This is a genomic window from Ramlibacter humi (assembly GCF_004681975.1).
Classification (GTDB): Bacteria; Pseudomonadota; Gammaproteobacteria; order Burkholderiales; family Burkholderiaceae_C; genus Ramlibacter; species Ramlibacter humi.
Window position 1 is genome coordinate 57,672 of the sequence record NZ_SMLK01000008.1, and the last position, 55,507, is coordinate 113,178.

Annotated in this window: 53 protein-coding genes and 2 tRNA genes (2 of these 55 only partly in view); 35 read left to right on the forward strand and 20 right to left on the reverse strand. The window is 70.1% G+C overall.

Going from position 1 to position 55,507, the window contains the following annotated elements; genetic code table 11:
- The 3 genes from tsaE to EZ216_RS18905 all read left to right on the forward strand — a co-directional run.
- On the forward strand, window positions 1-442 hold the 3' portion of the coding sequence (gene tsaE, locus EZ216_RS18895) for a tRNA (adenosine(37)-N6)-threonylcarbamoyltransferase complex ATPase subunit type 1 TsaE (RefSeq protein ID WP_439126748.1). It extends 71 nt beyond the left edge of the window; the window shows 442 of its 513 coding nt (coding positions 72-513); its start codon lies off the left edge, out of view; the stop codon is at window positions 440-442.
- Window positions 439-1,812, forward strand: a complete 1,374-nt coding sequence (locus EZ216_RS18900; protein WP_135251352.1) for an N-acetylmuramoyl-L-alanine amidase — start codon at window positions 439-441, stop codon at window positions 1,810-1,812. The genes tsaE and EZ216_RS18900 overlap by 4 nt, the downstream gene beginning before the upstream one ends.
- Window positions 1,813-1,965: 153 nt before the next feature.
- The gene (locus EZ216_RS18905) at window positions 1,966-2,178 is read left to right on the forward strand and encodes a glycine zipper 2TM domain-containing protein (RefSeq protein ID WP_135251353.1); all 213 of its coding nucleotides are present in this window, start codon (window positions 1,966-1,968) and stop codon (window positions 2,176-2,178) included.
- Between the two features lie 7 nt (window positions 2,179-2,185).
- Here the strand turns inward: EZ216_RS18905 and EZ216_RS18910 are convergent, their stop codons facing one another.
- The 3 genes from EZ216_RS18910 to EZ216_RS18920 all read right to left on the reverse strand — a co-directional run bounded on the left by EZ216_RS18910 (window position 2,186) and on the right by EZ216_RS18920 (window position 6,592).
- Window positions 2,186-2,698, reverse strand: a complete 513-nt coding sequence (locus EZ216_RS18910) for an aromatic-ring-hydroxylating dioxygenase subunit beta (RefSeq protein WP_135251354.1) — start codon at window positions 2,696-2,698, stop codon at window positions 2,186-2,188.
- On the reverse strand, window positions 2,695-4,020 hold the full coding sequence (locus EZ216_RS18915) for an aromatic ring-hydroxylating dioxygenase subunit alpha (RefSeq protein WP_135251355.1): 1,326 nt from the start codon (window positions 4,018-4,020) through the stop codon (window positions 2,695-2,697). Before EZ216_RS18915 ends, EZ216_RS18910 begins: the two co-directional genes overlap by 4 nt.
- A gap of 175 nt (window positions 4,021-4,195) precedes the next feature.
- Window positions 4,196-6,592, reverse strand: coding sequence for a UvrD-helicase domain-containing protein (locus EZ216_RS18920; RefSeq protein WP_135251356.1), 2,397 nt, complete (start codon window positions 6,590-6,592; stop codon window positions 4,196-4,198).
- 29 nt (window positions 6,593-6,621) lie between these two features.
- Between EZ216_RS18920 and EZ216_RS18925 the strand changes: the two genes are divergently transcribed.
- From EZ216_RS18925 to EZ216_RS18945, 5 genes are all read left to right on the forward strand, one after another.
- Entirely contained in the window at window positions 6,622-7,296 is a 675-nt protein-coding gene (locus EZ216_RS18925; RefSeq protein WP_135251357.1) for a hypothetical protein, read from the forward strand.
- A gap of 180 nt (window positions 7,297-7,476) precedes the next feature.
- Entirely contained in the window at window positions 7,477-8,454 is a 978-nt protein-coding gene (locus EZ216_RS18930) for a GMP reductase (RefSeq protein ID WP_135251358.1), read from the forward strand.
- A gap of 64 nt (window positions 8,455-8,518) precedes the next feature.
- On the forward strand, window positions 8,519-9,454 hold the full coding sequence (locus tag EZ216_RS21515; RefSeq protein WP_167772965.1) for a hypothetical protein: 936 nt from the start codon (window positions 8,519-8,521) through the stop codon (window positions 9,452-9,454).
- The gene (locus EZ216_RS18940; RefSeq protein WP_135251359.1) at window positions 9,439-10,458 is read left to right on the forward strand and encodes a hypothetical protein; all 1,020 of its coding nucleotides are present in this window, start codon (window positions 9,439-9,441) and stop codon (window positions 10,456-10,458) included. The genes EZ216_RS21515 and EZ216_RS18940 overlap by 16 nt, the downstream gene beginning before the upstream one ends.
- A gap of 117 nt (window positions 10,459-10,575) precedes the next feature.
- The gene (locus EZ216_RS18945) at window positions 10,576-10,977 is read left to right on the forward strand and encodes a hypothetical protein (protein ID WP_135251360.1); all 402 of its coding nucleotides are present in this window, start codon (window positions 10,576-10,578) and stop codon (window positions 10,975-10,977) included.
- A gap of 68 nt (window positions 10,978-11,045) precedes the next feature.
- On the opposite strand, the gene EZ216_RS18950 is transcribed toward EZ216_RS18945, so the two are convergent.
- Window positions 11,046-11,900: an alpha/beta hydrolase gene (locus EZ216_RS18950; RefSeq protein ID WP_135251361.1), complete on the reverse strand. Its 855-nt coding sequence runs from the start codon at window positions 11,898-11,900 to the stop codon at window positions 11,046-11,048.
- A gap of 63 nt (window positions 11,901-11,963) precedes the next feature.
- Between EZ216_RS18950 and EZ216_RS18955 the strand changes: the two genes are divergently transcribed.
- The 11 genes from EZ216_RS18955 (at window position 11,964) to minE (ending at window position 19,984) form a co-directional block, all read left to right on the forward strand.
- On the forward strand, window positions 11,964-12,647 hold the full coding sequence (locus EZ216_RS18955) for a GntR family transcriptional regulator (RefSeq protein WP_135251362.1): 684 nt from the start codon (window positions 11,964-11,966) through the stop codon (window positions 12,645-12,647).
- Between the two features lie 10 nt (window positions 12,648-12,657).
- Window positions 12,658-13,539 carry a phytanoyl-CoA dioxygenase family protein gene (locus EZ216_RS18960; protein WP_135251363.1) on the forward strand — a complete coding sequence of 294 codons (882 nt, stop codon included), beginning with the start codon at window positions 12,658-12,660 and terminating at the stop codon, window positions 13,537-13,539.
- A gap of 85 nt (window positions 13,540-13,624) precedes the next feature.
- Window positions 13,625-14,965, forward strand: coding sequence for an NAD(P)H-dependent oxidoreductase (locus EZ216_RS18965; RefSeq protein ID WP_135251364.1), 1,341 nt, complete (start codon window positions 13,625-13,627; stop codon window positions 14,963-14,965).
- Window positions 14,966-15,030: 65 nt separating this feature from the next.
- The gene (locus tag EZ216_RS18970; protein WP_135251365.1) at window positions 15,031-16,290 is read left to right on the forward strand and encodes a TolB-like translocation protein; all 1,260 of its coding nucleotides are present in this window, start codon (window positions 15,031-15,033) and stop codon (window positions 16,288-16,290) included.
- Window positions 16,291-16,355: 65 nt separating this feature from the next.
- A tRNA-Ala gene (locus EZ216_RS18975) sits at window positions 16,356-16,431 on the forward strand.
- 54 nt (window positions 16,432-16,485) lie between these two features.
- Window positions 16,486-16,561 (forward strand) — tRNA-Lys (locus EZ216_RS18980).
- Window positions 16,562-16,636: 75 nt separating this feature from the next.
- Window positions 16,637-16,996, forward strand: a complete 360-nt coding sequence (locus EZ216_RS18985) for a hypothetical protein (RefSeq protein WP_135251366.1) — start codon at window positions 16,637-16,639, stop codon at window positions 16,994-16,996.
- A 60-nt stretch (window positions 16,997-17,056) separates the two neighbouring features.
- Window positions 17,057-18,037 (forward strand): Bug family tripartite tricarboxylate transporter substrate binding protein, encoded by a 981-nt coding sequence (locus EZ216_RS18990; RefSeq protein ID WP_135251367.1) that lies wholly within the window; start codon window positions 17,057-17,059, stop codon window positions 18,035-18,037.
- A 116-nt stretch (window positions 18,038-18,153) separates the two neighbouring features.
- On the forward strand, window positions 18,154-18,891 hold the full coding sequence (gene minC, locus EZ216_RS18995) for a septum site-determining protein MinC (protein ID WP_135251368.1): 738 nt from the start codon (window positions 18,154-18,156) through the stop codon (window positions 18,889-18,891).
- A gap of 11 nt (window positions 18,892-18,902) precedes the next feature.
- On the forward strand, window positions 18,903-19,718 hold the full coding sequence (gene minD / locus EZ216_RS19000; protein WP_135251369.1) for a septum site-determining protein MinD: 816 nt from the start codon (window positions 18,903-18,905) through the stop codon (window positions 19,716-19,718).
- Between the two features lie 2 nt (window positions 19,719-19,720).
- Complete coding sequence (gene minE, locus EZ216_RS19005; protein WP_135251370.1) at window positions 19,721-19,984, forward strand: cell division topological specificity factor MinE; 264 nt, start codon at window positions 19,721-19,723, stop codon at window positions 19,982-19,984.
- 4 nt (window positions 19,985-19,988) lie between these two features.
- Here minE and EZ216_RS21520 read toward each other — a convergent pair whose 3' ends face one another.
- The 13 genes from EZ216_RS21520 to EZ216_RS19065 form a co-directional block, all read right to left on the reverse strand.
- Window positions 19,989-20,135 (reverse strand): hypothetical protein, encoded by a 147-nt coding sequence (locus EZ216_RS21520; protein ID WP_167772961.1) that lies wholly within the window; start codon window positions 20,133-20,135, stop codon window positions 19,989-19,991.
- A 150-nt stretch (window positions 20,136-20,285) separates the two neighbouring features.
- Window positions 20,286-20,615: an AzlD domain-containing protein gene (locus tag EZ216_RS21875; protein ID WP_239024439.1), complete on the reverse strand. Its 330-nt coding sequence runs from the start codon at window positions 20,613-20,615 to the stop codon at window positions 20,286-20,288.
- Window positions 20,612-21,304, reverse strand: a complete 693-nt coding sequence (locus EZ216_RS21880) for an AzlC family ABC transporter permease (protein WP_239024440.1) — start codon at window positions 21,302-21,304, stop codon at window positions 20,612-20,614. Before EZ216_RS21880 ends, EZ216_RS21875 begins: the two co-directional genes overlap by 4 nt.
- 85 nt (window positions 21,305-21,389) lie before the next feature.
- Window positions 21,390-22,910: an aldehyde dehydrogenase family protein gene (locus EZ216_RS19020; protein ID WP_135251373.1), complete on the reverse strand. Its 1,521-nt coding sequence runs from the start codon at window positions 22,908-22,910 to the stop codon at window positions 21,390-21,392.
- Between the two features lie 42 nt (window positions 22,911-22,952).
- Window positions 22,953-24,635 (reverse strand): thiamine pyrophosphate-requiring protein, encoded by a 1,683-nt coding sequence (locus EZ216_RS19025; RefSeq protein ID WP_135251374.1) that lies wholly within the window; start codon window positions 24,633-24,635, stop codon window positions 22,953-22,955.
- A gap of 30 nt (window positions 24,636-24,665) precedes the next feature.
- Window positions 24,666-25,082, reverse strand: coding sequence for a Zn-ribbon domain-containing OB-fold protein (locus EZ216_RS19030; protein ID WP_135251375.1), 417 nt, complete (start codon window positions 25,080-25,082; stop codon window positions 24,666-24,668).
- A complete protein-coding gene (locus tag EZ216_RS19035) occupies window positions 25,079-26,251 on the reverse strand; it encodes a thiolase family protein (protein ID WP_135251376.1) in 1,173 nt (390 codons plus the stop codon). Before EZ216_RS19035 ends, EZ216_RS19030 begins: the two co-directional genes overlap by 4 nt.
- 15 nt (window positions 26,252-26,266) lie before the next feature.
- The gene (locus EZ216_RS19040; protein WP_135251377.1) at window positions 26,267-27,823 is read right to left on the reverse strand and encodes an AMP-binding protein; all 1,557 of its coding nucleotides are present in this window, start codon (window positions 27,821-27,823) and stop codon (window positions 26,267-26,269) included.
- A gap of 14 nt (window positions 27,824-27,837) precedes the next feature.
- Window positions 27,838-28,317, reverse strand: coding sequence for a DUF3830 family protein (locus EZ216_RS19045; RefSeq protein WP_135251378.1), 480 nt, complete (start codon window positions 28,315-28,317; stop codon window positions 27,838-27,840).
- Window positions 28,318-28,319: 2 nt separating this feature from the next.
- Window positions 28,320-28,634: a DUF4286 family protein gene (locus EZ216_RS19050; protein ID WP_135251379.1), complete on the reverse strand. Its 315-nt coding sequence runs from the start codon at window positions 28,632-28,634 to the stop codon at window positions 28,320-28,322.
- A 13-nt stretch (window positions 28,635-28,647) separates the two neighbouring features.
- On the reverse strand, window positions 28,648-29,997 hold the full coding sequence (locus EZ216_RS19055) for an amidase (RefSeq protein ID WP_135251380.1): 1,350 nt from the start codon (window positions 29,995-29,997) through the stop codon (window positions 28,648-28,650).
- Between the two features lie 4 nt (window positions 29,998-30,001).
- Window positions 30,002-31,165 carry an FAD-dependent oxidoreductase gene (locus tag EZ216_RS19060; protein ID WP_167772966.1) on the reverse strand — a complete coding sequence of 388 codons (1,164 nt, stop codon included), beginning with the start codon at window positions 31,163-31,165 and terminating at the stop codon, window positions 30,002-30,004.
- A 26-nt stretch (window positions 31,166-31,191) separates the two neighbouring features.
- Entirely contained in the window at window positions 31,192-32,178 is a 987-nt protein-coding gene (locus EZ216_RS19065; RefSeq protein WP_135251382.1) for a Bug family tripartite tricarboxylate transporter substrate binding protein, read from the reverse strand.
- A 127-nt stretch (window positions 32,179-32,305) separates the two neighbouring features.
- Between EZ216_RS19065 and EZ216_RS19070 the strand changes: the two genes are divergently transcribed.
- From EZ216_RS19070 to EZ216_RS19080, 3 genes are all read left to right on the forward strand, one after another.
- Window positions 32,306-33,208: a LysR family transcriptional regulator gene (locus EZ216_RS19070; protein WP_135251383.1), complete on the forward strand. Its 903-nt coding sequence runs from the start codon at window positions 32,306-32,308 to the stop codon at window positions 33,206-33,208.
- Between the two features lie 86 nt (window positions 33,209-33,294).
- Complete coding sequence (locus EZ216_RS19075) at window positions 33,295-33,951, forward strand: response regulator (protein ID WP_135251384.1); 657 nt, start codon at window positions 33,295-33,297, stop codon at window positions 33,949-33,951.
- Window positions 33,932-35,245, forward strand: coding sequence for an ATP-binding protein (locus EZ216_RS19080; RefSeq protein WP_135251385.1), 1,314 nt, complete (start codon window positions 33,932-33,934; stop codon window positions 35,243-35,245). The genes EZ216_RS19075 and EZ216_RS19080 overlap by 20 nt, the downstream gene beginning before the upstream one ends.
- On the opposite strand, the gene EZ216_RS19085 is transcribed toward EZ216_RS19080, so the two are convergent.
- Window positions 35,224-36,426 carry a PAS domain-containing sensor histidine kinase gene (locus EZ216_RS19085; protein WP_167772967.1) on the reverse strand — a complete coding sequence of 401 codons (1,203 nt, stop codon included), beginning with the start codon at window positions 36,424-36,426 and terminating at the stop codon, window positions 35,224-35,226. The two genes, EZ216_RS19080 and EZ216_RS19085, sit on opposite strands and share 22 nt — an antisense overlap.
- Window positions 36,427-36,607: 181 nt before the next feature.
- On the opposite strand from EZ216_RS19085, the gene EZ216_RS19090 reads away from it, so the two are divergent.
- Complete coding sequence (locus tag EZ216_RS19090; protein ID WP_239024441.1) at window positions 36,608-38,053, forward strand: Do family serine endopeptidase; 1,446 nt, start codon at window positions 36,608-36,610, stop codon at window positions 38,051-38,053.
- Between the two features lie 101 nt (window positions 38,054-38,154).
- Here EZ216_RS19090 and EZ216_RS19095 read toward each other — a convergent pair whose 3' ends face one another.
- Window positions 38,155-38,619, reverse strand: coding sequence for a MarR family winged helix-turn-helix transcriptional regulator (locus tag EZ216_RS19095; protein WP_135251388.1), 465 nt, complete (start codon window positions 38,617-38,619; stop codon window positions 38,155-38,157).
- Window positions 38,616-39,866: an alpha-hydroxy acid oxidase gene (locus tag EZ216_RS19100; protein WP_135251389.1), complete on the reverse strand. Its 1,251-nt coding sequence runs from the start codon at window positions 39,864-39,866 to the stop codon at window positions 38,616-38,618. The genes EZ216_RS19095 and EZ216_RS19100 overlap by 4 nt, the downstream gene beginning before the upstream one ends.
- Before the next feature lie 128 nt (window positions 39,867-39,994).
- Here EZ216_RS19100 and EZ216_RS19105 point away from each other — a divergent pair, with 128 nt between their 5' ends.
- The 12 genes from EZ216_RS19105 to EZ216_RS19160 all read left to right on the forward strand — a co-directional run.
- A complete protein-coding gene (locus tag EZ216_RS19105; protein ID WP_135251390.1) occupies window positions 39,995-41,782 on the forward strand; it encodes a thiamine pyrophosphate-requiring protein in 1,788 nt (595 codons plus the stop codon).
- Between the two features lie 19 nt (window positions 41,783-41,801).
- On the forward strand, window positions 41,802-44,708 hold the full coding sequence (locus tag EZ216_RS19110) for an FAD-binding and (Fe-S)-binding domain-containing protein (protein ID WP_135251391.1): 2,907 nt from the start codon (window positions 41,802-41,804) through the stop codon (window positions 44,706-44,708).
- Window positions 44,705-45,088: a sensory rhodopsin transducer gene (locus tag EZ216_RS19115; RefSeq protein WP_239024442.1), complete on the forward strand. Its 384-nt coding sequence runs from the start codon at window positions 44,705-44,707 to the stop codon at window positions 45,086-45,088. The genes EZ216_RS19110 and EZ216_RS19115 overlap by 4 nt, the downstream gene beginning before the upstream one ends.
- Before the next feature lie 7 nt (window positions 45,089-45,095).
- Entirely contained in the window at window positions 45,096-45,806 is a 711-nt protein-coding gene (locus tag EZ216_RS19120; protein ID WP_135251392.1) for a glycoside hydrolase family 15 protein, read from the forward strand.
- Window positions 45,803-46,462 carry a cytochrome c3 family protein gene (locus tag EZ216_RS19125; protein WP_135251393.1) on the forward strand — a complete coding sequence of 220 codons (660 nt, stop codon included), beginning with the start codon at window positions 45,803-45,805 and terminating at the stop codon, window positions 46,460-46,462. Before EZ216_RS19120 ends, EZ216_RS19125 begins: the two co-directional genes overlap by 4 nt.
- A 3-nt stretch (window positions 46,463-46,465) precedes the next feature.
- Window positions 46,466-49,240 (forward strand): 4Fe-4S dicluster domain-containing protein, encoded by a 2,775-nt coding sequence (locus EZ216_RS19130; RefSeq protein WP_135251394.1) that lies wholly within the window; start codon window positions 46,466-46,468, stop codon window positions 49,238-49,240.
- On the forward strand, window positions 49,237-50,007 hold the full coding sequence (locus EZ216_RS19135) for a gluconate 2-dehydrogenase subunit 3 family protein (RefSeq protein WP_135251395.1): 771 nt from the start codon (window positions 49,237-49,239) through the stop codon (window positions 50,005-50,007). The genes EZ216_RS19130 and EZ216_RS19135 overlap by 4 nt, the downstream gene beginning before the upstream one ends.
- Window positions 50,000-51,760, forward strand: a complete 1,761-nt coding sequence (locus tag EZ216_RS19140) for a GMC family oxidoreductase (protein WP_135251396.1) — start codon at window positions 50,000-50,002, stop codon at window positions 51,758-51,760. Before EZ216_RS19135 ends, EZ216_RS19140 begins: the two co-directional genes overlap by 8 nt.
- A 13-nt stretch (window positions 51,761-51,773) precedes the next feature.
- Complete coding sequence (locus tag EZ216_RS19145; RefSeq protein ID WP_135251397.1) at window positions 51,774-53,327, forward strand: c-type cytochrome; 1,554 nt, start codon at window positions 51,774-51,776, stop codon at window positions 53,325-53,327.
- Complete coding sequence (gene nrfD / locus EZ216_RS19150; protein ID WP_135251398.1) at window positions 53,327-54,703, forward strand: NrfD/PsrC family molybdoenzyme membrane anchor subunit; 1,377 nt, start codon at window positions 53,327-53,329, stop codon at window positions 54,701-54,703. The genes EZ216_RS19145 and nrfD overlap by 1 nt, the downstream gene beginning before the upstream one ends.
- Before the next feature lie 151 nt (window positions 54,704-54,854).
- On the forward strand, window positions 54,855-55,382 hold the full coding sequence (locus EZ216_RS19155) for a DUF3341 domain-containing protein (RefSeq protein WP_205959710.1): 528 nt from the start codon (window positions 54,855-54,857) through the stop codon (window positions 55,380-55,382).
- Window positions 55,379-55,507: the start of a c-type cytochrome gene (locus EZ216_RS19160; RefSeq protein WP_135251399.1), read on the forward strand. Its footprint extends 477 nt past the window's final position; the window shows 129 of its 606 coding nt (coding positions 1-129); its start codon is at window positions 55,379-55,381; the stop codon falls past the right edge of the window. The genes EZ216_RS19155 and EZ216_RS19160 overlap by 4 nt, the downstream gene beginning before the upstream one ends.

Genomic DNA, 55,507 nt, shown 5'->3' on the forward strand with positions numbered 1-55,507 from the left:
GCTGCACTGGGCAGGCGAGCAGGACACCGCCGCTTTCGCCGCCCGGCTGGCCGCCCGGCCCGCCATCGCCAACGCGTATGTCGAGCTGCACGGCGACCTGGGCGCGGGCAAGACCACTTTCGTGCGCCACCTGCTGCGCGCGCTGGGCGTGAAGGGCCGCGTGAAAAGCCCCACCTACACGCTGGTGGAACCGCACGAGACGCCGGCCTTCCCGGCCTGGCACTTCGACTTCTACCGCTTCGACGACCCGCGCGAATGGGAAGACGCGGGCTTTCGCGACGTGTTCGACCAGCACGGGCTGAAGCTGGCCGAGTGGCCCGAGAAAGCAGCGGGCCTGCTGCCCACCCCCGACCTGGCGCTGCACCTGGCCGTGCAGCCGGACGGCTCGCGCGAGGTGCGCGCGGTCGCCCACAGCGCGCGCGGCCGGGAGCTGCTCGCATGAAGAACGGGCCGACACGCCGCGACATCCTGCAAGGCGGCTCGCTGGTGCTCCTGCTGGGCGCGGCGCAGATCGCGCGCGGCGCCACCATCGTGGCCGTGCGCGTGTGGCCCGCGCCCGACTACACGCGCGTGACCATCGAATCCGACTCGCTGCTGGCATCGAAGCAGATCGTCGTGACCAACCCGCCGCGGCTGGCCGTGGACCTGGAAGGCATCGAGCTCAACCCCGCGCTGCGCGAGCTGGTGGCCAAGGTGCAGGCCGACGACCCCTTCATCGCCGGCATCCGCGTGGGCCAGAACGCGCCGGGCGTGGTGCGGCTGGTCATCGACCTGAAGCAGCAGGCCCTGCCGCAGGTGTTCACGCTGCCGCCCATCGCGGCCTACCAGCACCGGCTGGTGCTGGACTTCCACCCGATGAAGGCGGCCGACCCGCTGGAAGACCTGATCGCGCAGCGGCTGCAGGAAGCGGGGCCGAGGGCCCCCGCGCCGGCCCCTGCCCCCGCTCCGGCTGCGACGCCGGCACGCGATCCGCTCGGCGAACTCATCGCGCGGCAGAACGAACCGCCGCGCCCGCGGACGCGCGCGTCCGAGCCCGCGGCCTTGCCGCCCGCACCCGCGGCGCCGGCGGTCGCGACGGCTTCGCGCACCGACCGGCTGATCATCATCGCGCTGGACCCCGGCCACGGCGGCGAAGACCCCGGCGCGGTGGGCCCCAGCGGCACGCGCGAAAAGGACATCGTGCTGCAGGTGGCGCACCGCCTGCGCGACCGCATCAACGCCACCACGGTCAACGGCAACCCGATGCGCGCCTTCCTCACGCGCGACGCCGACTTCTTCGTGCCGCTGCAAGTGCGGGTGCAGAAGGCGCGGCGCGTGCAGGCCGACCTGTTCGTCAGCATCCACGCCGACGCCTTCATCACGCCCACCGCGCGCGGCGCCAGCGTGTTCGCGCTGAGCCACGGCAGCGCGTCCAGTTCAGCCGCGCGCTGGCTGGCGGAGAAGGAGAACAAGGCCGACCTGATCGGCGGCGTGAACGTGAAGTCGCAGGACCAGCAGGTGGCGCGCGCCATGCTGGACATGAGCACCACCGCCCAGATCAACGACAGCCTGAAGCTGGGCGGCGCGCTGCTGGGCGAGATCGGCACCGTGGGCCGGCTGCACAAGCCCAAGGTGGAACAGGCCGGCTTCGCGGTGCTGAAGGCGCCCGACATCCCCAGCGTGCTGGTGGAAACGGCGTTCATCAGCAACCCCGAAGAGGAAGCGCGGCTGCGCAGCGACGAGTACCAGGACAGCCTGGCCGACGCCCTGATGCGCGGGATCACCCGCTATTTCGCGGCCAATCCGCCGTTGGCGCGCAGCCGCTCCGTCTGAGGCCCAGCCGCACCGTTGGCTGTCACGGCGCGGCGCGGGGTGCCGACACCTCCTGTCACGGCCTTCCTACAGTTGCCCGACAGGCCGTTTTCCACAATTCATCGCACAGGCAGGCCGCGCCTCCCGCGGTCGTGAAAACATGAAGGTGACGATATGAAGACCAAGCTGTTCGCGGCCGTGGCCGCTGTGACGATGATGGCCCTGACGGGTTGCGGCTCGATCGACCGCCAGACCGCCGGCACGGTGGGTGGCGCCGCCGTGGGCGGCGTGGTGGGCAACGCGGTGCTGGGCGGCCCCCTGGGCACGCTGGGTGGCGCGGCTGCCGGCGGCTACCTGGGCCACGAAGCCACGAAGCCCAACCGCTAAGCGGTTCCTAGATCGGGTAGATTAACGAGTTCAGGATCATCTCGCTGTCGTAGATGCAGCGGCGGTTCCTGAACTTCAGGCCGTCGGGCGTGCGGACGATCTCGTCCAGGTAGCGGCCGACGTTGTAGACCTCGCTCGAATCGCCCGGCCGGGTGCGGAACACCGCGTAGTTGGCTTGCGCCCTGACCAGGCCGCTGTCATCACCGTCCATCGCGGGCAGCACACGTGCCGGGCCCACCACGTGCCGCGTGTAGTACGGCCCGTGGTAGATGGTCTGCGTGACGCCGTACACCCGGTCCTTCATCATCCCGCGGCTTTCCAGCGCGATCAGCGCCAGCGGCAGGCCGCGGTCGAAGTTCTCGCGGCCCTGCACGAAGTAGCGGCCGTCCTCCAGGAAGAATGCCGGCCACTCGTCGAAGCGCCGCTCGTCCAGCGCAGAGGCGTAGTCGGCGTTGAGGCGGTTGATCTCCGCTTCGAGCAGCAAGGCTTCGACAGGCTCAGCCCGAACGGGTGGGTTCATACGCCCATCACCTTGCGCCAGTAGGCGTACATCGAGCGGATCAGCGTCTCAGTCACCATGTGCTCGGTGCCGCCGGTGCCGGTGCCGCCCAGCTCGCACAGCGTGCTGCCGTCCTCGCCCCACTGTTCGAAGCCCTGCTGGCTGAGTTCGATCACTTCCCCATCGTCGGCGCTGACGAAACCCGCGGGCCCGAACAGGTTGGCTTGCCGCAAGCGGCGCTGCGTCATCTCGGGCGTGTCGTCGGCGAAGCCGAAGTGCGTCCACACGAAGTCGAACTCGCCTTCGCCGCGCGGCACGATGTGGCGAGTGGACAGCGAGTTCACCTGCTGCTGGATGATCAGGCTGGGGAACAGCGTGATCATGGTGACGGTGGGCATGATGTCGTGCCCGGGGTTCGACGGGTCGGGCACTTTCCACCACGGCTCCGGCACCACGTCCAGCAGCCGCGCGTCGTTCAGCACCATGTTGGCCTTGAACGAGGTGACGCCGTCGGTCACGGTCTTGTTCTCGCCGCCGTCGTTGCGGCGCGAGATCATCACCGCGTGGCGCCCGTGCGCGTCCATCACCATGCGGCTTTTCTGGTCGGCGCGCCACAGGCCGAAAGTGACGAACCAGGTGTGGAGCAGGCCCGGGTGGTACGGGTCCTTGATGTTCTCCATCATCAGCTTCCAGTTGCCCGGGATGCGCTGGCGGTTGTAGCCCAGCAGCGTGAGTGACCGTCCGTTGAAGATGCGGTCCAGCCAGGGCATGACCTGCGGGCCCAGGTAGTCGGCCAGCGGTTCGGCCTCTTCACTGAAGGTGGCGAACACGAGGCCGTGCAGCACTTCGACGCGCAGCTTGGTGAGGCCGTTGGCCTTCAGGTCGAAGTCGGCCGGCATGCCGCCGTTGACGCAAGCCGCGCCGTTCTCGTCCGTCGCCTGCACGCCGTCCTTGAACGGCAGGCCGGCCAGGTCGCCGTTCAGCTTGTAGGTCCACTGGTGGTACGGGCAGACGAAGCTGCGCGCGTTGCCGTGCGGCTGCTGGCAGAACCGCACGCCGCGGTGCGCGCAGCGGTTCTCGACCACGCGGATGCCGGGGTCGGTGCCGCGGTCCTTGGGCGCGACGCGGTCGCGCACCATGATGACCTGGCGCTCGCCCACCCAGCTGAGCTTGTAGTCGCCGGTGTTGGGCACCTCCACTTCCAGGCCAACGTAGCACCAGTGCGGGCCGTAGAAGACTTTCTCCAGCTCGCGCCGGTACAGCTGGGCGTCGGTGTAGGCCCAGAACGGCACGCGGCTGGACTCGGGGCGGTTCCAGCGCGACAGGGTCTCGGGGGCGTTCATGGCGACGGTCTCCTGGGGCGACATGATAAGCATGCTTATCAATTTCGCCCAACTGGACGCGAGTTCAGGTCGCAGGAGGTGGATGGCGGGTCAAGCCCGCCATGACACCGCTTCTGTCATCCCGGCGAAAGCCAGGGGCGGGATCCACCGCCCGCCCTGCGCATCCGCGTCGCGCTCAGGTCACCGGCGTCAGCTTCGCCACCGCCAGCGCCAGCCACTTGATGCCGTGGCGGTTGAACTTCACCTGCGCGCGGGCGTCGTCGCCCTGCCCTTCGATGGACAGCACCGTGCCTTCGCCGAACTTGGTGTGGAACACCTGCAGCCCGGCCTTCAGGCCGTGCGAAGGCGCGGCCTTCTGCGCCGGCACCGGCGGGCTGGCGTATTTCTCCGAGCTCCACGAAGTGCCGCCCGCGCCCGACAGGCGCGTGCTGCCGTAACCGCCGCCATAGCCGAAAGCCGAGCCGCTGAAGCCCTGGTTCTTCGGCGTCAGCCACTTCAGCGCATGCTCGGGCAGCTCGTCGTAGAAGCGGCTGCGCACGTTGTAGCGCGTCTGCCCGTGCAGCAGGCGCGTCTGCGAATGGCTGATGTACAGCCGCTTGCGCGCGCGCGTGATGGCCACGTACATCAGGCGCCGCTCTTCCTCCAGGCCGTCCATGTCGGCCATCGAGCGCTCGCTGGGGAACAGGCCCTCTTCCAGCCCGGTGACGAAGACCACGTCGAACTCCAGGCCCTTGGCCGAGTGCACCGTCATCAGCTGCACCGCGTCCTGGCCGGCCTGCGCCTGGTTGTCGCCCGACTCCAGCGCGGCGTGGGTGAGGAAGGCGGACAGCGGAGACAGCGTCTCGCCCGTTTCCGCATCGGGCTCGACGTAATCCGGCGCGGGCTCATTCAGCAGCGGCTGGTCTGGATTCAACCCCTGGCTGGCCGGCGACTGCGACAGCTCGTCCACCGGCATCGCCACCGCGTCGCGGCCGAAGCCTTCCTGCATCACGAAACTTTCGGCGGCGCTGGCCAGTTCCTCCAGGTTCTCGATGCGCTCGGCGCCTTCGCGCTCGGCCTTGTAGTGCTCGATCAGGCCCGAATGCTCCAGCACCAGTTCGATGATCTCGCGCAGGCTGAGGTTCTGCGTCTGCTCGCGCATGACGTCGACCTTGGCGACGAATGCACCCAGGTTGGCGCCGGCCTTGCCGGTGGTGGCGCTCACCGCGTCGTGCAGCGAGCAGCCCGCGGCACGCGACGCGTCCTGCAGCTGTTCGATGGTGCGCGCGCCGATGCCGCGCGGCGGGAAGTTCACCACGCGCAGGAAGCTGGTGTCGTCGTTCGGGTTCTCCAGCAGCCGCAGGTAGGCCAGCGCATGCTTGATCTCGGCGCGCTCGAAGAAGCGCAGGCCGCCGTACACGCGGTACGGCACGCCGGCGTTGAACAGCGCCGTCTCGATCACCCGGCTTTGCGCGTTGCTGCGGTAGAGCACCGCGGTCTCCTTGCGCGGGAAACCGGGCTCCGTCCCCTGGTCGCGCGCGAGGTGCCGCATCTCCTCCACCAGCCACTGCGCCTCGGCCAGGTCGGTGGGGGCTTCGTACACCCGCACCGGCTCGCCCGGGCCCTGCTGCGTGCGCAGGTTCTTGCCCAGCCGGCCCTTGTTGTGGCTGATCAGCGCGTTGGCCGAGTCCAGGATGTTGCTGTAGCTGCGGTAGTTCTCTTCCAGCTTGATCTGGTGCTGGACGTGGAACTCGCGCACGAAGTCGGCCATGTTGCCCACCCGCGCGCCGCGGAAGGCGTAGATGCTCTGATCGTCGTCGCCCACGGCGAACACCGCGTTGCCGGCCGTGGACGTGCCGTCCGGGCTCATCGCGAAGATCTTCAGCCACGCGTACTGCAACCGGTTGGTGTCCTGGAACTCGTCGACCAGGATGTGCCGGAAGCGCCGCTGGTAGTGCACGCGCAGCGGCTCGTTGTCGCGCAGCAGCTCGTAGCTGCGCAGCATCAGCTCGCCGAAGTCGACCACGCCTTCTCGCTGGCATTGCTCTTCGTACAGCTGGTACAGCTCGACCTTCTTGCGGTCTTCCTCGTTGCGCGCGGCCACGTCCCTGGGCCGCAGGCCGTCTTCCTTGCAGCCGGAGATGAACCACTGCGTTTCCTTGGCCGGGAAGCGCTCCTCGTCCACGTTGAACTGCTTCATCAGCCGCTTGATGGCCGACAGCTGGTCCTGCGTGTCCAGGATCTGGAAGCTCTGCGGCAGCGTGGCCAGCTGGTAGTGCGCGCGCAGGAAGCGGTTGCACAGGCCGTGGAACGTGCCGATCCACATGCCGCGCACGTTCACCGGCAGCATGGCGCCCAGCCGGGTCATCATTTCCTTGGCGGCCTTGTTGGTGAACGTGACGGCCATCACGCCGCCGGGCGAGATCTGCCCGGTGGACAGCAGCCAGGCGATGCGGGTGGTCAGGACGCGGGTCTTGCCGGAGCCGGCGCCGGCCAGGATGAGCGCATGCTCGTTGGGCAGGGTGACGGCCGCGCGCTGTTCGGGGTTGAGGTTCTGTAAGAGCGGGGATGCGGCGTCGACTTCTGGGAACATACGGCATTGTAGAAATCCGCCCGACCGCCATGACCCGGAAAGCCTTTCTCGCCCTGGCCGCCCTGTGCGCAGCTGCCGCTCAGGCTCAGCCTTCTTCGTGCAGCAGCGACGAACAGGCGGCGCCGGTGGCGCTGCTGGAGCGCTTCATCAGCGCCGACTGCGGCGGCTGCTGGGCCGCGAAGGACGCGCCCGCCGCGAAGAACGGCGAGCTGGCGCTGGACTGGATCGTGCCGGGCCGCAAGGGCGACGACGCGCCGCTGTCGGCGGCCGCGACGCGCGAAGCGGAAGATCGCCTGCGGGCCCTGGGGCACAAGGCGCCCCAGGCCGCGGACTCGGTGCGCACGGCACGCGCGCAGCCCGCGGGCACGGTGCGGGTGGCGCATGGCCCCGTGTTCAACGGCTACGTGGGCACGTCCATCCAGTCGCTGGACGCCGGCAAGGGGCCGTTCACCGGCTGGCTGGCGCTGGTGGAGACGCTGCCCGCCGGCACCGAGGGCTCGCCGGTGGAGCGCAACCTGGTGCGCAACCTGCTGCAGGTGCCCTGGCCGGCGCCGCCCGGCCGCCGCTTCGAGGCGCGGCCCATGAGCGTGCCGGAAGGCGCGCACGCCGACCGCCTGCGCGTCGTCGGGTGGGTGCAGGATGCACGCGGCGTGATCAGGGCCATATCGGAATCGAGATGCGACCCCGAGGACCAGAAGCGATAGAATTGCGCACCGGGCCCAAGCATTTGGTCCCGGTTTTTTTGTGCCCGTTCGCGGCGCAAAACCGGCACCAGTCCAAGCGTCCACAAGCCCGTTCGGGCTGAACCTGTCGAAGCCCTTCCAGCGGCCCTTCGACAAGCTCAGGGCGAACGGCCTTTTTCCTCTCCAGGAGCTTGGCTGAAAATGGAAATCTTCGACTACGACAACGTCCTGCTGCTGCCGCGCAAGTGCCGCGTGGAAAGCCGCTCCGAGTGCGATTCCAGCGTGGAGCTGGGCGGCCGCACCTTCCGCATCCCGGTGGTCCCCGCCAACATGAAGACGGTGGTGGACGAGAAGATCTGCCTCTGGCTGGCGCAGAACGGCTACTTCTACGTGATGCACCGCTTCGACCTGGACAACCTGAAGTTCGTGCGGTGGATGAAGGAGAACGGCGCGTTTGCGTCCATCTCCCTGGGCGTGAAGCAGCCGGACTACGAGACGGTGAACCAGCTGGCCGCCGAAGGCCTAGTGCCCGACTACGTCACCATCGACATCGCGCACGGCCACGCCGACTCGGTGAAGAACATGATCGCGCACCTGCGCGAGAAGCTGCCGTCCACCTTCATCATCGCCGGCAACGTGGGCACGCCCGAGGCGGTGATCGACCTGGAGAACTGGGGCGCCGACGCCACCAAGGTGGGCATCGGCCCGGGCAAGGTGTGCATCACGCGCATGAAGACCGGCTTCGGCACCGGGGGCTGGCAGCTGTCCGCGCTGAAGTGGTGCGCCCGCGTGGCCACCAAGCCGATCATCGCGGACGGCGGCATCCGCGAGCACGGCGACATCGCCAAGAGCGTGCGCTTCGGCGCGACCATGGTGATGATCGGCTCCATGCTCGCCGGCCACGAGGAATCGCCCGGCCAGACGGTGGACGTCGACGGCAAGCGCTTCAAGGAGTACTACGGCAGCGCCAGCGACTTCAACAAGGGCGAGTACAAGCACGTCGAAGGCAAGCGCATCCTCGAGCCGGTGAAAGGCAGGCTGGCCGACACGCTGCGCGAGATGCAGGAAGACGTGCAGAGCTCCATCAGCTACGCCGGCGGCAGGAAGCTGATGGACATCCGCAAGGTCAATTACGTCATCCTGGGCGGCGACAACGCGGGCGAGCACCTGCTGATGTGACCGGCGCGCGGGTCCTGCACGCGCCCTCTTTTCAAATGAAATGCATCAACCCTACAATGGGTTGATGCATTTCGTCACAACTCCAATGCGGCACCTCGCCGCCGCCGCCATCCTGCTGTGCACCACGGCCTCGCAGGCCGTCGAGATGCCCACGCTGGACGATCCCCAATTCGCCGGCTGGGCGCAGCAGGCCAACGCCGAGATGGAGAAGTTCCTGCGCGCGCAGGACAGCTACTTCGCCATGCCGGCCCAGGGCCAGCCTTTCCCGTGCGAGGTGCCGCCGGAGCTGCTGAGCAAGATCATCGGCGCGCGACTGCCGGGCGTGCCGATGTCCGACGAGGAAAAGCGCGCCTGGGCCCGCACCACCCGCGACATGCCCGGCATGAAGCCCATGGAATTCGTCGACGTGGTGGTCCGGCCGGTGCAGGCTTCGTGCAAGGACGGCAAGCCGGACGGCCGGTATGCGGGCTGGGTGGAGTTCACGATGGTGAACTCGGGCCTGGGCAACATCATCCGCACCCGCTTCCGCAAATACATCGAGACGGACGTCGGCCCCGAAGGCCGCCGCCCGGGCCTGGCGATCGAGCGCCAGGTGCAGCTGGACGCGTCCACCGAATGGGGCGATCCTGCCGTCGCCGAGATGATGCGCAAGAACCCGCCGCCCAAGGCCAGCTCGGCGATGTTCATCTTCAACGAGACCCTGCCCGGCAAGGACGCGGGCGTGCGCCAGCTGTCGCTGATGCGCGTGTCCGTCACCGGCCCCGCCGGCTACGACACGATCACCACTTCCCTGATGGTGCCGACCGGGCCGAAGGCCTGGCGCATGGTGTCGTACAACGGGCGCCAGAAGGCCTACGAGGCCACCTACCGGGACGGCCGCCCGCACGGCCTGCAGTCCAACTACGCGTACCGCCTGCCCAACGGCATCCAGGTCCCCGCCTCCAGCATCTGCTGGGACCACGGCGAACAGATCAAGACCACGCAATGCAACGTCGACTGATCGCGGCCCTGGTGGCCATCGCGGCGGCGGGAGCCGCCGCACAGGACGTGGAGCAGCACGGGCGTGGCGCGCAGTGCCTCTCCGGCGATTGCCAGAACGGCGTGGGCACCATCGCGCGCCAGGACGGCCAGTTCACCGGGCCGTGGCGCGCAGGCCGCTTCGCCGGCGGCCAGTACGAAGTGCGCTGGCCGGGCGACCCCAGCCGCACATACCCGGTGCGCATGGACGCCGAAGGCATGATGCTCGAGGGCACGCAGGTGCGCGGCGCGGGCGACTTCCGCAAGGTGACCAGCACGTACACGGGCACCTTCACCCGCATATGGAACCCGTTCGTCGAACGCAATCTGGCGGCCTTCGGCACCGGCAAGTACACCGACTACAAGGGCATCACCTACGACGGCGAGTTCCAGTACGTGCCTTCGCGCGCCTGGGGCGACAACATCGTCACGGGCATCTTCCTGTTCCAGGGCGTGCGCATCGACCCGGTGGAAGACGAAGTGATCTCGGGCCTCTTCATCAGCGACGCCACCGTGTCGGGCGCGAACATCATCTTCTACCGCGCGCGGCCCGACTACATCGCCAAGCTGCAGCAGGACTTCGCTTTCGACAAGGCCAAGCGCGAGCAGGACCAGGCCAGCCAGGCGAACAGCCAGGCCGCGCTGGGCATGCTGCTGAACCTGACGATGGGCGCGGCCGCGATGTCCGGCGGCGGCAACCGCCTGAACGCGTTCAGCGGCCGCGGCGACCGCGCCGCGCTGAACCTGTTCGGCGACGTGCTGCGCGGCGCGCAGCCGGCGCAGGCCGCGGCGGACAACCTGGCCGGCCAGCTGCTGCAACGTGCCGTCGGCCAGCCGCAGGGCGCCGCCGCCCTCGGCCTGGGCCTCGGCGCGGGCGCCAGTTCGAAAGACGTGGCGCAGAGCATCGGCCAGGCGCTGCTTCAGCAGCCGCGCAAGCTGACGCTCAAGGAATACACCAAGCTGATCGAAGAAGCGGCCAAGCGCTAGCGCTCCATGCGAGGAGGACGCGCTGCCAAGGCACCCAGCATCCTGGGTGCCTTGGCGGGGTCATGCGCATGCACGGTCCCGACATGACGAACGTCCGGCTGTCGACACAATGCTCGCATGGAAACAATCAGACGAAGCATGAGGCGCTTCTTTGTGGACCGAAAGCTATCCAGCATCGACGCGGTCGACCCGAACGCATCGGACATGATGCAGATCGTCGCGATTTGCAGCACTTCCAACGGCTTCGAGGTGGAGGGCACGCTTTTCGATTTCAGCATCGATATCGTTCCTCCTCATCGTGCAAACAACAAGATTCACACGCGGCGCGAGTTCAAGTCACGGGTCGAAGGGTTCATTGAGAACGTCGTGAAGCCTGGCACTCTATGCCGAGAAGTGCAAGAAGCCGAGTTCCACGCGTTGCGACAGATACTTCTCGAAAAGTCGCAGTATCTGAAGACCCGGAAGGACCGCAAGCAAGTCTTCTCCGAGGAAACCACTGGTGCCCGGAGGCTGCCATAGCGACCGGGCTATGGTGTACGGAGGGCCACGCTCAGTGATGTCTTGGCCCCTCTCTCTAGCCGACGCGGTCAGCGCCAGACCAGTTCCAGCGCCAGCGCCTGCAGCGGGTGCCCCGGCTGCGCCAGGGCCTCGATCACGCCGAAGTGATGGAGGCCCTCCATCTCCTCGCACACTTCCACCACGCCCTCGCCCCACGACTCGCGGATCAGGCGGTTCTGGCGGATGAACTCCGGGCTCTCTTCGCCGCCGCACACCGAGTAGAGCGTGCCCGCCATCGGCGCCGGCATGAACGCGGGGCTGCAGCGCAGCGCGTCGCCGGGCGTGAGGCGCAGCGAATCCTTCAGGAAAGGCGTGCGCATCAGCGGGTCGAGGTCGTACAGGCCGGAGATCGACAGCGCCTTGCCCACCACGTCGGAAGGCAGGTCCGGGTCCAGCGCCGTCCAGTCGCAATTGAGCATCATCGCGGCCAGTTGGCCGCCTGCGGAATGGCCGATGACCGTGATGTTGCGCGGGTCGCCGCCGTGGTCGGGCGCGTGCTTCCAGGTCCACGCCAGCGCGCGCGCCATCTGCATGGTGATGCCGGGAATGGTGACGGCGGGACACAGGTCGTAGTTGGGCACGACCACGCAGGCGCCCGCCTCCTGCAAGGCCGGCGCGATGAACGAGTGGTCACTCTTGTCCAGCGAACGCCAGTAGCCGCCATGGATGAACACCACCGTCTGCGCGCGCGAGCGCGGCGCGGGGAACACGTCCAGCTTTTCGCCCGGCGCCTTGCCGTACGCGATGTCCAGCACGCATTCGCTGTCGCGGCGAGCCTGCTCCGAATCCGCCTTCCAGCGGTCGAAGTGCCGCTGGTATTCGGGCACCAGCGCGCGGTTGTTGTACATGCGGTCGAGCCACGCACCGTCGAGTTGCGGTTCCATCCGATTTGCGCCTTTCCGGGTCAAGGTGTATTCTGTATACAGAGTTTGACTGAACGTCCTGCGATGGCCTCCCAGCTCGTCCGCATCGAATCCGCGCCAGACCTCGTCGACCAGGTGTACCGCCGCCTGCTCGACGCGATCAGCGAGGGCTCGCTCGCGCCGGGCCAACGCATCACCCAGGAAGATATCGCAGAGCAGCTGGCCGTCTCGCGCCAGCCCGTGCTGCAGGCGCTGCGCCTGCTGAAAAAAGACGGCTTCGTGCAGGACGCGCCGGGCCGCGGGCTGCAGGTAGCGCCGCTGGACGAGGCGTGGACGCTCAACGTGTACCAGGTGCGCGGCGCGCTCGACGCGCTGGCGGCGCGGCTGGCCGCGCGATCGAAGTTCCGCCTGGATCCCAAGCTGCTGGAGCGCGGGCGCAAAGCCGCGCGCGGCCGCGACGTGCAGGCCATGATCGACGCCGACCTGGCTTTCCACCAGGCGCTGTACACCGCTTCGGGCAACCCGCTGATCGAACAGTCGGCGCACCAGCACTGGCGGCACCTGCGCCGCGTGATGGGTGCGGTGCTGCAGCAGTCGCGCCAGCGCGAAGCCGTGTGGAACGAGCACGAAGCCATCGCGCGCGCCATCGCGGCCGGCGACGCCGACAAGGCCGCGAAGCTCACGCTGGCGCACACCGACCAGGCTGCCGGCAACCTGCTGCGCCAATTGCCCGCCATCCTGAATCCACCCCAGGCCAAGACCCGATAGGAGACAAGCCATGCGCCTTTCGAAAGAACAGCTCGAACAGTTCGACCGCGAGGGTTACCTGTTCTTCCCTTCCCTCTTCAAGCCGGAGGAAGTGAAGACGCTGACCGGCGCGGTGCCCGAGCTGTACAGCCGGCGCGAGGCCTACAACGTGCGCGAGAAAGGCAGCGACGCGGTGCGCACCAACTTTGCGGCGCACCTGGTAAGCGAACCCTTCGCGCGGCTGGCGCGCCACCCGCGCATGGTGGAACCGGTGATGGACCTGTTCGGCGAAGAGGTCTACATGCACCAGTTCAAGATCAACGGGAAGATGGCCTTCGAAGGCGACGTGTGGCAGTGGCACCAGGACTACGGCACCTGGCTGAACGACGACATGATGCCCACCGAGCGGGCGATGAACGTGGCCATCTTCCTGGACGACGTGAACGAGTTCAACGGCCCGCTGATGTTCATCCCGGGCAGCCACAAGAAGGGCGTGGTGGAAGCGAAGCACGACCTCACCACCACCAGCTACCCGCTGTGGACCGTGGACAACGAGCTGATCGCGAAGCTGGTGGACCGCGCCGGCGGCAAGAACGGCGGCATCGTCAGCCCCAAGGGACCGGCCGGTTCCATGATCCTGTTCCACAGCTGCCTGGTGCACGCGTCCACCAGCAACCTGTCGCCGTGGAACCGCGTGAGCGTGTACCTGAGCCTGTGCGCCATCTCCAACCACATCCGCCGCTTCAAGCGGCCCGAGTACATCGCGCACCGCGACTTCGCGGCGATCAGCTGCCTGCCGGACGACTGCCTGGTGAAGTCCTACCCGGTCGACGTGCCGTGGGGCAAGGGCATGCCCGCCAGCGCGCTGCAGACCAGCGCGGTGCCGATCGAAGACATCAAGAAAGCGGCCTGAACACCCACTCCATTCGCCCTGAGCTTGTCGAAGGGCATGCGCCACGGCTTCGACAAGCTCAGCCCGAACGGGACTCGGAGACACCATGAATCTTCACGCGAAACTGCAGCAGCGCCAGGCCGAAGGCAAGCCAGTGCGCATCGGCCTGATCGGCGCCGGCAAGTTCGGCTCCATGTACCTGGCGCAGGTGCCGCGCACACCCGGCGTGCACCTGGTCGGCATCGCCGACCTGTCACCCGCGAACGCGAAGGCCAACCTCGCGCGCGTGGGCTGGGAATCGCAACGCACCGAGGCTGCTTCGCTGGACGCGGCCATCAAGGCCGGCACCACGCACGTCGGCGACGACTGGCAGGCGCTGGTGCGGCACCCGGCCATCGACGTCGTCGTCGAATGCACCGGCCACCCCATCGCCGCGGTGGACCACTGCCTGGAAGCTTTCGCCCATCGCAAGCACGTGGTGAACGTCACGGTGGAAGCCGACGCGTTCTGCGGCCCGCTGCTGGCGCGCAAGGCGCAGGAAGCCGGCGTCGTTTACTCGCTGGCCTTTGGCGACCAGCCCGCGCTGATCTGCGACCTGGTGGACTGGGCACGCACCTGCGGCTTCCCCGTCGTCGCCGCGGGCCGCGGCCACAAGTGGCTGCCGCACTTCAGCGAATCGACGCCGGAAACGGTGTGGGGCTATTACGGCCTGACGCCGGAACAGGCGAAGCGCGGCGGGCTGAACCCCAAGATGTTCAACAGCTTCCTCGACGGCAGCAAGCCTTCGATCGAAAGCACGGCGGTGTCCAACGCCACCGGCCTGGCCGTGCCGGGCAACGGCCTGCTCTATCCGCCGGCCAGCGTGGAAGACATCCCCTTCGTCACGCGCCCGCGCAGCGAGGGCGGCGTGCTGGAACGCAAGGGCATGGTGGAGGTGATCTCGTCGCTGGAAGCCGACGGCCGCAAGATCCCGTACGACATCCGCATGGGCGTATGGGTCACCGTCGAAGCCGAGACCGAATACATCAGGAACTGCTTCGAGGAATACAACGCGCACACCGACCCCAGCGGGCGCTACTTCACGCTGTACAAGCGCTGGCACCTCATCGGCCTGGAAGTCGGCGTGTCCGTCGCCTCCGTCGCGCTGCGCGGCGAGCCCACGGGCGTGGCCACCGGCTGGAACGCCGACGTGGTGGCCACCGCCAAGCGCGACCTGCAGCCCGGCGAGACGCTGGACGGCGAAGGCGGCTACACCGTGTGGGGCAAGCTGCTGCCGGCGGAGAAATCGACGCAGCTGGGCGGCCTGCCGCTGGGCCTGGCGCACGGCGTGAAGGTGGTGCGGCCGGTGAAGAAAGGCCAGAGCCTCAGCTGGGGCGACGTGGCGATGGACACGTCCACCCGCGCGTGGAAAGTGCGCAACGAAATGGAAAAGCTCTACGCCCGCTGACGGCCGGTCTGCCCCGGCGCTGCCGATAAACTCGACGGCAGCACCAACAAGGGGGAGTCCGGAACATGCACATCCTGCTCGGCCTGGCGGCCGTCGCGCTCGTCGCGTACTTCCTCTGGCGCGCCACCTCCGGCCGCGGCACCGCCGCGGCGGCGGCCCTGCAGCCTTCGGGCCGCGGCCTGGCCTTCCTCGCCAACGGGCAGCTGTGGCTGCGCGGCGCGAACGGCGAGCCCGCGCCGCTGCAAAGCACCTACGCCCAGGAAGCCGCCGACCGCCGCGAGCGCACGCGCGAGCGGCACAGCTGGAAGCAGGGCACCAGCTTCGGCATCGCGGCCGGCGGCGGCATGCGCAGCTTCGAATCGGCCGATGCGCCCTTCCTGGTCACGTCGGCCGTGTTCCAGGGCGACGGCAGCCTGCTGTACTTCCAGAAGGACGCTGCCATCGGCGGCCTGTTCCGCCACGACGCCGCCACCGGCCACGAGCAACGCCTGCTGCTCAAGCCCGGGCTTGACCTCTCGGGGCTGGCCTTGTCGCCCGACGGCTCACAGCTGGCGGCCTCGTCGCGCCACTCAGACGGCATCGCCAACATCGCGCTGATGCAGCCGGACGGCGCGGTCATGCGCGAGGTCACCGGCGGCGACACGGTGGACAGCAGTCCCTGCTGGATCCCCGGCTCGCCCAAGCACCTGCTGTTCCAGAGCGCGGGGCTCGCGCGCAACGAAGGCGGCTACATCGTCGCCGAAGGGCCCGCCAGCATCCAGCGGCTGGAGATGGACACGGGCACCGTGGTGCCGATCCTGGACGACCCGCGCTTCGACTACCTGCGCCCGCGCGTCTGTCCGCAGGGCAACCTGCATTTCGTCCGCCGCCCGCACGAAGCGCCGCAGGCGTCGTGGTCGGCGACCCTGCTGGACTCGCTGCTGTTCCCGTTCCGGCTGCTTCGCGCGGTGTTCCATTACCTCAACTTCTTCTCGATGATGTATTCGCGCAAGCCGCTGACCAGCGCCAACGGCCCTGCACGCGAGGCCGACCTGAAGCAGCTGGTGCTGCAGGGCCGGCGCATCGATGCCGAGAAGGCGCTGCGCGCGGGCGCCTCGTCGCACGGCGTGCCTTCGCTGGTGCCGGCCAACTGGGAACTGGTGCGGCTGGATCCGCAGGGCCGCGAGGACGTGCTGGCCCGCCACGTCGCTTCCTTCGACATCGCACCCGACGGCACCCTCCTGCATTCCAACGGCCGTGGCGTGTTCGTGCTCGACCGCCAGGGCACGCCCAGGCTCGCGTTGACGCAGGCCTTGGTGAGCGATCTGGTCGCCGCGCACGCCTGAGAACGGGCTGCCGCACAAAGGCCCGCGGAAGTGCTCTTCGGATTTGCTAGAATATCGGTCGTTGTGGGGGGGTAGCTCAGCTGGGAGAGCGTCGCGTTCGCAATGCGAAGGTCGGGAGTTCGATCCTCCTCCTCTCCACCACAACAACGGTTTCTTCAAAAGAAAACCGCCCTTCCGGCGGTTTTCTTTCGAGATGGGTTCTTAGCTCAGTTGGTAGAGCAGCGGACTCTTAATCCGTAGGTCGTAGGTTCGAATCCTACAGGACCCACCATCTCACCGGCCGCGCCAAGAAAGCCCGCTATCGGAAACGTAGCGGGCTTTTTCGTTGGAGACGCCTGGTCACCAGATGCAGCTCGACTTTCTGATCTTCGAATCGTCGGATGACGGCGCCGGGACTTGCAGCTTCGAAGCCCTGGCCTCCGCCGTCCCGGCCCGCCTGCCCGCGCTGATCCGCGAAGTGGACGCGGTGCTCGGCTGGGCGGCCGGCGACTTCGGCCCGCCATCGGCTGGCGCAAGCGACGGCGAATGGGATTTCGACCTGCAGGCCTGGAGCGGGGACGATGCGCCGTTGGCAATCACTTGCGACGTCCAAGCGGCACGCGTCTCCCTGCTGCGGGTGCCGGACGGCCGCGTGACGATCGCGCTCATCCTCACCGGATCGTCCGCGTTTGGCGACGCGTTCAGTGCGGCTTTCACGTACGCCTGACGCGGGCTGGCTGAAGTACCGTTCGCCCGCCCCGCCGATGCCGGCTACACAGGATTTGCCATGACCCCCACGAGACGTTCCCTGCTGGCCTGCGCCGGTGCTTCCACCCTCGCCGGCCTGCTGCCGATGCGCGCGGCCGCGCAGAACTGGCCTTCCAAGCCGATCCGCTTCGTCGTGCCGTTCGCCCCCGGCGGCAGCTCCGAGATCATCGCCCGTTCGGCCGCCGTGGAAATGGGCAAGACGCTCGGGCAGAACGTGTTCGTCGAGAACAAGCCAGGCGCCAGCGGCAACATCGCGATGGCCGAAGTCGCGCGGGCCGACGACCAGCACACAGTCATCCTCGGCCACATCGGCACGCTGGCGGTCAATCCCTACATGTTCGAGAAGCTCCCGTACGACGCCAACAAGGACTTCAAGGCCGTGAGCCTGCTGGCGAAGGTGCCAAGCCTGTACGTGGTGCATCCGGGCGTGCCCGCGAACAACCTCAGGGAGTTCATCGCCCTCGTGAAGGCCAAGCCAGGAACCATGAACTACGGGTCGGCCGGCAACGGCAGCGCCGGCCACCTGGCGATGGAATACCTGAAGATGACCGCCAACATCTTCATCACCCACATCCCTTACAAGGGCACCGGTCCGCAATTGACCGACCTGCTGGCCGGTCGCCTGGAAGCCGCGTCCGTGGGCGCCTCGGCGATCCTGCAGCACATCAAGGCAGGCAAGCTGCGCTGCATCGCCACCGGCTCCGCGCAGCGGCTGGCGCAGCTGCCGGACGTGCCCACCGTCGCGGAGCAGGGATTCCCGGGCTTCGAGATGACCCAGTGGTATGGGCTGCTGGCGCCGGCGTCGATGGCGCAGCCCAACGTCGACCGGCTGGCCGCCGAAGCGCAGAAGGCGATGAAGTCGCAAGGCGCGCTGGAACGCCTGAACCAGGACGCGGCGCAGTCGGTGGGCGGCAGCCCCGCTCAGTTCGCGCAGTTCATCGCCGGCGAGCAGAAGCGCTGGAAGCAAGTCGTGGAACGCGCCAGGATCAAGGCCGAATAGCGGCCACCACGGGAGGCAGGCGGCGCGGCGGGCGAACAATCTGTAGGAGTTGTCTGCCTCAGCCGCTGCTAACATGCGCCCGCCTTCGCAGTCCCTAGCAGTCGCAGTCCCATCTGATGTCCGTTGCCCCCGCCGGCGTTGCGCCCGCCACGTTCGAGCTCAAGAGCGCGAACCTCCCCCTGGTTTCGCTGCTGCTCAAGTCCGCGGACCTGCAGGCGCTGGCCGAGGAGCTGAAGACCCGCTTCGGCGACATCCCCGATTTCTTCGACCACGACCCGCTCGTCGTCGACCTCACCCCCCTGCCGCCCGACGCGCAGGTCGACTTCCCCGCGCTGCAGCGTCTGCTGCGCCAGCATCGCGTGGTGCCGGTCGCCGTGCGGGGCGGCAGCGAAACGCTGGCGGCGGCGGCGCGCGACAGCGGCCTGGCGCAGGCCACCGAAGCGGTGCCGCTGGCCGTGCGGCCGCGCGACGAACCCGCGCCCGCTCCGGTGGCGGCACCCGCCCCGGCCGGCGCGCTGATCGTCGACAAGCCGCTGCGCTCCGGCCAGCAGGTCTACGCGCGCGGCCGCGACCTGGTGGTGATGTCCATCGTGAATGCCGGCGCCGAAGTCATCGCCGACGGCAGCATCCACGTCTATGCGCCCCTGCGCGGCAAGGCCATCGCGGGCGCGCGCGGCGACGCGGCGGCGCGCATCGTGTCGCTGGCCCTGGAACCCGAACTCGTCTCCATCGCCGGCGTGTACCGCACGAGCGACGTTCCGCTGCCCCCGGAAGTGCTCGGCAAGCCCACGCAGGTGCGGCTGGCGGGCGGCGCCGAAGGCAAGCTGGTGATGGCCCCCCTGAACACCGCCTGAGGAAACTTTCAATGGCAAAGATCATCGTCGTCACGTCCGGCAAGGGCGGCGTCGGCAAGACCACCACCAGCGCCAGCTTCGCTTCGGGCCTGGCGCTCGCCGGCCACAAGACCGCCGTCATCGACTTCGACGTCGGCCTGCGCAACCTCGACCTCATCATGGGCTGCGAGCGCCGCGTGGTGTACGACTTCATCAACGTCATCCACGGCGAAGCCACGCTCAACCAGGCGCTGATCAAGGACAAGCACTGCGACAACCTGTTCGTGCTGGCCGCCTCGCAGACCCGCGACAAGGAAGCCCTCAACCGCGAAGGCGTGGAGAAGGTGCTGAACGACCTGGCGGCGATGGGCTTCGAGTACATCGTGTGCGACTCGCCCGCCGGCATCGAGACCGGCGCGCTGATGGCCATGCACTTCGCCGACGAGGCGCTGGTGGTGACCAACCCCGAGGTGTCCTCGGTGCGCGACTCCGACCGCATCCTGGGCATGCTGTCGTCCAAGACCAGGCGTGCGATCGAAGGCAAGGAGCCCGTCAAGGAGCACCTGCTGATCACGCGCTACAACCCGAACCGCGTCGACCAGGGGCAGATGCTGTCGCTGGAAGACATCCAGGACATCCTGCGCATCCAGCTGATCGGCGTCATTCCTGAGAGCGAAACCGTGCTGCAGGCCAGCAACCAGGGCACGCCCGCCGTGCACCTGAAGGGCAGCGACGTTTCGGAGGCCTACAAGGACGTGGTGGACCGCTTCCTGGGTGCCGACAAGCCGATGCGCTTCGTCGACGCGCAGAAGCAGGGCTTCCTCAAGCGCCTGTTCGGGGCCCGCTGACCATGGGCTCCCTGCTTTCCTTCCTGCTGGGCGAGAAGAAGAAGACCGCCAGCGTCGCCAAGGAGCGGCTGCAGATCATCCTGGCGCACGAGCGCAGCGGCCGCAGCTCCGTGCAGCCCGACTACCTGCCCGCGCTGCAGCGGGACCTGGTCGCCGTGATCGGCAAGTACATCAAGATCGACCCGAACGACATCAAGGTGCAGCTCGACCGCCAGGACAACCTGGAAGTGCTCGAGGTGAAGATCGAGCTGCCCGAAGCGCGCTAGCAGCTCACTCCCAACCCGCCAGCACCTTGTCCAGCGTCCTCGGGTAGTCGCGGATCCGCACGCCGGTGGCGTTGAAGATGGCGTTGGCCACCGCCGCATCGGCCGAATCCACGCGCTCGTATGGATCACGGCTCTCCTGGCGCGGCGGCATGCCGCGCATGACTTTGGAAATCGAAGCCGCCAATGTAGGAAGCGCGTCCGGCGCGGCGCGCGAGGCCCGTTCGCCCGCCGCGGTGGGAACCCGCCTACGCCCGCCGGCTGCCGCCCTGCAGCTTGCGGACCTCTTCCTTCGCTTCCGGCTCTACCAGCCCAGCCCGAACCGCAATGCCAGCATCGCGGCCGTGCCGCCGAGGATGGTGGCCAGGAGACGGCGGCGCAGCGCGTACACCGCCAGGCCGGCCAGCGCGCCGCCGACGTGCGCGTCGCGCCACGTCGTGACCAGCTGCCCGTCGTGCATCACGATCTCCGGCACCACCACCGCCAGCAGGGCAGCCGCCGGCGCGTACCGCAGGCAATCCTCCAGCCAGCGCGGCAGGGGCAGTTCGCGGTCGGGCAGCAGGAAGAACGACCGGCACAGCAGCGTGACGGCCGCCATGCCGAGGATGGTGAAGAAGATCTCGAACCTGCTCACGATGCAGCCGCCTCCGGCGCGTGGCGCCCGCACACACGCGCCACGGCCGCGACGGCCAGTGCCGCCGCCACGGCGACGACGACGTGAAGCCGCAGCGGCAGCGCATGCGTGGCGACGGCGGCACACGCGGCGACCAGGGCCGCTGCCCAGCTGGTGCGGCTGCGCAGCTGGCCGCAGGCCAGCGCGAGCAGCGCCATGGTGCCCGCGAAGCCCACGCCCCATCGGGCCGGGATGGCCTGGCCGGCGAAGATGCCCGCCATCACCGCCGTCTGCCAGACGCCGCAGTTGATGGCCGCGGCGCCGCGAAAGTAGTCCACCTGGCCACGCGCCCCGCGAGGCTCGGGAAAGCGGCGCAGCAGCATCGCGGAAGTGGTGTCCTGCATGAAGTGGCTCAGCAGCACCCGGCGGTGGCGCGGCAGGTGCGCGAAGTAGGGCCGGTACTGCCAGCTGAAGACGAGAAAGCGCAGGCTGACGCAGGCCACGGCCGCCCAGACCACCGCCATCGGGGCGCCGGCCGCGATCAGCGGCAGCGCCGCCACCTGCGCGGTGCCGGCGGACACCAGCACCGACATCAGGATGGCCAGCGGGATGCCCATGCCGCTCTTCGCCATCGCGGCGCCCACCACCAGCCCCCAGGCCGCGATGCCGAAGGCCATGGGCGCGCAGTCGCTCACGCCGGCCCGGAACATGGGCCGGCGAATGGTGGCGAGGAACCGGAGGCGCGCCCGCGCGAGGCGTGACGCCCGGCGCATCAACGCACCAGCCGGCTCACGCTCACCGGCGGCCGCCCTGCGCGAGTTCCGCCGTGGCCGCGAAGTCCACCCACACGGTCTTGCTGCGCAGGAAGCCGTCGATGCCGGGCCGGCCCGATTCCTTGCCGATGCCCGACTGGCCGTAGCCGCCGAAGGGGCTGCTCATCATCTCCGGCGTGCGGCCCCAGCGGTTGACCCACACCGTGCCGGCCTTCAGGCCGCGCGCCGAAGCCAGCGCACGCTGGATGTCGCGCGTGAACACGGCCGCCGACAGCCCGTAGACCGGGTGGTTGGCCAGGCCCAGCGCCTGCTCCGGATCGGTGAAGCGCTGCACGCACAGCACCGGGCCGAAGATCTCCTCGCGAAAGCCGGTCATGTCGGTGCGCACGTCGTCCAGGACGGTGCCCGGGTAGAAGCAGCCGCCCTGCAGGCGCTGCGGCGTGGCGCCGCACTGCACGCGCGCGCCCTCGTCCACGGTGCGCTGCACCAGCGAATCGATGCGGCTCCATTGCCGCTCGCTGATGATCGGCGCCAGCGACGTCGAATCCGACCAGGTGGGGCCGGGGGTCAGGCGCTGCATGCGCTGCACCACCTTGTGCACCAGTTCGTCCGCGACCCGCTCGTCGACCACCAGGCGCGAGCCGGCGTAGCACAGCTGGCCCGCGTTGCGCGTGATGCCCCAGGTGACGTGGTCGGCCACGGCGTCCAGGTCGCCGCAGTCGGCGTGGACCACCGTGGCGCTCTTGCCGCCCAGCTCCAGCGCCACCGGCTTGATGCCGGACGAGGCCGCATCCGACATGATGCGGGCGCCCGTGGCGGTGGACCCGGTGAAAGTGACGTAGGCCACGCCGGGGTGCTGAACCAGCGCGCGGCCGGTCACCGGCCCCGTGCCGTGCACGACGTTGATCACGCCGTGCGGCAGGCCGGCTTCGGTGGCCAGCTCGGCGAGGCCCTGCACCGACCAGGGCGTGAGCTCGGACGCCTTGACGACGACGGCGTTGCCCGCCGCGATCGCGGGCGCGAGCTTCCAGGTCGCCAGGAACAGCGGGAAGTTCCAGGGCGTGATGATGCCCACCACCCCGTACGGCTCGCGCAGGATCAGCGAGAGCCGGTCGTCGCCGCTCGCCGTGACCGTGCCTTCCAGCTTGTCGGCGTACTCGCCGTAGAAGCGCAGCCATTCGGCCACCGCCGGCACGTCGTTCGCGCGCGTCTCGTGCAGCGCGCGCGACGACACGACGGATTCCAGCCGCGCCAGCCGCTCGCGGTCGCGGTCGACCAGGTCGGCCCAGCGGCGCATCAGGTCGCCGCGCTGCCGCGGCCGCATCGCCGCCCACGCGGCCTGGCCGGCCTGCGCCGCCTTGACCGCGGCATCCACCACGGCGGCGCCGGCTTCGGCCACCGCGCCATGCAGGCAACCGTCCGAGGGCCGCAGCACCGAAAGCGGCGCCACGCCGTCCTCCAGCGTGCGGCCGCCGATCCAGTGGCCGCTGGGGACGATGATCTGGTCGGGCGAGATGTCGCCGGTGGCGGTGGCAAGGGTCATGGGGCCTCCAGTGGAATTGAAAAGGGGACAGCGAAGTGCGGCTCAGCTCGTGCGCTCGTAGCCGATGTCCGCGATGATGTTGACGACGGCCTGGCGGCGCTCGTGCCGCACGGCGTGCACCGCGCGCTCCAGCGCCTTCGGCAGTTCGGCGGCGGTCTCCACCCGGATGCCCAGGCCGCCCGCGGCTTCGACGATGCGCTCGTAGTCGGGCGTCGGCTCGAGGGTGGCGAACACCGGCTTCTCCGCCCGCGCCGCGGCGCCCTGCCCGTACATCGACAGCGTGGCGCGATGCACCGCCCCCCAGCGGCGGTTGTTGAAGACCACCGTGACGAAGGGCAGCCCGTGCGCCGCGCTGGTGAAGTGCGTGGGCGTCGGGTTGCCGAACATGTACGTGCCGTCGCCGACCACGGCCATCACCAGCGCGTCGGGCCGCTCCAGCCGGATGCCCATGGCCGCGCCCATGCCCCAGCCCAGGCCGCCCGCCGGGCTGTACGCGAAGTAGCGGCCCGGCGTGTCGTGGTCCATCTCCTCCAGCGAGAAGATGTACTCGTTGACCAGCACGCCGTCGGGCCCCAGCGCCTTCGCGATGCAGCGCGAGACGTAGCGGTTGTTCAGCGTCTCGGCGATCGGCGCGCCGATGGACCGGCGGTGCTGGCTGGTCGCATCCGACAGCCAGCCCGGCTGCGACGGCGGGTGCGCGGCGCGCAGCTTGAGCAATTCGCGCAGGATGGCCGCCGTGTCCCCCTGCAGCGTCAGGTCGCTGCGGAAGCCGCGCATCGGATAGCCGGCGCACAGCGGGTCCAGCCCCGCCTGGATGACGCGGGCGCCCGGTGCCGGCGCCGCCTGGCCCGGGATCCAGGGCACGTCGACGTCCACCGCGAGCACCAGGTCGGCCACGCCGAGCAGCGAATGCGGGTCGTAGCCGGCGTGCGCGCGCGAAGACGACGGCAGGTTGAGGTAGCGCGGGCGGTACTGCACCACCGGGATGCCGCACTGCTCGGCGAGCGCGGTGAGCGCCTCGAAGCCCGCGGCCGTGCGGCCCGCGTCGGCCGTGATGATCAGCGGCCGGCGCGCCTGCGCCAGCCACTGCGCCGCGGACGCCAGGTCGTCGGCGGGCGGCAGGCCGGCGCGCACGGGCGCCTGCCGGCCGATGCCTTCGTTGTCCACCGCGGGCGCGGGCGCGGCGAGCACCTCGCGCGGCAGGACGAGGTACACGGGCCCCTGCGGCGCGGAGCCCGCCATGGCCAGCGCGCGATCGACCACCGATTCCACCTGGTCCGGGTCGCGCAGCTCGTATTCCCACTTGACCATCTCGCGCACCATGCCGGCCTGGTCGAACATCTCCTGCGCCCAGTTGATGTGGTTGTTGCGCGCGCCCAGGCGGCCGTGCTCCAGCACCGGCGTGCGGCCGGCCGTGAGCACCAGCGGCACGTGCTGGCGCGTGGCGTTGAGCAGGCCGCACAGCGTGTTGGCGGTGCCCAGGCCGACGTGCACCATCAGCAGCTGCGGCCGCCCGGAGGCCAGCGCAGCGCCGTAGGCCATGCCGACGACGACGTTCTCGTGCGGCACGAGGATGGGCTGGATGCCGCAGTCCCCTTCGGCCAGCGCCTCGATCAGCGGCGGGAAATCGGTGCCGGCGTTGCCGAACAGGTACTTGATGCCGTGCTCGCGCATGCGCGCGAGGTAGCGGCGGGCGACGCTGGGCGTCTTGGCGTCGGTGGTCATTCGTTCATTTCCTTCAAGGCTTCGGGTGATTCATTCGGGCGCGGGCCGGAACACGGGGGCCATCCGGCCTTCCGGCGTCGCGCGGAACGCGGCGACCAGCGGCATGCCGATGCGCAGCGCGCCCGGGTCCGCATCGACGACGTTGGTCAGCATCAGCGGCCCCTCTTCCAGGCGGACATAGGCCAGCACGGTGGAAGAGCCATTGCGCGGGATCACGGTGAAGGTGTGCAGCCTCGCCCTGGCGCAGGCCACCTCCCACCGCACGGTGCCGGACCAGCAGAACGGGCAGTGGGCGCGCGGGTGCCAGTGGGTCCAGCCGCAGTCCGCGCATCGCGGCAGCAGCAGGCGGCCTTCCGCGGCCGCCTGCCAGAAGGGCAGGTGTTCGGGGAACGCGGCGGCATACGGATCGCGCTCGAGCACGCCGGCGCCAGGCAAGTGATCGCTCATCGCACCCTCTCCAGCAGCACGGTGGCATGCGCATGGCCCGCGCCCATCACCAGCCCGGGGCCGCTGGCCAGCGCGATGTCGCAACCGCGCACCTGCACCGCCGGGTGGGCCTCGCCGCGCAGCTGCCGCACGGCTTCGATCACCTTGGTGATGCCGCCGCGGTTCTGCGGGTGGTTGTTGCACATGCCGCCGCCGTCGGTGTTCCAGGGCAGCCGGCCGCTGCCGGCGATGAGGTTGCCGTCCGCGACGAAGCGCCCGCCTTCGCCCTTGGCGCAGAAGCCCAGGTCTTCCAGCTGCAGCGCCACCATGATCGAGAAGTTGTCGTACACCGACGCGTACTTCACGTCGCCCGGCGCGAGGCCCGCGCTTTCGAAAGCGCGCGGCCCCGTCACCGCGGCGCCCGTGGTCAGCAGGTCCAGCCGCCCGGCCTCGCCCGTGCGCACGGTTTCGGCGAAGCCGCGCACGCCCACCATCGGGCGCGCCAGCGACTTCGCGATGGCGGGCGACACCAGCACCAGCGCGCCGCCGCCGTCGGTGATCACGCAGCAGTCGCCGCGGCGCAAGGGATCGGCCACCAGGGGCGACGCCAGGACATCCTCGACGGTGAAGACCTTGCGCAACAGCGCGTGCGGGTTGTGCTGCGCATGGTGCGAGGCCGCCACCTTCACCCAGGCGAGCTGCGCCATCGTCGTGCCGTACTCGTGCATGTGCCGGCGCGCCAGCAGCCCGTACAGGCCGGCCACGGTCCAGCCGTAGGGTTGCTCGAACGGCGCGGCCGGACGCTCGGGCGCCACCTGGCGGATCTCGGTGCCGGTGGCCTGGCCGCTGCTGCGCGGCTTGCCGGCCAGCGTGATCAGCGCCACCGAGCATTCACCGCTGGCGATGGCGCGGGCCGCATGGCCGACGTGCGCGATGTACGAGCAGCCGCCCGAATCGGTGCCGTCCACCACGCGCAGCTTCAGGTTCAGGTAGTCGGCCATCAGCGCCGGCAGGCCGCCCGGCGCATCGCCGGCGCAGAAGTAGCCGTCGACGTCGTCCAGCGACAGGCCCGCGTCGAGCAGCGCGCCTTGCGCGCATTCCGCGTGCAGGCGCGCGACCGACAGCTCGGGCGCGTACCGGGTGGGGTGTTCCCAGGCGCCCGCGATGAACGCGGCGTGACGGAAGGTCATGGTGGATGCGGCCGTTCAGACGCGCCGGGCTTCGCCCTGCCAGTAGCGCTCGCGGATCTCGCGCTTGAGCACCTTGCCGACGGGGCTGCGCGGCAGGGCGTCCCAGACCTCGATGGTCTTGGGCGCCTTCATCGCGCCCAGCTGTTCGCGGCACCAGGCCAGCGCGGCGTCGCCGTCCCAGCCGGCGCCGGGCTTGAGCTCCACCACCGCCTTGACCGCTTCGCCCCAGTGCGGGTCGGGCACGCCGATCACCGCGCAGTCGTTCACCGCCGGATGCGACCAGAGCACGCGCTCGATCTCGCTCGGCGGGATGTTGAAGCCGCCCGAGACGATCAGGTCCTTCAGGCGGTCGACGATGTAGAAGTAGCCGTCGGCATCGCGGTAGCCCACGTCGCCGGTGTGCAGCCAGCCGTGCCGCATCGCCTCGGCGGTCTTCGCCGGGTCCTGGTGGTAGCCCTTCATCACCAGGTCGCCCTGCACCACGATCTCGCCGCGCTCGCCGTCCGGCAGCAGGCGGCCGTCGCCGTCCATGATGGCCACCCTCACGAGCGGCGACGCGCGGCCGCAGCTGGCCAGGCGGTGCGACAGCGACGGGTCGGCGAGCACGCGGCGGTGGTCCTCGACGTCCAGCACGGTGCAGACCATGGGCGCCTCGGCCTGCCCGTACAGCTGCACCATCACCGGCCCGAACACGTCCAGGGCCTCGCGCAGCTTGTCCGCCGACATGGGCGCGGCGGCGTAGACGAAGTAGCGCAGCGACTCGAAGCCGCCGCGGCGCGCCTCGGGGTGCGTCAGCAGCTTGTAGATCGCGGTGGGCGGCATGAACAGCTGCGTCACGCGGTCGCGGCGGATCGCCTCGATGACCGCCCCGGGGTCGGCGGAAGGCAGGACGACGTTGCTGCCGCCGTAGCCGCAGGCCGCGAACATCAGGGTGCCCGCCGCGTGCGTCATCGGCGCAACCACCAGGTTCACCGGCCGCTCGTGCACGGGCATCGCCGCGTACCAGTTGGCGAACAGCGTCGCGTAGTTGCGGTGCGTGATGAGCACGCCCTTGGGCAGGCCGGTGGTGCCGCCGGTGCCGCGGATCGCCACCACGTCGTCCGGGCCCGCGCCGCTGCGGAAAGGGGTGGCCGGCTGCTCCGCGGCCCAGGCTTCCAGCGACGGCGCGCCGGGCAGTTCGGCATCGATGCACACCACGCCCTTCAGCCACGGCATGGCCTGCCGCAGCAGCGGCAGCTGGCCGGCGAAGCGGCTGTGCAGGAACAGGAAGCTGCAGCCGCCGCGCGCCAGGATGTTGGCGTTCTCTTCCGGCGCGTTGCGCGCGTTGACCGGCAGCCAGATGCCCGGCGAGCGGACCGTGCCCAGCACCGCCACGAAGGTGAGCAGGTGGTTGTCGCTCAGCAGGCCGACCTTGTCGCCGGGGCCGACCCCCGCGGCCACCAGGCCGTTGGCGATGCGGTGCGAGAGGTCCTGCACCTCGCCGTACGCGAGGCTGCGGCCGCCCGGCTCCACCAGGCAGGCCGCGTCGCGCCCGTAGCCCACGCCGCGATCGAAGAGATCGATGAGTTGCATGCCGGCGCGGGTCCTCAGATTTCCAGCACCAGGTCGGCGACGCCGCGGAACCGGCGCTCGCGCGACCACACGGCCAGGGCGTCCAGCCCTTCCACCACGCTGGCGAAGATCACCAGGTTGTTGGGGCCCGAAGGCAGCTTGCATTCGGCCGTGCCGTAGGTGACCGTGAGCTCGCCGAACTTGGGGTCCCATCCCAGGTCACCGGGACGGACCAGCCGCACCTCGTTCTCGAACTCGGGCTGCTTCAGGCCGTACGACTGCGCGGCCACCAGCATCTCGCCGCTCCAGGCGACGTGGATCATGGGCATGGTGATGGGCAGCGCGCGCAGCACCGCTTCCACCGTCTTGGGCGCGCCCTGGTCGTAGAAGCGCACGGTGGCGCAGCCGCCGTCCCACCTCAACTTTCCCGTGCGGGTTCCGCGCCGGAAGTTGTTCCACTTCTTCTCGTAGAACCACTGCTCCGCCTCGAGGGCCTGGGCCTGGACTTGCGACATGTTCAGCTCCCCGCCTTCTCGCCCGTCAGGCGCGAATAGCACCGGCTGGTGTAGGTCACCTTGCCGACGAAGGGGCCCCAGCCGCGCAGCTTGGCGAACTCGGACGTCTTGAGGGCGTCGGGGTTGGACAGCTCGTACACCGTCAGGTAGTGCCGCTCGCCCTTCTCGTCCACCGACTGGTAGCGCGCGCCGGACAGGAAGCCCGGGCAGCCGGCGATGTCCGGCAGATGGACCTTGTCGTACCAATCGTTCCAGTCTTTCTCCACGGCGGGGTCGACCTGGACGGCGACCACCAGGAGGTGAGGGGCAACGGACATCAGCGGTTCTCCTTCATGCGGGTTGTTCGTTCAGCGCCAGCTCGATGGCGGCGGCGCAGCACAGCAGCCGGCCGTCGCGGCCGGCCGTGCCGGCGGCGGTCAGGCCCACCGGCGCGCCGCCGGCGGACGGGATGGGGATCGAGACCGCGCAGCCATCCATCAGGTTCACCAGGCGCGAGTTGTGCAGCGCCTCGGCGTTGGCGGCGTCGTGCGCCGCGGCGTCCGTCTCCAGTTCGCGCAGCACGGGCGGCACGATGCCGGCCGTGGGGAACAGCAGCGCGTCGTAGCCTTCGAGTTCGCGTTCGGCCAGGCGCACGAAGGCCTGCCGTTTCGCCAGTTTGTCCAGGTAGATGGCGCTGTCGCGGCCGCGCCCCAGCAGGATCTTGCGCAGCACGTCCGGGTCGTAGAGAGACTCTTGCTGCTCCAGAAGCCCGCGGTGCCAGGCGTGCGCCTCGATCGCGGCGATGCCGCCGCCGGCGTTGATCTCCGCGACGAGCGCCAGGCAGTCCAGCGGCACCGTCTCGACGGCGGCGCCGGCGCGGGCGATGGCCAGCAGCGCCGACTCGAAGGCGTCGCGCACCTGGCCGTCCATGCCGCGCGCCAGCAGCGGCGCCGGCACCGCGAAGCGGCATTGCGACAGCTGCCGAGCGGCCCGGCGCGGCGGCGCGGTGTCCGCCGCGATCGCGTCGACGATGGCGCAGCATTCCACGGAGCGGCCCAGGTAGCCGACCGAATCCAGCGTGGAGGAGATGGGCACGGTGCCCGTGGTCGGCACGCGCGACGCCGTGGGCTTGAAACCCACCAGGCCGTTGAACGCAGCCGGCACACGCGCGGAGCCGCCGGTGTCGGTGGCCAGCGCCGCATGCGCCATGCCGTCGGCGACCGAGACCGCGGCGCCGCTGGACGAGCCGCCGGGCACGCGGCCCACGTCACGCTGCCACACCGAGCGCGGCGTGCCGTAGGTGGCATTCAGGCCGATGCCCGAGAACGCGAACTCGGTCATGTTGGTGCGGCCCATGACGATGAGGCCGGCGCGCCGCAGGCGGCGCACCGCGGGCGCGTCTTCCGCCGCGGGCACGGCATCGGCGAGCACCGCCGACCCCGCGCGCGTGGCCTGGCCCGCCACGTCGAAGTTGTCCTTCACCGAGATCGGGATGCCGGCGTACGGCGACGGTTCCGCGCCCGCGCGCCGCAGCGCGTCCATGGCCTTCGCGCTTTCGAGCGCGCCTTCGGCGTCGACGAAGGTGAAGGTCCGCGATCCCTCGCCTCCGGGCCGGCCGATGCGGGCCAGGCAGGCCTGCACCAGCGCCAGGCTGGTCGTCTCGCCGCGCGCGAGACTTGCCGAGAGATCGTGCAGGCGCATGGGCTCAGTTCGGCAGTTGCAGCGGCACGCTGGTGGCGTCGTACATCGACGGGTCGGTCGGCTGGTCGGTGTAGTCCGACGCCCGGGTGTACTTGTCCGGGCCGTTGTGGAACACGCCGGCCATCAGGTTGGACCGCTCGACCAGTTCCTCCGCGCGGGGCTTGCGGATCGCCTGGTAGGTGGCGAGCGCCGTATCCAGCACGGGGATCGAGCCGAGGCAGCGCGCGAGGATCATCCCGTCCTCGATCGCCATGGCCGCGCCCTGCCCCATGAACGGCAGCATGGGATGCACTGCATCGCCGAGCAGGACCACGCGGCCCGACACCCAGGACTGCAGCGGCTTGCGCGTGTGCAGCGCCCACTTGTAGACCCCGTTGGGGTCGATGAGCCGCAGGGTCTCCATGGTGTTCTGGTCGAAGTCGCCGAACTCCTCGAAGACCTCGCCCAGGTCGGACTTGGTCGACCAGTCGGCGCTGCGCCAGCCCGAGCGGCGCGAGAAACACACCACGTTGATCAGCTTGCGCGCCCGCACCAGGTAGCGGTTGATCATGCGGTCGGTGCCGGCCGTCACCGCCGACACCATGAAGTCCTCGCCGAGGCCCTCGGTGGGCACCAGCGCGCGCCAGGCCACGTAGCCGGTGAACACCGGGTCGGAGTCGTCGAACAGTCGCTGGCGCACCACGGAGCGGATGCCGTCCGCGCCGATGACCAGGTCCGCGGCCGCCTCGGTGCCATTGGCGAACTTCAGCGTGACCTCGGTTCCGTGCTGCGCGATGGACTCGAGTTCCGAGTCCATGACCACCGCGTCGGGGTCGCGCGCCATGACGAGCCGCGCCATCTCCATCTGCAGGTCGCCGCGGTGCACCTTGTAGTAGGGCGCGCCGTACTTCTTCAGGTCGTTCTCGCGGTCGAAGCGCCGCAGCACCGCGCCCGAACGGGCGTCGCGGTAGTCCTGCGCCTGCGTGACGCCGTCGCGCTCCAGCATGTCGCCCAGGCCCAGGTGCCGCAGCACGCGATTGGCGTTGGAGCACATGGTCAGCCCGGCGCCCAGCGGCGCGAACTCGGGGCTGCGTTCGTACACGACCGGCCGGAAGCCGGACTTCTGCAGGGCCAGGGCGGTGGCGAGCCCGCCGAGGCCGGCGCCGATGATGGCGATGCGCAGTGACATTGGCCTGTTTCCTTCTCTCTCGATGCTCATTCGTGGTGGAGCAGGCCGGCGGCGGTGATGACCTTCTTCCAGCGCACCGACTCGTCGGCGATGTACTGGGTGAACTCCTTCGGGCCCTGGTTCATCACCACCAGCCCCAGGTCGGTGAGCTGCTGCGCGATCTTCGGATCGGAGAGCACCTGCGACAGCGCGGCGCTGAGCTTCTGCTGGACGTCCGCGGGCAGGCCGGCCGGGCCGACGATGCCGATCCAGGCCTGGGCTTCGAACCCGGGCAGGCCCGCTTCGGCCACGGTGGGCAGGTTGGGCATCAGCGGGTTGCGGGTCTTGCCCGTGGTGGCGATGGCCTGCAGGCGCCCGTCGCGCACCATGGGCAGCACCGGCGGGATGTTGCTGCACACCACGTCGAGGCGGCCGCCCAGCAGGTCGGTGACCGCCTCGGCCGAGCCCTTGTACGGCACGTGCAGCAGGTTCGCGCCGGACTGCGCCTTCATCAGCTCCATGCACAGGTGGATGGAGGTGCCCAGGCCCGACGAGCCGTAGCTGAGGCCCTGCGGCTGCGACTTCGAGGCCGCGATCAGGTCCTTGACCGAGCGCACCTTCGAGTTCTGGCCGACGACCAGCACGTTGGGCACGCCCACCAGGTTGTTCACCGGCGTGAAGTCCTTCTCCGGCGAGTAGGGCACCGACTTGTAGAGCCACTGGTTGACGGACAGGGTGCCCATCGGCACCACCAGCAGCGTGTAGCCGTCGGCGGGCTTCGACGCGACGTAGCGCGCGCCGATGTTGCCGCCCGCGCCGGGCTTGTTGTCGACGATCACCGGCACGCCCATGCGGTCGCGCAGCGCGTTGCCGACGAGGCGGCCCACGATGTCGGGCGTGCCGCCCGCGGAGAACGGCACGACCAGCGTGATGGTGCGCGACGCCGATGGGAAGTCCTGCGCCATCGCGCAGCTGGAGCCGAGGACGGCCGCACCCAGAAGCAGGTGGCCGAGGAAGCGCTGGAGGTATCGCATGACGGTGTGGCCCCAAAGGCGAGTTGCAATGGAAAAAATTCTAGGAAGCGCGCCCCCGCTCTCCTACTGACGGCGCGGCTACAGCAGATATACTCGCCGCGCTATACCTCACAGGAAGGCGGCCCCCTTGGAGCTCTCGGAGATCCGCCTCGTCGTCGCCATCGCCGGGCACGGCAGCCTCACGCGGGCCGCGGCGGCGAGATCCACCACGCAGTCGGCGCTGAGCCGCCAGCTCGCCCGCATCGAGCACGATTGGGGCGGGCGCCTCTTCGACCGCACCGGCCGCGGGCTGCACCTCACCGAAGCGGGGCAACGGCTTCTTCCCGAGCTGCGGGCCCTGCTGGACGATGCCGACCGGCTGAAGTCGGAGCTGCGCGGCGGCCACAGCGGCCTGTCCGGCGAAGTGCGCATCGGCATGATCCCGTCCACGCCCGAAGCCATCACCCCGGCGCTATACCGCCGGCTGCGGGCCAGCCATCCGCAGCTGCGCATCTCGCTGTTCGAAGGCTCGGGCGGGCAGATCGAGGAGTGGCTCACCACCGGCCAGGTCGGCATCGGCATCTTCTTCCGCCACGGCGCCAAGCCGGGCGGCCACAACGAGGAGATGCTGTCCACGGTGGACGCGTTCCTGGTCGGCCCCGAGGGCGACCCGGTGACGGGCAACGCCACCGTCGATTTCGAACGGCTCGCGGGCCTGCCCCTCGTGCTGGCGCGCTCGCCGAACAGCCTGCGCACGCGGCTGGAGCAGATGGCGGCGCGCAAGGGGTTCGCGCTCGACGTGGTGATCGAGGCCAACTCGGTCACCCTGCACGGCAAGCTGGCCGCGGAAGGTTGCGGCTACGCGGTGCTGAGCTCCTATGCCGTCTCGGAATCGTTCATGGGCCACCGGCTCAGCGCCGCGCGCATCGTCAAGCCGCCCGTCAAGCGGCACCTCTCGCTGGCGACGACGCCGCACCGGCCCTTGAGCTTCGCGGAACGCGAAGTCGCGGCGGAGATCCGCAAGGTCGCGCTGGAAATGCTCGTCCCCTGAGCGGCCTCGCGCGCCGCGCCCGCGTTCGCCGGTGAACTTCCGGCGGCGCGGCGAATCTGTCGAGTCGGATGCCTGCGGAGGTTGCTGTGCGCGTGCTGCTTGTCGAAGACGACCGGATGATCGCCGAGGCGGTGCAGGCCGCGCTCGAGGGCGGCTGGGCCGTCGACGCGGTGCGCGATGCGCCCGCGGCCGACACGGCGCTGCGCACGGGCGACTACGACCTGGTGCTGCTGGACCTGGGCCTGCCGAAGGGCGACGGGCTGCAGGTCTTGCGGCGCCTTCGCGAGCGCGGCGCGCGCACGCCGGTGCTGGTGATCACCGCGCGCGAGACGGTGCGCGACCGCATCGCGGGCCTGGACGCCGGCGCCGACGACTACCTGGTGAAGCCCTTCGACACCGACGAACTGCTGGCGCGCATGCGGGCACTGGTGCGCCGCAGCGCCGGCCAGGCGCATCCGCTGTACCGGCAGGGGGCCGTGACGCTCGACCCGGCCACGCACCAGGCCACGCTGGAAGGCGCGCCGGTGGCGCTGTCGTCGCGCGAATGGGCGGTGCTGGAGCCGATGGTGCTGCGCCCCGGCGTGGTGTTCTCGCGCGCGCAGCTGGAAGAAAAGCTCTACGGCTGGAAAGAGGACATCAGCAGCAACGCCGTGGAGGTGTACGTGCACGGCGTGCGCAAGAAGCTGGGCGCCGACGTGATCCGCACCGTGCGTGGATTGGGCTATGTGGTTCCGCGCGGGTGACGGCCACCCTTCGCTGCGCCGCCGGCTGGCGGGGCTGGTGCTCGCGGCCATCGCGCTGGCTTCGCTGGTGCAAGGCGTCATCGCCTACCGCGGCGCGCTCGGCGCGGCCGACGCCATCTTCGACCGCTACCTGGAGAACCTGGCCCAGGCCGTGGTGCAGCAAGGCCAGGCGCCCGGCAGCGTGGACCTGTTCGAGTATTCCATCCGCACCTGGGGGCCCAACGGCCCGGAGGTGCTGCAGGGCCACGCGGCGCGCATCCCCGAGCAACCGGTGATCGGCTTTTCCGACACCGAGGTCGAAGGCGTGCGCTACCGCGTCTACCGGCTGCGCACCGCCGACCGCACCATCCAGGTGGCGCAGGACCTGGACGCGCGCGATTCACGCGCGCGTGCCATGGCGCTGGACGCGGTGCTGCCCACCGCCCTGCTCGCGCCGCTGCTGATGCTGGCCGTGTGGCTGCTGATGAACCACTCCATCGCGCCGCTGGAACGCGTGCGGCGGCAGGTGTCGCGGCGCGCGCCGGAAGACCTCTCCCCCCTGCCCGAAACCGGCCTGCCGCAGGAAGTGCTGCCGCTGGTGCGCGAACTCAACCAGCTGTTCGGGCGCGCGCGCGAGAACCTGCACGCGCAGCAACGCTTCGTGGCCGACGCCGCGCACGAGCTGCGGTCGCCGCTGACGGCGCTGAAGCTGCAGGCGCAGGGACTGCGCCGTTCCGGCGGCAACGACGAAGCGGCGGTCACGCGGCTGAACGAAGGCATCGACCGGCTCATCGCGCTGGCCTCGCAGCTGCTTGCGCTGGCGCGCGCGGAGAGCGGCGGCGCTCCCCGGCGCGAAGCCGTGGACCTCGAACAGGTGTGCCGCGAGGTGATGGGCGACGTGCTGCCGCAGGCGCAGGCGCGCGACATCGACGTGGGCCTGTCGCAGCGCGAGGCTGCGGTGATCCAGGGCGACCCGGACACGCTGCCGATGCTGGTACGCAACCTGCTGGACAACGCGGTGAAGTACGCGCCGCAAGGCGGCCGTGTCGACATCTCCATCCAGCGCTCCGCGACCGGCGTCTCGCTGTGCGTGGAAGACAACGGCCCGGGCATCCCCGAAGACCAGCGCGCGCAGGCGCTGGAGCGTTTCGCGCGCCTGCCGGGCAGCGGCACGGCCCAGGGCAGCGGCCTGGGGCTGGCCATCGTCGCCGCCGTCTCGCGCAGCCATGGGGCGCGGTTGGCGCTGGATCACGGCACTCGGTTGGGCGGCCTGCTGGCCTGCGTGACTTTCCCTCAGATCTCGGCCGAAGCGTAGGCCGGCAAAGGCCGCGCCGGTTCCGCCGCCTGGCCGCCGGGCGCGGCCGCGGGCAGCCGCAGGATGAATTCGGCGCCGCGCCCGCAGCCTTCGCTGCGCGCTTCCACCGTGCCCCCCTGTGCCTCGACCAGGTGCTTCACGAGGGGCAGCCCCAGGCCCAGCCCGCCTTCCTTCAGCGATTCCCGGTCCATGTGGGTCCGGAAAGGCTGGAACAGCGTGGGGAGCATTTCCGCCGCGATGCCGCGGCCGGAATCGCTGACCGCGATCTCCACCTGGCCTTCGGAGCGGCCCACCCGCACGCGGACGCGCCCTCCTTTCGGCGTGAACTTGACGGCGTTCGACAGCAGGTTGGAGAGGGCCTGGGTGATGCGCGAGGCGTCGCCCAGCACGCGGCAAGGCCGGTCCAGCCCCGTGCCCTCGAGGGCGACGCCCCTCGTCGCGAACACGCCCGCGAAGTCCCCGACCACCTGGCTGGCGATGCCGGCGGCGTCGCAAGGCTCGCGCTCGATGTGCAGCTTGCCGGTGCCCACGCGGGAGATGTCCAGCAGGTCGTCCAGCAGCTTCGCCATGTGCCGCACCTGCCGCTCGGCGACAGCCAGCGCGCGGACCTGCTTCTCGTCCTGCGCGGGAAAGCGCTGCAGGATCTCCAGCGAGTTCCACAGCGGCGCCATCGGGTTCCTCAGCTCGTGGGCGAGCACCGAGATGAACTCGCTCTTGCGCCGGTCGCTGGCACGCAGTTCTTCCTCCAGCGCCAGCTGCTCGGTGATGTCGGTGTTGGTGCCGAACCACTTGAGGATGCGGCCGGTTTCGTCGCGCAGCGGGAACGCGTGCGACAGGAACCAGCGGTAGACGCCGTCGCTGCGGCGCTGCGCGACGAGGTCCTTCCAGGGCTCGCCGGTCTGGAGGTGCCGCTGCACCTTCTGCCTGACCCGGTCCAGGTGGTCCGGGTGGTGCACGTGCTCCCAGCCCAGTTTCCGCATCTGCTCCTGCGTGGTGCCGCTGAACTCCAGCCACCGCTTGTTGTACCAGCTCATGCGGCCATCGGGCTCGGCGATCCAGGCCAGCTGCGCGATGTTGTCGGCCAGCAGCTTGAACATGTCCTCGCCGGAGCGGTAGATGTCGGGGCGTGGCCTGCGCCAGGTCAGCGCGCGACGCAGGTTGTGGGCAAATGCGATTCGCATGCGCTCAGGTTTAGCAAATGCCGCGCGGCAGCGCCCTCGTGTCCTTGCATGACACGAGCCCATCCTTTGCATCCACGGGCCGCCGCAAGAGCTCATCAGCTGCTTAAGGGACGCCTAAGGCCGGCGTCCCAGACTCCTTCCATCGCCCAGGAACCCCTAGAGGAAGGAACCCATCATGGACATGAACCGCAAACCCAGCCGCATGCTGCTGGCCCTGGTGGCCGCCGGCGTGGTCGGCGGCGCCACCGTGCGCGCCTTCGACCAGCACGTGGTCCACGCGGCCCCCCCGCCCGCGGTCACCGCGGCCGCCGCCGCCGCCGAGCCGGCTTCGATCGCGCCGCCGAACTTCACCCGAATCACCCAGCAATGGGGCCCCGCGGTGGTCAACATCACCGTCGACGGCGTGCGCAAGGCCGCCGACGCCCAGCAGGACGGCGACGACGGCCCGATGGACCCCTTCGGCTTCTTCGGCATCCCGCGCCAGATGGTGCCGCACGACCAGGCCGTGCACGGCACCGGCTCCGGCTTCATCGTCGACCCGTCGGGCGTGATCCTCACCAACGCCCACGTCGTCAAGGACGCGCAGGAAGTCACCGTCAAGCTCACCGACCGCCGCGAATTCCAGGCCAAGGTGCTGGGCGCCGACGCGCGCAGCGACATCGCCGTGCTGAAGATCAACGCCAAGGACCTGCCCACGGTGCGCCTGGGCAACACGCGCGACCTGCAGGTCGGCGAATGGGTGGCCGCCATCGGCTCGCCGTTCGGCTTCGAGAACTCGGTGACCGTGGGCGTGGTCAGCGCCAAGGGCCGCATGCTGCCCGACGGCTCGGGCGTGAACTTCGTGCAGACCGACGTGGCCGTGAACCCCGGCAACTCCGGCGGCCCGCTGTTCAACAGCCGCGGCGAAGTCGTGGGCATCAACTCGCAGATCTACAGCCGCTCGGGCGGCTACCAGGGCGTGTCGTTCGCCATCCCGATCGAGCTGGCGCAGCGCGTGCAGCAGCAGATCGTCGCCACCGGCAAGGTGGACCACCCGCACCTGGGCGTGAGCGTGCAGGAGGTGAACCAGGCGCTGGCCGATTCGTTCGGCCTGCCCAAGCCCGAAGGCGCGCTGGTGGCCCAGGTGGAAAAGGGCAGCCCCGCCGACAAGTCCGGCCTGAAGCCGGGCGACGTGATCCAGTCGGTGAACGGCCAGGCCGTCACGAGCTCGGGCGACCTGCCGGCGCAGATCGCGCTGATGAAGAGCGGCGACCCGCTGCAGATGAAGGTGTGGCGCAAGGGCAGTGCCGAGAACCTCACGGCCAAGCTGGCGCCCAGCAAGGACGCGAAGGAAGCCACTGCTTCCGCCGCGCAGGCTTCGGGCGGCAAGCTGGGCCTCGCCCTGCGGCCGCTGCAGCCCGACGAGCGTGGCCAGGCCGGCGTCGACAGCGGGCTGGTGGTGGAACAGGCCAGCGGCGCCGCGCAGCGGGCGGGCGTGCAGCCCGGCGACGTGGTGCTGTCCATCAACGGCGTGGCGGCCAAGAGCGTCGATGACGCGCGCAAGGTGGTGGCCAAGGCCGACAAGTCGGTCGCCCTGCTGATCCAGCGCGGCGACGACCGCATCTTCGTGCCGGTGCGCATCGGCTGATCGCCGGCCACTCCACCCCTGCGCGGCAGCGGGCGCGCGGACAGCGCGTCAGCTGCCGCGCTTTGTCACGTCCTCTTGCCTGCGCGCGCCGGCCGGCCCCATCACTTCTCCTGGCGGGTTCTTCGCCTGGCCGCGGGCCGGACCAGCGCCACGCGCTCGCGCTCCAGCGCTTCCTCCAGGTGCCCCAGCAGCCGCTCCAGTTCCTTCTCGTGGGCGCGGGCGACACGGTCGGCCACGCGCGCGCCCTTGGCCGTGGGCAGCACCCGCACCTTGCGCTGGTCATCCGGATCGCGTTCGCGGCGCACCAGGCCGGCGGCTTCGCAGCGGCTCACCAGTTCCACCGTCGTGTGGTGCTTCAACGCCAGGCAGTCGGCCAGCTCGCCGACCAGCGCCCAGTCGCGCTCGGGCCGGCCGCGCACCTGCAGCACCAGCATGTACTGCGGCATGGTGACGCCGGCCGCGGCGCAGGCCTTCTCGGTGAACTGCTCGAAGAGGCGCAGCTGGTGGCGAAAGCGCGCCCGGGCGACGAATTCGGTCTTGGACATGCGCGCGGCGGTGGTGCTCATCCGCAAATCGTAGCCGGGAGCGCGGCCGTTGCGCCCAGCCGGGCCAGGAATCGCGGCCCCAGTTCGCCGACCGAGTTCGCGCCCAGCAGGCCCAGCGCGTCGTGCGCCTCGCCGTGCAGCAGTTCCAGGGCCTTCGCCGCGCCGGCCGCGCCGGCGGCGCACAGGCCGTAGAGCGGCGCGCGCCCCGCGAGCACCGCGTCCGCGCCCAGCGCCAGCGCCTTGAGCAGGTCCGTGCCGCACCGCACGCCGCCGCTGGCGTAGATCGCCATGCGGCCACCCACGATGCGGCGCGCCGCCGGCAGCACGTCCAGCGCCGACACGCAGCTGTCCAATTGGCGGCCGCCGTGCGTGCCGAGCACGATGCCGTCGACGCCGGCATCCAGCGCGCGGCGCACGTCGTCTTCGTGCAGCAGGCCCTTCAGCAGGAAAGGCCTGCGCCAGCGCTGGCGGATGCGCGCCACCGAAGCCCAGTCCATCGATTGCGGCTGGTGGTCGCGGATCCAGAACGCCGTTTCGAAGAAGCCGCGCTGGTCACGAGGCACGAAGTCGACCACGTTGGCGAAGGCCGGCAGCCCGCCGCCGGCCACCAGCGTCGAAGCGATCCAGCGCGGATGCAGGGCCGCGTCGACGATCGTCTGCAGCGACGGACGGCTGCGGCCCACGCGCGTGCGCGCCGACCACTCGCGGCGGCCGAAGATCTGGGCGTTGGTGGTCAGCAGCAGCGCTTCGCAGCCCGCGGCATCGGCGCGCCGCAGCAGTTCCTGCCACACCTCTTCGCCGCCGAACAGGTACAGCTGCCACCAGTGGCGCAGGCCCGGGACGCGGCCCACGTCTTCCATGCGATCGTTCGACATCGTGCTCTGCACGAAAGGCACGCCGGCCCGCGCGCTGGCCTTGGCCAGCTCGACGTCGCCGTGATGGACGAACAGGCCGTTCAGGCCCGTGGGCGCCACCACCAGCGGCATCGGCGCCATGCGACCCAGCAGTTGCGCCGCGAGCGATCGCCGAGACACGTCGACGAGTTGGCGCGGCACGAATCGCCACTCGTCGTAGGCGGCGCGGTCGCGCTGCAGGCTCTGCTCCCGTTCCGCGCCGCCCTCCAGGTACTCGAGCACGAACCGCGGCATGCGGCGGTGCGCCATCGCACGCAAGTCGCCGACGTCGCGCACACGCCGCAGGTCGCGTCCGGCGTAATAGCGCCGACGCGGCGAGTCGCCCAGCTGGGCCACGGAAGACGTCGCGCTCATGTCATCGGCTGGCCGGGTTTCTGTCCCGCTGCAAACGGCACCACCGGATATATCGTATTACGACACAGATTGCGGCGGGCGGTCCACAATGGTTTGGACTTCAGGGCTTGCAACCGGAGAAAACAACAATGTCCAGGACGACCAGTGACCAGCTGCTCGACCGCCTCCACGAATGGGGCGTGCGGCGCATCTACGGCTACCCCGGCGACGGCATCAACGGGCTGATGGGCGCCTTCGGCCGCATCGGCGACCGGATGCGCTTCATCCAGGCCCGCCATGAAGAGCTGGCCGCGTTCATGGCCTGCGCCCATGCGAAGTTCACCGGCGAGGTGGGCGTTTGCATGGCCACGTCGGGCCCGGGCGCCATCCACCTGCTCAACGGCCTGTACGACGCCAAGGGCGACCACCAGCCCGTGGTCGCCATCGTGGGCCAGCAGGCCCGCACCGCGCTCGGCGGCGACTACCAGCAGGAGGTGGACCTGATCAGCCTCTTCAAGGACGTGGCGCACGAGTACGTGCACATGGCCACGGTCCCCGCGCAGATCCGCCACCTCGTCGACCGCGCGATGCGCATCGCCATCGACCAGCGCACCGTCACCTGCGTCATCGTGCCCAACGACCTGCAGGAGCTGGAGGCCGTGGAAACGCCGCCGCGCAAGCACGGCACCATCCACAGCGGCATCGGCCTGACGGGGCGGCGCCTGGTGCCGGCCCCGGTCGACCTGCAGGCGGCCGCCGACCTGCTGAACGCGGGCAAGAAGGTCGCCATCCTCGCCGGCGCCGGCGCGCTGCACGCGACCGACGAACTCATCGCCGTGGCCGACGCGCTGGGCGCCGGCATCGCCAAGGCGCTGCTCGGCAAGTTCGCCGTGCCCGACGACCTGCCTTGGGTCACCGGCTCCATCGGCTTGCTGGGCACGGCGCCCAGCTGGGAAATGATGACCGGCTGCGACACCCTGCTGATGGTGGGCTCCAGCTTCCCCTACTCCGAGTTCCTGCCCGAAGAAGGAAAAGCCAAGGGCGTGCAGATCGACCTGGACGGCCGCAAGCTGTCGCTGCGCTACCCGATGGACGTCAACCTGGTCGGCGACAGCAAGGAGACGCTGGCCGCGCTGCTGCCGATGCTCAGGCGCAAGGACGACCGCCGCTGGCGCGAGAAGATCGAAGCCGACGTCGCGCGCTGGTGGCACGTGATGGAGAAGCGGGCCGCCGAACCGGCCAGGCCCATCAACCCGCAGCGGGTGTTCTGGGAGCTGTCGCCCAGGCTGCCGGACAACTGCATCGTCACCTGCGACTCGGGCAGTTCCGCCGCCTGGTACGCGCGCGACCTGAAGGCGCGGCGCGGCATGATGGGTTCGCTCTCGGGCGGACTGGCCACCATGTGCCCGGGCGTGCCTTACGCGCTGGCCGCCAAGTTCTGCCACCCGGACCGGCCCGCCATCGCCCTGGTGGGCGACGGCGCGATGCAGATGCTGGGCATCAACGCGCTGCCCACCATCGCGGCCCATTGGCGCGAATGGAGCGACCCGCGGCTGGTGATCATGGTGCTGAACAACCGCGACCTGAACATGGTGACGTGGGAACAGCGCGCGATGGCCGGCGACCCCAAGTTCAGCGACTCGCAGAACTTGCCGCGGCTGCCGTTCGCCGAGTACGCCAATCTGCTGGGGCTGCACGGCATCCGCGTCGACGACCCCGACCGCATCGCATCGGCCTGGGACGAAGCGCTGGCCGCGGGCAAGCCCGCGGTGCTGGAGGTCGTGGCCGATGGCGACGTGCCGCCGCTGCCGCCGCACCTGACGCTGGAACAGGGCAGGCACTTCCTGAAGGCGCTGCTGCACGGCGACCCCGACGCGGGCGGCGTCGTGCGCGAGAGCGCGCGGCAGGCCTGGGCCACCCTCAGCACCCGGCGCTGAACCGCCGCGAAGGACGGCCGTGACCCGCAACCCGCCGGAAACCCCGCTGGGCCTGGACGTGCATTCGCTGGAGCGCGACCTGCGCGCCCACGTGAAGGGCGAAGTGCGGTTCGACGACGGCTCGCGCGCGCTGTACGCGACCGATGCCTCCAACTACCGCCAGGTGCCCATCGCCGTGGTGATCCCGCTCGACGTGGACGACGTCGTCGCCACCGTCGAGGTGTGCCACCGGCACGACGCGCCGGTGCTGTCGCGCGGCGGCGGCACCAGCCTGTGCGGCCAGTCGTGCAACGTGGCCGTGATGATCGACTTCACCAAGCACCTGCACCGCGTGCTGGAGATCGACGTGCAGGGGCGCACCGCGCTGGTCGAGCCCGGCTGCGTGCTGGACGACCTGCGCGAGCAGGCGGGCGAACACGGGCTCACCTTCGCGCCCGACCCCGCCACGCACACGCACAACACGCTGGGCGGGATGATCGGCAACAACTCCTGCGGGCCGCACTCGGTGATGGGCGGCGAGACCGTGCACAACGTGCTGGCGCTGGAGATCCTGACCTACGACGGCCTGCGCACCTGGGTGGGCGGTCCGGGCACCGACGAACGCCTGCTGGCCCAGGGCGGGCGCGCGGCCCAGATCGCGCAGGAGCTGCGGTCGCTGGCCGAACGCCACGCCGGCCGCATCCGCGAGAAGTTCCCGCCCATCCCACGCCGCGTGTCGGGCTACAACCTGCCGGCGCTGCTGCCGGAAAACGGCTTCGACATCGCCAAATCGCTGGTGGGCTCCGAAGGCACCTGCGTGGTCGTGCTGCAGGCCCGGCTGCGGCTGCTGCCCAACCCGCCCTGCCGCTCGCTGGTGGTGCTGGGCTACGACTCCGTCGCCGATGCGGCCGACGACGTGATGGCGGTGATGGACTGCGGGCCCATCGCGCTGGAAGGCATGGACGACCGCCTGGTGGAAGACATCCGCCAGTCGCACATCCACGTCGACTACGTCGACCTGCTGCCCGAAGGCAAGGGCTGGCTGATCGTGGAATTCGGCGGCGGCACGCCCGACGAAGCGAAGGCGCGTGCCCGCAAGCTCACCGATCGCCTGCGCGGCAGGACGAAGCCTCCTTCCATCAAGCTCGTGGACGACGCCACACAGGAGCAGCACATCTGGAAGGTGCGCGAGTCGGGCCTGGGCGCCACCGCGCACGTGCCCGGCAAGCCCATCACCTGGGAAGGCTGGGAGGATTCCTCCGTGCCGCCCGAGAACCTGGGCAAGTACCTGCGCGAGCTGCGCGCGCTGTTCGACCGCCATGGCTACGGCTGCGACCTGTACGGCCACTTCGGCCAGGGCTGCGTGCACACGCGCATCGACTTCGACCTGGAAACGCAGCCGGGCATCGAGAAGTTCCGGCGCTTCCTGCACGAAGCCGCGCAGCTGGTGGTCAGCCTGGGCGGCTCGGTGTCGGGCGAGCACGGCGACGGGCAGTCCAAGGCGGAGCTGCTGCCCATCATGTTCGGGCCCGAGCTGGTGCGCGCGTTCGAGGAGTTCAAGGCGATCTGGGACCCGCGCAACCGCATGAACCCCGGCAAGGTCGTGCACCCGTACCGCCCGGACGAGAACCTGCGGCTGGGCACGGCCTACGCGCCGCGGCCGGTGGAAACGCGCATGTTCTTCGCCGACGACCGCGGCGACTTCGGCCGCACCGTGCTGCGCTGCGTGGGCGTGGGCGAATGCCGCAAGCGCGACGGCACCATGTGCCCCAGCTACAAGGCCACGCTGGAGGAAAAGCACAGCACGCGCGGCCGGGCTCACCTCCTGTTCGAGATGCTGAACGGCGAGCGCGACGGCGGCGTGCTCAAGCAAGGCTGGCGCGAGGAAGCCGTCAAGGAAGCGCTGGACCTGTGCCTGTCGTGCAAGGCGTGCAAGCACGAATGCCCGGTGAAGGTGGACATGGCCGCGTACAAGGCCGAGTTCCTGTCGCACTACTACGAGCACCACCCTCGCCCGCTGTCGGCCGCCACCTTCGGCTTCATCGACCGCTGGGCCCGGCTGGCCGCGGTGGCGCCCGGTGCCGCCAACTACCTCACGCAGCACGAGCCCTTCTCGGGCTGGATCAAGCGCGCGGCCGGCATCGCGGCGCAGCGGCGGCTGCCGGCCTTCGCGGCGAAGACCTTCACCGCGTCGTTCCGCGAAGAGCCGCTGGCCGGCTCGCGCGGCGAAGTGCTGCTGTGGCCCGACACCTTCAACAACCACTTCCACCCGCAGGTCGCCCATGACGCGGTGGAAGTGCTCCGGCGGGCCGGCTGGCGTGTGCGGCTGCCTCGCGCCAGCGTGTGCTGCGGACGGCCGCTCTACGAAGCGGGCTACCTGGACGAGGCGCGCCGCTACCTGGAACGCACCCTGGTTGTGCTGGCCGACGAGATTCGCGCGGGCATCCCCGTGGTCGTGCTGGAGCCCGCCTGCCTGTCGGTGTTCCGCGAGGAGATGCCGATGATGCTGCCCCACCACGAGCAGGCGAAACGGCTGCGGCAGCAGAGCTTCCTGTTCGCCGATTTCCTCCACGCGCATGCGGCCGGGCTGGAAGTGCGGCCGCTGCGGCGCCAGGCGCTGGTGCACCTGCACTGCCACCACAAGTCGGTGCTCGGCACGGACGGCGAGCACGAGTGGCTGCGCCGCTTACAGCTGGACGTGCAGGAACCTGACACCGGCTGCTGCGGCATGGCGGGATCGTTCGGTTTCGAGGCGGGCAAGTACGACGTGTCCATGCGCTGCGGCGAGCGCGCGCTGCTGCCCGCGGTGCGCGAAGCGGGCGGCGAACAGCTGGTGCTGGCCGACGGCTACAGCTGCCGCGAGCAGATCGCGCAGGGCACCGGTCGCCGCGCCCTGCACCTGGCGCAGGTGCTGCGCATGGCGCTGGAAGGAGCGCAAGACGAATGATGGAATCCCCCCGCATCGGCCGTACCGTCTGGGCGGTGGCCGAGGGCTACATCCCTTCCCAGGGCTCGGGCGGCGGGCGCGCGCTGGAAAGCCACGAGACCGTGTGCCTGCTCAACGCCGGGCCGCGCGAGGCGCACGTGGACCTCACCCTCTTCTTCGCCGACCGCGACCCCGCGGGCCCGTACCGGGTGACCGTGGCGGCGCAGCGCACGCTGCACCTGCGCTTCAACGACCTGGGGGACCCCGAGCCGGTGCCGCGCGACCGCGACTACTCCAGCGTGATCGTGTCCGACGAACCCATCGTGGTGCAGCACACGCGGCTGGATTCGCGGCAGAGCGCGCTGGCGCTGCTGTCCACCGTCGCGTATTCGCAGGACTGAGGCCCGCATGGCGCCCCGCGAGCCGTCCATCGGGGACTACGCCGCCATCGGCGACTGCCGCACGCTGGCCCTGGTCTCGCGCTTCGGCGGCATCGACTGGTGCTGTGTGCCGGATTTTTCCAGCCCCTCGGTGTTCGGCGCGCTGCTGGACCGGGCGCTGCGGCTGCACGAGATCCAGTCGCTGCCGATCGACGTGGAACACCTGCGCCGCGAGTGCGAAGCCATCCGCGCCGACATCGAAGCCCGCGCCTGGGACGAGTCGCTGGGCAGCTACGCCGGCTTCTATGGCAGCCAGGCGCCGGACGCCAGCCTGCTGCTGATCCCGCGCATGGGCTACCTCGACCCGCGCGACCCGCGCATGCTGGCCACCACGGCACGCATCCGCCAGGAGTTGTCGGCGGGCGGCCTGCTCTACCGCTTCCCTCCCGGCAGGCAGTACGACGGCGTGGAAGGCGGCGAGCACCTGTTCGCCATCTGCAGCTTCTGGCTGGTGGACTGCCTGGCGCGGCAAGGCAGCCTCGACGAAGCGCAGGCGCTGTACGAAAGGCTGCTGTCGCTGCGCACGCCCGCCGGCCTGTACGCGGAGGAGCTCGACAGCCGCACCGGCGCGGCGGTGGGCAACTTCCCGCAGGCGTTCAGCCACGTCGGCTCGATCACCGCCGCCCTGTCGCTGCAGTCGGCGCGCGACGCGGCCGGATTGCGGAGCACCACCGCATGAACCGCGACCGCGACCAGGTCTTCAGCGCGCGGCTGGAACTGGCCGTGAAGCTGGCCATCGCCGGGCTGTTCCTGCTGGTGCCCGCGGTGGTGGGGTTCGCGCTGTGGCGCGAAGCCTCGAACCAGGCGCTGGGAGAACCGGTGGTGCAGCCCATCCCGTTCAGCCACAAGCACCACGCCGGCGACGACGGCATCGACTGCCGCTACTGCCACACGGCGGTGGAAACGGAGCGGCACGCCGGCCTGCCGTCCACCCACATCTGCCTGAGCTGCCATTCGCAGCTGTACACCGACGCGAAAGTGCTGGCGCCGCTGCACGAAAGCGAGCGCACCGGCAAGCCGGTGGAGTGGCAGCGCGTGCACCAGCTGCCCGACTTCGTCTTCTTCGACCACAGCGTGCACGTGGCCAAGGGCGTGGGCTGCGTGGAATGCCACGGGCGCGTCGACCAGATGCCGATCACCTGGCGCGCGCAGCCGCTGCAGATGCAGTGGTGCCTGCAGTGCCACCGCGATCCCGCGCACCACCTGCGGCCGCATTCGCAGCTGTTCGACATGGCGGCGCCGCGGCTGTCCGAAGCCGATGCGCAGAACCTGGCCCGCGCGATGAAGCTGGAGAGCACGCGCCGCCTCACCGACTGTTCCACCTGCCACCGTTGACCGATGACGCAAGAGCAGCCCGTCCACTTCCACCCGCATGCACTGCCGGTCCGCCGGCGCGAGGTGCTGCGGTTGATGGCCGCGTCCATGGCGCTGGCCGGCGCCGGCTGCACGCGCCAGCCGCGCGAGCGCATCTACCCGTGGGTGGACATGCCGGAAGCGCGCGCGGACAGCTCACCCGTGTTCTACGCCAGCGCCGTGGCGCGCGACGGGCATGCGCAAGGCGTGCTCATCGCCACGCACGGCGGGCGGCCGACCAAGGTGGAAGGCAACCCGCTGCACCCGTCCAGCCTGGGCGCGACCGACGCGTTCGGCCAGGCCACGGTGCTGGACCTGTGGGACCCCGACCGATCGCAGGCGCCGATGCAGCGGCTGGGCCGCGAACACGAAGGGCCGTTGGCCATCTCGTCGTGGCCGGCGTTCGAGACCGCGTGGCGGCGCGTGGCGAACGACCTGGATGCGAGCGGCGGCGAAGGCCTGCGGCTGCTCGCGGGGCCGGCCACTTCGCCAACGTTGCGGCGGCAGCTGGCGGCGATCGCCAGGCGCTGGCCGCGCTCACGCTTGCACCAGTACTCGTCCGTGCCGGATGCCGGCGCGCGCGCGGGCACGGCCGCCGCGTTCGGGCGCGAAGTGCAGCCCCTGTTCCATTTCGACCGAGTGCGATGCGTGCTCTCGCTGGCCGCCGACCCGTTCAGCGAAGGCCCGGGCGCGGTGCGCCACGCGATGGACTGGTCGCAGCTGCGCAGCCGCGAAGGCCCGCAAGCCGCCTGCGCCGTGGAGGTCGCGCCCGGCCTGTTCGGCGCGCGCGCGGACCGCCGCGTGGCGATGGCGCCGCGCGACATCGAGGCCTTGGCCTTGCGGCTCGCAGCCGGCCAGCCCTTGCCGGGCCTGGGGACCGAGATGCTCGCCGCGCTGCGGGCCGCCGGGCGCGATGCGCTGGTGATCGCCGGGCCTTCGCTTTCCGCATCCGCGCACGCCGCGGTGCACGCGCTCAACGATCGGCTGGGCGCCGCCGGCAACACCGTGCAGTACCTGCCGCCGCTGGCGTGGGCCGAAGGCGCCGGCAACCTGCCCGGCCTGGTGAGCGACATGGAGGCCGGGCGGGTGCGCGTGCTGCTCGTGCTGGACGCCAACCCCGCGTACGACACACCCGGCGAACTCGGCTTCCGCCAAGCGGTGAGCCGGGTGGCCACGTCCGTGCACTGCGGCCTCTACCGCGACGAATCGGCGCGCACCTGCGACTGGCACCTGCCGCTCTCGCACGGCTTCGAGGCGTGGAGCGACGCGCTGGCGCACGACGGCACGGCCACGCTGGTGCAGCCCGCCATCGCGCCGCTGTACGACAGCCGCTCGCTGCACGAACTGCTGGCGCTGGTGGCGGGCGACGACGTGCGCGACGGCCACGCCATCGTGCAGGCCACCTGGCGCGAGCAGGCCGGCGGCGGCTTCGACACCTTCTGGCGCGAGGCGTTGCAGAAAGGCGTGATCGAAGGCAGTGCGCCGGCGCCGCTGCGGGTGCGTGCGCGCGCCGAGCCCGCTTCCACCGCTGGCGTGGCCGGCGGCGCGGGCCTGGTCGCCGTCTTCGCGCCCGACCCGTCGGCCCACGACGGCCGCTTCGCCAACAACGCGTGGCTGCAGGAGCTGCCGCGGCCTTTCACCAAGCTCACCTGGGACAACGCCGCGCTGCTGGGCCCGGCCACGGCACGACAGCTCGGACTGCGCAAGGGCGACCGGGTCCGCCTGCGGGCGGGTACCCGTTCGGTGGCCGCGCCGGTCTGGGTGCAGGACGGGCATGCCGAAGGCGTGCTGACGCTGCCGCTCGGCTACGGCCGCGACAACGCCGGACGGGTGGGCGACGGCGTGGGCTTCGACGCCTACCACCTGATGGCGGCGCAGGCGGGGCCCTTGCCGGTGCAGGTGGAACGGCTGGCCGATCGCCACGACTTCGCGGTGACGCAGCACACCATGGACCCTTCCGGCCGCGAGCCCGCGCGCGTCATCGATGCCGGCGCGCGTGTCGAGCCCGAGCGCGAGCAGCCTTCGCTCTACCCGCGATGGGAATACCCCGAGCACGCGTGGGCCATGACCATCGACCTGGATGCCTGCATCGGCTGCAACGCGTGCACCGCCGCTTGCCAGGCCGAAAACAACATCCCGGTCGTCGGCAAGGAGCAGGTGTCGCACGGGCGCGAGATGCACTGGATCCGCGTCGATGCCTACGCAGCGCCGGAAGAAGACGAGACGGTGTTCCAGCCGGTGCCCTGCATGCACTGCGAGAACGCGCCCTGCGAGCTGGTGTGCCCGGTGGGCGCGACCATGCACGACAGCGAAGGCCTGAACGTGCAGGTCTACAACCGCTGCATCGGCACGCGCTTCTGCTCCAACAACTGCCCGTACAAGGTCCGCCGCTTCAACTTCCTGCAGTTCACCGACGCGACGACCGAAAGCCTGAAGGGCCAGCGCAACCCCAACGTCACGGTGCGCCAGCGCGGCGTGATGGAGAAGTGCAACTACTGCCTGCAGCGCGTGGCGCGCGCGCGGCAGCACGCGCAGCGCACCGGCGTGCCGCTGGCCGACGGCGACGTGGTGACGGCCTGCCAGGCCGTTTGCCCCACGCGCGCCATCCATTTCGGCGACCTGCACGACCCCGCCAGCGCCGTCTCGCAGCAGCGGCGATCGCCGCGCCACTACGCGCTGCTGGCCGAACTGAACACCCGCCCGCGCACCACCTACCTGGCGCGCGTACGCCGCAAGGAAGAGAAAGGACCGAAGACATGAAACCATCGGACAACCCACCGCAGCCGCGCGTCACGCGCCGCCGGCTGCTCACCGCGGGCGCGGTGATCCCCATCGCGGGCGCGGCCGCCGCGCGCATCGTGCAGCCCGGCGAGATGCCCTGGACCGAGGGCGCGGCCGACGTGCCGCCGCCGGCGGTGCAGCCGGCGGGCTACACCTGGCTCACCCCCGCCGAGGCCGCGTTCGTCGAAGCCGCGGTGTCGCGCCTGATCCCGGCCGACGAGCTGGGGCCGGGCGCGAAGGAAGCGGGCGTGCCGGTGTTCATCGACCGGCAGCTGGCCGGCGAGTACGGCCGCGGCTCGCGCTGGTACATGCAGGGCCCGTGGGGCGAAGGCGAGAAGACGCAGGGCTGGCAGACGCGCATGACGCCGGCGGCGCTGTACCGCGCGGGCATCCGCGAGGTCGACGAGGCGGTGGGCAAGGAAGGCCGCGCAGCCGCCTTCGCCAAGCTGTCCGCCGACGACCAGGACCGCTGGCTGCACCAGCTGGAAGACGGCAAGGTGAAGCTGCCGACGGCCGACGCGAAGACCTTCTTCGAGCTGCTGCAGCAGAACACCATCGAAGGCTTCTTCTCCGACCCGCTGTACGGCGGCAACCGCGACATGGCGGGCTGGAAGCTGATCGGCTTTCCCGGCGCGCGCTACGACCACACGTCTTTCGTGAAGAAGCACGGCGAGAAGTACCCGCTGCCGCCGGTCGCCATCCTGGGCCGTCCGGACTGGAACCCGCCGGGAGGCAGCCATGGCTGAGAAACTGCCCTCCGTCGACGCGCTGGTCATCGGCTTCGGCTGGACCGGGGCCATCCTCGCGCAGGAACTCACCGACGCCGGCCTGAACGTCCTCGCGCTGGAGCGCGGCAACTGGCGAGACACGCCCACCGACTTCGCGCCCACCTTCGCGCAGGACGAGCTGCGCTACTACTGGCGGCACGAGCTGTTCCAGTACCCCGCGCACGAGACGCTCACCGTCCGCAACAACGCCAGCCAGGTCGCGCTGCCCATGCGCCGGCTCGGGTCCTTCCTGCCCGGCACCAACGTCGGCGGGGCGGGCATCCACTGGAACGGGCAGAGCTGGCGCTTCCTGCCGTCGGACTTCCTCGCGCGCTCGCACAACACGCAGCGGTACGGCAAGAGCGCGATCCCGGACGACATGACCATCCAGGACTGGGGCGTGACCTACGGGGAGCTGGAGCCGCACTACGACCGCTTCGAGTACCTGTGCGGCATCTCGGGCAAGGCCGGCAACCTGCAGGGGCAGATCCAGGCCGGCGGCAACCCCTTCGAAGGACCGCGGGCGCGCGAGTTCCCGAACCCGCCGATGGAGATGACGCTGCCGCCAGCGCTGTTCGCGCAAGCCGCGCAGTCCATGGGCTACAAGCCCTTCCCGCAGCCGTCGGCCAACATGTCGCGCGCCTACACCAACCCGCTGGGCGTGCAGCTGGGCCCGTGCACCTACTGCGGCTTCTGCGAGAAGTTCGGCTGCGGCAACTACGCCAAGGCCAGCGCGCAGACCACCATCCTGCCGGTGCTGATGCGCAAACCCAACTTCAAACTGCGCACCGAAGCCGAGGTGACGAAGATCAACCTCGACGCCACCGGCAAGCGGGCGGTGAGCGTCACCTTCATCGACGCCGCAGGGCGCGAGTACGAGCAGCCGGCCGAGCTGATCGTGCTGTGCGCGTACATCCTGCACAACGTGCGGCTGCTGCTGCTGTCGAAGATCGGCAAGCCCTACGACGCGGCGGCCAACGAAGGCGTGGTCGGCCGCAACTACGCCTACCAGATCACGTCGTCGGTCAACGTGTTCTTCGAGGACAAGATCCTCAACCCCTTCATCGGTGCCGGCGCGCTCGGCATGGTGGTCGACGACTACAACGGGGACAACTTCGACCACGCGGGCCTGGGCTTCATCGGCGGCGGCTACATCGGCAACATCCAGACCGGCGCGCGCCCGATCGAGACGCACGAAGTCCCCAAGGGCACGCCCGGCTGGGGCAGCCAATGGAAGAAGGCGCTGGCGCACAACTACCTGCGCACCATGAGCCTGGCCACGCACGGCGCGGTCATGAGCCACCGCGGCAACTTCCTGGACCTGGACCCGACCTACCGCGACGTGTACGGCCGGCCGCTGATGCGCATGACCTTCGACTACACGGACAACGAGCACCGCATGTCCGACTTCCTCACGGACAAGGCGGCCGCCATCGCGAAGGCGATGAACGCGCGCGAGATCAAGGCCAACCCGCGCAAGGGCAGCTGGGACGTGGTGCCCTACCAGACGACGCACAACACGGGCGGCGCCATCATGGGCACCGACCCGCGCACCAGCGCCGTCAACCGCTACCTGCAAAGCTGGGACGTGCCCAACCTGTTCGTGATGGGCGCCAGCGCTTTTCCCCAGAACCCGGGCTACAACCCCACCGGCACCGTCGCCGCGCTCGCGTACTGGAGCGCGCTGGCGATCCGCGAGCGCTACCTCAAGGCGCCCGGCCCGCTCGCATGAAGGAGGCGCCGCGATGAATCGCTCCCTGCTCCTCTGGCCGGTGCTCGGCGCCGCGGCGCTGGCCACCGCCAACCTGCTGCTGGCGCAGCCCACCACCTCGCCGCAGCAGCAGCCCGCGCCGCCGGCAGCCAACGCCGCGCCCACCGCGCAGGTGGAGCGCGGCCGCTACCTGGTGCAGCTGGGCGACTGCGTCGCGTGCCACACGCAGAAAGGCGGCGCGCGGTTGGCCGGCGGCCGCCCAGTGGGCACGCCTTTCGGCCGCCTGCTGTCGGCCAACCTCACGCCCGACACGCAGACCGGCATCGGCCGCTACAACCCCGACACCTTCTACCGCGCGATGCACGAAGGCATCGACCACGAAGGGCGGCACCTCTACCCGGCGTTCCCGTACAACTACTACACGCAGGTCACCCGCGAGGATTCGGACGCGATGTTCGCGTACCTGCGCACGGTGCCCGCGGTGAACCACGCGGTGGACCGCAACCAGCTGCCCTTCCCCTTCAACATCCGGCAGCTGATGATCGTGTGGAACGCGATGTTCCTCGACAAGGGGCCCTACAAGCCCGTCGCCGGCAAGCCGCCGGAGTGGAACCGCGGCGCCTACCTGGTCGAAGGCCTGGGCCACTGCCAGGCCTGCCACACGCCCAAGAACATGCTGGGCGCGAACAAGGACCGCGACGCTTTCCGCGGCGGCACCCTCGGCGTCTGGTTCGCGCCCGACCTCACCGGCAACCGCCGCACCGGCCTGGGCGGCTGGGACGACGCCACCCTGCGCGAGTTCCTGCGCAGCGGCGCCAACACGCACAGCGCCGCTTCGGGCGAGATGGGCGAGGTGGTCGCGTTCTCCACCTCGCAGATGAACGACGCCGACATCGCCGCGACCATCGCCTACCTGCGCACCATCGCCCCGTCGCCGGACCTCAAGGTGGAGGCGCCCGATGCGCAGGTGATGAAGCAGGGCGAGGCCATCTTCCAGGACGCCTGCGCGGCCTGCCACCGCATGGACGGCAGCGGCGTGCCGCGCCTGTTCCCGCCGATCCGCGGCGACGCCAACCTGCAGCAGTCCGATCCCGCGACGCTGATCCACTTCGTGCTGGCGGGCACGCGCAAGGTGCCGGTCGATGCGTCGCCGACGCCGTTGTCCATGCCCGCCTTCGGCTGGAAGCTGTCGGACCAGCAGGTGGCGGCCGTGCTGACCTACTCGCGCAACAGCTGGGGCAACAGCGCGCCCGCGGTCACGGGCAAGCAGGTGGAGGACCTGCGCAAGAAGCTGAAGCTGGAGACCCAGCCGCGCGCCGAACCGCCGGTGGACCTGGCGCACCCGGGCGCGCTGACGCTGTCCACCGCCAACACCGACAGCCGTGCCAACGGCACGGGCGATGCCGGCAAGGCCGCACCCGCCAGCGACAAGCTGCCGACGACGGCCGGCCAGGCATCGGGCGCCCAGGGCGGCGGCAGCGCGCCTTCGGGCCAGGGCGGCAGCGGCGGCTCCAACGCCGCCGGCAGTGGCGCGCCGAAGGAAAAAGGCGGCGGCCGTCCGGCCGGCGTTCCGGCCGGAGGGGGCTGATGGCGCCAGGCGAACGTCCCCTCGCCTCGCGCGACATCGGCGTGCTGCGCGCCGGGTGGAGCTACGCGTCCATCAGCGACAAGATCGCCGACCTGGTGCTGACGCGCCCGGTGCGCTGGCCGTGGCTGGCCGGCTTCTTCGGCACGCTGGCGGGGACGCTGGCCTTCCTGTCCGCGATGGGCTACCTGTTCACCAAGGGCATCGGCATCTGGGGCGTGGACATCCCGGTGGCCTGGGGCTTCGCCATCGCCAACTTCGTGTGGTGGATCGGCATCGGCCACGCGGGCACCTTCATCTCGGCCATCCTGCTGCTGCTGCGGCAGAAGTGGCGCACTTCGATCAACCGCTTCGCCGAGGCGATGACGCTGTTCGCCGCATCCATGGCAGGCCTGTTCCCCATCCTGCACCTGGGGCGGCCCTGGTTCTTCTACTGGATCGCGCCCTACCCCAACCACATGAACGTGTGGCCGCAGTGGCGCAGCCCGCTGGTGTGGGACTTCTTCGCCATCGCCACCTACCTGACGGTGTCGCTGCTCTTCTGGTACGTGGGCCTGGTGCCCGACCTGGCGACACTGCGCGACCGCGCGCACTCCCGCTTCAAGCAGGTGGCGTACGGCCTGTTCGCGCTGGGCTGGCGCGGCGAAGCGCGGCACTGGGCGCGCTTCGAGACCGCCTACCTGCTGCTGGCCGGCATCGCCACGCCGCTGGTGGTGTCGGTGCACTCGGTGGTGTCGCTGGACTTCGCCGTCGGCAACACGCCGGGCTATCACTCGACCATCTTCCCGCCCTACTTCGTGGCCGGCGCGCTGTTCAGCGGCTTCGCCATGGTGCTGACGCTGGCCATCCCGCTGCGCAAGGCTTTCGGGCTGGAGGACTTCATCACCGAGGTGCACCTGGACCATGCGGCCAAGGTGCTGCTGGCGACCGGCGCGTTCGTGGCCTACGGTTACGCCAGCGAGATCTTCATGGCGTTCTACAGCGGCGACGAGTACGAGATCGCCATGACCACCGACCGCTGGGTCGGCGCCTACGCGCCGGTGTACTGGACCATGATGGCCTTCAACGTGCTGGTGCCGCAGCTGCTGTGGTGGCGCAAGGCACGGCGCAACGTGGCGCTGCTGTTCGCGCTGAGCATCTTGGTCAACCTGGGCATGTGGATGGAACGCGTGACCATCGTCGTGCAGAGCCTGCACCGCGACTTCCTGCCCTCGTCGTGGGGCATCTTCATCCCGACGATGTGGGACTGGGTCTTCCTGCTGGGCTCGATCTGCACCTTCGCCTGGCTGTTCCTGGTCTTCCTGCGCGTGCTGCCCGCGATCTCCATCTCCGAGATGCGGCTGCTGGCGCGCGAGAGCGTGAAGGGGGCGTCTTCATGAGTGCACGAAGAACTCCCGTCCGCGAAAGGCGCGAAGGATTCGCGAAAGGCGCGAAAGAGATCCGTGAAGGATGTCGTTCTCCCCTTCGCGTCAATTTCGCGCCCTTCGCGTACGGGAGTCCGCTTCCCTCTGCTGCGCAGGAGACGGCGCCATGAGCACGTGGGGCCTGCTGGCCGAATTCGCCGACGCCGACGAGCTGCTCGCGGCCGCGCGGCGCGTGCGCGAAGCCGGCTACCAGCGCGCGGAAGCGTATTCGCCGTTCCACGTCGACGGCCTGGCCGAAGCGCTGGGGTTCACGCGCAACCGCGTGCCGGCCTTCACCTTCGTCGGCGGCGTGCTGGGCGGCGCCGGCGGCTTCTTCCTGCAGTGGTACTCGGCGGTGATCGACTTTCCGGTCAACGTGGCCGGGCGGCCGCTGAACAGCTGGCCCATGTTCATCCCGGTGACGTTCGAGATGGCGGTGCTGGGCGCGGCGTTCGCGGCGCTGATCTCCATGCTGGCCGCCAACGGCCTGCCGCGCCTGCGCCATCCGCTCTTCGCGGTGGCCGAGTTCGACCTGGCCACGCGCAACCGCTTCTTCCTCTGCCTGCGCTGCGACGACCCGGCCTTCGAGCCGCAACGCGCGCGCGAACTGCTGCAGGCCATGCACCCGATGCGCTGCGTGGAGGTGCCGGCATGAAGCCCGTGCTCGCCGCGGCGATCGCCTGCGCGCTGCTGGCCGCCGGCTGCGAGCGCGAGATGCACAACATGTACGAGCAGCCGCGCTTCGATCCCGACGAAGGCAGCACGCTCTGGCCCGATGGC

Excerpts from the sequence above, each read along its gene's own strand:
- minC (WP_135251368.1), top strand. The coding sequence starts at position 18,154 with ATGTCCGTTGCCCCCGCCGGCGTTGCGCCCGCCACGTTCGAGCTCAAG.
- EZ216_RS19040 (WP_135251377.1), bottom strand. The coding sequence starts at position 27,823 with ATGCAACTCATCGATCTCTTCGATCGCGGCGTGGGCTACGGGCGCGAC.
- EZ216_RS19085 (WP_167772967.1), bottom strand. The coding sequence starts at position 36,426 with ATGCGAATCGCATTTGCCCACAACCTGCGTCGCGCGCTGACCTGGCGC.
- nrfD (WP_135251398.1), top strand. The coding sequence starts at position 53,327 with ATGGCGCCAGGCGAACGTCCCCTCGCCTCGCGCGACATCGGCGTGCTG.
- EZ216_RS18990 (WP_135251367.1), top strand. The coding sequence starts at position 17,057 with ATGACCCCCACGAGACGTTCCCTGCTGGCCTGCGCCGGTGCTTCCACC.
- EZ216_RS19130 (WP_135251394.1), top strand. The coding sequence starts at position 46,466 with ATGACGCAAGAGCAGCCCGTCCACTTCCACCCGCATGCACTGCCGGTC.
- EZ216_RS19055 (WP_135251380.1), bottom strand. The coding sequence starts at position 29,997 with ATGCGCCTGCACGATCTCTCGGCAAGTCTCGCGCGCGGCGAGACGACC.
- EZ216_RS18970 (WP_135251365.1), top strand. The coding sequence starts at position 15,031 with ATGCACATCCTGCTCGGCCTGGCGGCCGTCGCGCTCGTCGCGTACTTC.
- EZ216_RS18925 (WP_135251357.1), top strand. The coding sequence starts at position 6,622 with ATGACCCGGAAAGCCTTTCTCGCCCTGGCCGCCCTGTGCGCAGCTGCC.
- EZ216_RS18930 (WP_135251358.1), top strand. The coding sequence starts at position 7,477 with ATGGAAATCTTCGACTACGACAACGTCCTGCTGCTGCCGCGCAAGTGC.
- EZ216_RS19030 (WP_135251375.1), bottom strand. The coding sequence starts at position 25,082 with ATGAGCGATCACTTGCCTGGCGCCGGCGTGCTCGAGCGCGATCCGTAT.
- EZ216_RS19065 (WP_135251382.1), bottom strand. The coding sequence starts at position 32,178 with ATGCGATACCTCCAGCGCTTCCTCGGCCACCTGCTTCTGGGTGCGGCC.
- EZ216_RS19120 (WP_135251392.1), top strand. The coding sequence starts at position 45,096 with ATGGCGCCCCGCGAGCCGTCCATCGGGGACTACGCCGCCATCGGCGAC.
- EZ216_RS18910 (WP_135251354.1), bottom strand. The coding sequence starts at position 2,698 with ATGAACCCACCCGTTCGGGCTGAGCCTGTCGAAGCCTTGCTGCTCGAA.
- EZ216_RS19050 (WP_135251379.1), bottom strand. The coding sequence starts at position 28,634 with ATGTCCGTTGCCCCTCACCTCCTGGTGGTCGCCGTCCAGGTCGACCCC.
- EZ216_RS18915 (WP_135251355.1), bottom strand. The coding sequence starts at position 4,020 with ATGAACGCCCCCGAGACCCTGTCGCGCTGGAACCGCCCCGAGTCCAGC.
- minD (WP_135251369.1), top strand. The coding sequence starts at position 18,903 with ATGGCAAAGATCATCGTCGTCACGTCCGGCAAGGGCGGCGTCGGCAAG.
- EZ216_RS19100 (WP_135251389.1), bottom strand. The coding sequence starts at position 39,866 with ATGAGCGCGACGTCTTCCGTGGCCCAGCTGGGCGACTCGCCGCGTCGG.
- EZ216_RS19035 (WP_135251376.1), bottom strand. The coding sequence starts at position 26,251 with ATGACCTTCCGTCACGCCGCGTTCATCGCGGGCGCCTGGGAACACCCC.
- EZ216_RS19135 (WP_135251395.1), top strand. The coding sequence starts at position 49,237 with ATGAAACCATCGGACAACCCACCGCAGCCGCGCGTCACGCGCCGCCGG.
- EZ216_RS19155 (WP_205959710.1), top strand. The coding sequence starts at position 54,855 with ATGAGCACGTGGGGCCTGCTGGCCGAATTCGCCGACGCCGACGAGCTG.
- EZ216_RS18950 (WP_135251361.1), bottom strand. The coding sequence starts at position 11,900 with ATGGAACCGCAACTCGACGGTGCGTGGCTCGACCGCATGTACAACAAC.
- EZ216_RS21880 (WP_239024440.1), bottom strand. The coding sequence starts at position 21,304 with ATGTTCCGGGCCGGCGTGAGCGACTGCGCGCCCATGGCCTTCGGCATC.
- EZ216_RS18945 (WP_135251360.1), top strand. The coding sequence starts at position 10,576 with ATGGAAACAATCAGACGAAGCATGAGGCGCTTCTTTGTGGACCGAAAG.
- EZ216_RS18900 (WP_135251352.1), top strand. The coding sequence starts at position 439 with ATGAAGAACGGGCCGACACGCCGCGACATCCTGCAAGGCGGCTCGCTG.
- EZ216_RS19090 (WP_239024441.1), top strand. The coding sequence starts at position 36,608 with ATGAACCGCAAACCCAGCCGCATGCTGCTGGCCCTGGTGGCCGCCGGC.
- EZ216_RS18920 (WP_135251356.1), bottom strand. The coding sequence starts at position 6,592 with ATGTTCCCAGAAGTCGACGCCGCATCCCCGCTCTTACAGAACCTCAAC.
- EZ216_RS18905 (WP_135251353.1), top strand. The coding sequence starts at position 1,966 with ATGAAGACCAAGCTGTTCGCGGCCGTGGCCGCTGTGACGATGATGGCC.
- EZ216_RS18985 (WP_135251366.1), top strand. The coding sequence starts at position 16,637 with ATGCAGCTCGACTTTCTGATCTTCGAATCGTCGGATGACGGCGCCGGG.
- EZ216_RS19080 (WP_135251385.1), top strand. The coding sequence starts at position 33,932 with ATGTGGTTCCGCGCGGGTGACGGCCACCCTTCGCTGCGCCGCCGGCTG.
- EZ216_RS18965 (WP_135251364.1), top strand. The coding sequence starts at position 13,625 with ATGAATCTTCACGCGAAACTGCAGCAGCGCCAGGCCGAAGGCAAGCCA.
- EZ216_RS21515 (WP_167772965.1), top strand. The coding sequence starts at position 8,519 with ATGCATTTCGTCACAACTCCAATGCGGCACCTCGCCGCCGCCGCCATC.
- minE (WP_135251370.1), top strand. The coding sequence starts at position 19,721 with ATGGGCTCCCTGCTTTCCTTCCTGCTGGGCGAGAAGAAGAAGACCGCC.
- EZ216_RS19140 (WP_135251396.1), top strand. The coding sequence starts at position 50,000 with ATGGCTGAGAAACTGCCCTCCGTCGACGCGCTGGTCATCGGCTTCGGC.
- EZ216_RS21520 (WP_167772961.1), bottom strand. The coding sequence starts at position 20,135 with ATGCCGCCGCGCCAGGAGAGCCGTGATCCATACGAGCGCGTGGATTCG.
- EZ216_RS19105 (WP_135251390.1), top strand. The coding sequence starts at position 39,995 with ATGTCCAGGACGACCAGTGACCAGCTGCTCGACCGCCTCCACGAATGG.
- EZ216_RS19020 (WP_135251373.1), bottom strand. The coding sequence starts at position 22,910 with ATGACCCTTGCCACCGCCACCGGCGACATCTCGCCCGACCAGATCATC.
- EZ216_RS18960 (WP_135251363.1), top strand. The coding sequence starts at position 12,658 with ATGCGCCTTTCGAAAGAACAGCTCGAACAGTTCGACCGCGAGGGTTAC.
- EZ216_RS19060 (WP_167772966.1), bottom strand. The coding sequence starts at position 31,165 with ATGTCACTGCGCATCGCCATCATCGGCGCCGGCCTCGGCGGGCTCGCC.
- EZ216_RS19115 (WP_239024442.1), top strand. The coding sequence starts at position 44,705 with ATGATGGAATCCCCCCGCATCGGCCGTACCGTCTGGGCGGTGGCCGAG.
- EZ216_RS19095 (WP_135251388.1), bottom strand. The coding sequence starts at position 38,619 with ATGAGCACCACCGCCGCGCGCATGTCCAAGACCGAATTCGTCGCCCGG.
- EZ216_RS19125 (WP_135251393.1), top strand. The coding sequence starts at position 45,803 with ATGAACCGCGACCGCGACCAGGTCTTCAGCGCGCGGCTGGAACTGGCC.
- EZ216_RS19145 (WP_135251397.1), top strand. The coding sequence starts at position 51,774 with ATGAATCGCTCCCTGCTCCTCTGGCCGGTGCTCGGCGCCGCGGCGCTG.
- EZ216_RS19045 (WP_135251378.1), bottom strand. The coding sequence starts at position 28,317 with ATGTCGCAAGTCCAGGCCCAGGCCCTCGAGGCGGAGCAGTGGTTCTAC.
- EZ216_RS18940 (WP_135251359.1), top strand. The coding sequence starts at position 9,439 with ATGCAACGTCGACTGATCGCGGCCCTGGTGGCCATCGCGGCGGCGGGA.
- EZ216_RS18955 (WP_135251362.1), top strand. The coding sequence starts at position 11,964 with ATGGCCTCCCAGCTCGTCCGCATCGAATCCGCGCCAGACCTCGTCGAC.
- EZ216_RS19025 (WP_135251374.1), bottom strand. The coding sequence starts at position 24,635 with ATGACCACCGACGCCAAGACGCCCAGCGTCGCCCGCCGCTACCTCGCG.